Origin of the sequence: Shewanella sp. Iso12 (assembly GCF_012030025.1) — a bacterium.
In the GTDB taxonomy this organism is placed as follows: domain Bacteria; phylum Pseudomonadota; class Gammaproteobacteria; order Enterobacterales; family Shewanellaceae; genus Shewanella; species Shewanella algae.
The window spans coordinates 1-57,530 of the sequence record NZ_JAAUHW010000009.1; the positions used below are offsets into that span (position 1 = coordinate 1).

Genomic DNA, 57,530 nt, shown 5'->3' on the forward strand with positions numbered 1-57,530 from the left:
TTTTTAATGCTTGGAAACTTACAACATGCCGATCACGGGCATCATCAAGAAGTGCACCACAGGCACGGCAACCACCAACAAAAGCACCAGTGCCAACATCAGAGACGCAAATCTGGGCTGCTGTGCTTCTGCAGCAGGTAAGCGCTTATAGCCACTGAACATGGCCCCCACCAGCTTTTCACCTTTGAAGCGGTGCAACAAGACGGCGGCCACATGAATACCGGCAAGGATCAATAAAAGATCGAAATTCTTCTTGTGTAACCAGGTAAAGCAACTGGCGGTTTCACCGCTGACATAGGAGACCAAGGGCCCTTCGGTGAATATCTCATCTGTGGCAAACAAACCCGACACCAATTGCAGACTGATGATGACCAGCAATAGCACCACCATATAACCCCCAAGAGGGTTATGCCCTAAAGAATGAGGAGCCTGCTTGACCCGCATCTTGGCAAGATAATCCAATGCCTGGCGGGGATGACGGACAAAGTGGCTGAAACGGGCTGTGTCGCTGCCGATAAAGCCCCAAATAAGCCGCACCACCAGCAAGATCATCAGACTATAGGCAAACAACTGGTGATAACTCATCTCCCCCTGATCGGCGCTCCACCATAGCCCGGCCAGGAGCAGCAGCATACCCCAATGAAACACCCGCACAGGTATATCCCAGACCTTCACTTTAACTTCGTTGTTATTCATAAAGTACTTCCTGTTATCACCCGTTTTGGCCCAAACGGCATAAGGGTAAAGAGTTGTAGATGACAAACATGATGATATTTAAAGCGAGGGAAGGAGGCAATCGGAAAGGACTGATACTCAGTGATCTCATCGAATATGACCCTTTATTGACAAGGGTTCAAGGCTTTTTAGGGCAAAATTATCCAAACTTGTCTAAGTGATCAAATAAGTGACAAACGCTCTCTGACTCGCCATAAATATTGATCTGGATCACATTTTTAACCTCAGGTATTGTTAGTCTGAAGTCAAGGAAACAACAGAGGGTTTGACAATATGCTAAAGATCACCAGCAAGCAATTTGAAGTCACAGCTGCTATCCGTGAACGTGTTGAGAGCCGCCTTGCCAAACTGAACCGTTACGATACCCAGTTGATTAATCCCCATGTCATCATCCTCACAGAAGGGCCACTCTTTAAAATAGAAGCATCAATTAAACTGGCCAACGGACAACTTTTTGCCCAGGCGAAACATGAAAATCTCTACGCAGCCATAAATGCAATGGGACAAAAGCTGGAAAAACAGCTCAATCGCCTGACCCACAAACCCGCAGCTCAGCGTGGTGCCTTGGAAACCGAAGCCACCGAACCTGAGTTCGAATATGATTATAAGGAGGATTACGCAGCTTGATATTTCAATCTCCCACTAACCAGCGCACCTCCGGGTGCGCTTTTCATTGCTGAACCCAAGGATTTTTTGATTGACAGCCCAAGGGGATAGTTTTAGCTTAAACGCCATGAAATACCTCAATCGCTCATTTTTTATTTTCTTTTTTACACCTCATTTCCGGAGGCGGCCCTGACGTGTAAAAACGAAAGTGAAAATTGCCAAGCCTCCCACCCGGGAGGCTTTTTTGTCTGTATCATGCACTGAGTATTACTGGTTTAGAGGTCAGAATGAACAAAGTACCGTCGCTGGAGCGAATAAGGGATGACATCACTACCCTGGACAGGGATCTGTTGGCACTGTTGGCCAAACGCCGGCAACTCAGCCTGGAAGTCGCCCGCAGCAAAGAGGTGGACATTCGCCCTATCCGTGATACCCAGAGAGAAAAAGAACTCTTGGCCAGGCTGGTTCGCCAAGGGCGGGAACAGGGGCTGGATGCCCACTATGTCATCAGTCTGTACCAAGCCATTATTGAAGATTCTGTACTGAACCAGCAGGCCTACCTCCAGGGCAGAGCCAATCCCGAAACCCAGAAACAGCAATACTGCATCGCCTATTTGGGCGCCAGAGGCTCATATTCCTACCTGGCCGCCAGTCGCTACTGCCAACGCCGTCAGGTTGAGATGCAGGATCTGGGTTGTCAGAACTTCGATGATATAGTGCAGGCCGTCGAGTCCGGCCATGCCGATTATGGTTTTCTACCGATAGAGAACACCTCATCCGGCTCCATCAACGAAGTCTACGATGTATTGCAGCACACCAGCCTGGCTATTGTGGGTGAAACCACCATAGAAGTGGGCCACTGTCTGCTGGCCAAAGCGGGAAGCAAGCTTGCCGATATCAAAACCGTCTATGCCCACCCCCAACCCATCAGCCAATGCAGCCGCTACCTGAGCCGCCATCCCGACTTTCGTCTGGAATATTGCGCCAGCAGCGCCGAGGCAATGGAAAAAGTTCTCCAGGGCGATAACACTGTGGCCGCTATCGGCTCCAGTGAAGGCGGTGCCCTCTACCAGTTGGAACCTCTGGAGCAGGAACTGGCCAATCAAAAAATCAACCAGAGCCGCTTTATCGTAGTGGCCCGCAAGGCGATAGAGGTGCCGGAGCAACTGCCGGCCAAGACCACCCTGATTATGGCAACCGGCCAGAAGCCAGGCGCCTTGGTGGAAGCCTTGCTGATCCTTAAAGATCACAACCTCAATATGAGTAAGCTGGAGTCACGCCCTATCCCGGGCACGCCTTGGGAAGAGATGTTTTATCTGGATGTCGATGCCAATCTGGCATCCATAGCTATGCAGCAAGCACTTGCCGAGCTTGAGCGGCTCACCCGCTTTATCAAGGTACTTGGCTGTTACCCTTGTGAGACAGTCGAGCCAACCCAGCTGAGTCACAGCCAACTGCTGATTGAACCTGAGAGTTCCAGGCAGGACAGCGCCAAACCGTCACCCCAGAGACATTCCCGCCACTATAAACCGGCAAGCACAGAAATTAGTTGCGGTCAGCTCAAACTGGGGCAAGGCCAGTTCGCCGCCTTGGCGCAACTGAACCTCCCCATAGATGCAGCCAGCTTTGCCCCAAGCGCCAAGGCCCTCAGGGAAGCGGGATTTCAGGGCGTGGTTCTCAGCACGCTGACGCGCCAACCCAATGCCAAACAGCAACTGCCCAAGTTGCAGAGCCTGTTAAACCAAGCCGGGCTGCAGAGCATTGTTGCCTTGGAGCATGCAGAAGATCTGGCTCTGGCCCAGACCGCGGCCGACATGCTACTGCTCAGCGGTAAACAGATGTACAACACAGAACTGCTCAATGCGCTTGGCGGACAGAACCTGCCGGTGATATTGGAGCGTAATCCCATGGCCAGCCAACAGGATTGGCTGACCAGCGCAGATACCCTGCTCGCCGGCGGGAATCAGCAGTTAATCCTCTGTGATGCGGGGGTCAGTGGATTGAATCAGCCAGAACAACTTGTGTTGGATCTCGCCACCCTGGTGGAACTAAAAACCCAGAGCCACCTGCCGCTATTGGTAAATCCAAGTCTGTGCCTCAACCCAAGCAGCAGTGAGCAAACACTGACTGCTCAGGCCTTGGCTATCAAGGCGTTGGGCGTAGATGGTTTAATCATCGCAGCCGATGTTCGTCATGCACAGCAACATGCAGGCTTAATCGCCAAACTGTATCAGACAGCCTGAGTCGATTCGGCAGCGGCTTTACCGGCCTCTGCCGCCTCGCGGCTGCGGCGGATCAAACGGGAAACCGTTGAGCCCTGCACCATGATAGAAAAGACCACCACGGCATAGGTCATTACCAGCAAGAGATCCCTGAGCTCCAGCTCGGGGGTCAGCACTATCCCCGCCGGAATACTCATGGCCATAGCCAGCGCCAAGCCGCCCTTGAGCCCGCCCCAGATCAGGATCCCCTCCGCGCCTTGGCTGTATTGCCGCATACGCCGGAACCCCAGATAAGGTAAGTACACGCTGACACATCTTGCCAACAACACCACAGGGATACTCAGCAGCACAAACCACCAGAGTTGCATATCCAGATGGGTCAACAGCAACAGGAGCCCCAATAGCAGGAACAAGAGCGAATTGAAGAAGTGTTCAAGCAGGCCCCAGAACCTTTGCAGCAATATTCTCCCCGTGACCCCAAAGCATTTTGGCACGGTGAAATTCCCCAGCACGATTCCTGCGGCCACCATGGCCAGAGGGCCGGACACCGAGAGTTTTTCTGCCATCACATAACCTGCGGTCGGCACCACCAAGGTGATCAAGAGTCTCTGGGTTTCTTCATCCGTGAGTTTCATCAGTTGATGCAGCGCAAAGGCCAGCGCCAGGCCATAGGCAATGCCACCAACGGCCTCATGGAAAAACAGCGCGCCGACATCAGCCAGGCTCAGAGCCTCGGCGGAAAAAGCCAGCTGAGAGACAGCAACAAACAGCACCAGGCCAATGCCATCATTGAACAGCGACTCACCCTCAACCTGAATGGCAATATCCTCAGGCGCGCCGAGCTTTTTCAAGATGGCCAAAACCGCTATCGGATCGGTTGGTGATATTAAGGCCCCGAACAACAGGCAGTAACTCCAGGGCAGCACCAGCCCCAGCAGCGGCATCAAATAGAAACAAAGCGCCGCCACTGTCAGAGTGGAAATCACAGTACCAAGCAGAGCCAGACAGAGAATTTCCCATTTCTGGCTTGCCAGCACCTTGAGCCTTATCTGCAGCGCACCGGCAAAGAGCAGAAAACCCAACATACCGTTCAGCAGCAGCGCCTGAAAGTCTAGGCGCTGCAATACCGAAATGGTTTTGATATGGATATCCAGCTCAAACAACTTACCCACCACCAGAATAATCAGGCTAAGGAGCATGGCCAGGCCTGTGATGGCAATGGTTTCCTGCAATGAGTGAAAACGGCTGGATAACAGCGAGATAATCAGTGCCAGCGCCGCCAGCACACAGAAGAGTTGATAGTCCGTCATATTTCCTTGCGATCAGGCTGACCGCTTCCCTGGTAGCAGACAAGAGCTACATGGCTTGTCCATCTGTGAGGCTGAGCCAGCCCTTGAAGATTCGGTAACTGAACCAGATAACCCCCAGGGCGCACAAGCTAAGGCTGAGCCACAGCGGATTGACCCAGTAGCCCATAGCCAGTAGCAGTGCCAAACCCATAATACTGCGCCTTTGCCAGCGCAAGTGAGAGCCCAGCAGCGACAGAGGTGCGACCTGCCTTTGGCTTAAGTTAATCAACAGGCTCAGGATCACAGGCAGGAAAAACAACGGAAAGGCACACATAAGCGCATATAAAAAATGGCCCATGCTGCGATCTTCACTGGCAAATGCTTCTGAGGGTAAGCTGGTCATAGTCTGTCTCCGGCCAACATCTGGAATGCAGGGCCCAAAGCTCTTGCCCTGCTTTAACCATACTGTGAGATCGCCACTTCTGCAATGCCGGAAACAGAATTAGAAGGGGCCGGTTTCCAGTTGAATATCACTCTTCACCCGGCTGGAGCACGCCAGCACCATACCTGAGTCAATCTCATCCTGGCTAAGTGTCTGCTGGCTGCTGCTTTCCACCTCACCGGAGACAACCCGGCACTTACAGGAGCCACAAACGCCGCTGCGACAGGCGGCAATAATGGGCAAACCTTCAGACTCCAGCGCTTCTAGCAGGGTCTGCTCACCATTGATGCTGAGCTCAAGGCCGGCAACACTCAAGCGGTAATTGGCCGAACCGTCACCCGCGGGCGCCGAGGTATTTTCAGCAAAGCTTTCCTTGTGAAAGCGCGTCATATCGAAGTCTGCTTGCGCCAGCATCTGCTCTGTGGCCGTCATATAAGCCTCAGGGCCACAGACATACACGGTGCGCTGGCGATAATCCGGCACCAGTTGTTCCAGTGCCGCCAAGCTCAGGCGTCCCGGTAACATAGGGCACTCGGCAAGGTCCCCGGAGACTGAGGCAGTCTCACTTCCCTGCTCCAGCAGATAGCCCAGCTTAAAATTATCGTGACGGCTGTTGATGGCCCGCAAACTGCCTCGGAAGATGAGATCCTGCTCGCTTCTGGCACAGTGAATAAAGGCGATATCGCTGTCAAGATAACTGTCGGTCAGAAAACGGCTCATGGAAAACATCGGCGTGATGCCACAACCGGCGCTTAAAAACAGGTAGCGCTCGGCCGGTATATCGATAAGGTTGAACTGGCCGTAGGGCCCGGAAGCCATCAGGCTGTGGCCCGGCTTAAGATTATCGATAAGGTAGTTGGAAATTTTGCCGCCCTCAACCCTCTTGATGGTCAGCATCAAAGAATTAGGCCGAGATGGCGAAGATGAGATGGTATAACAGCGGCGATACTCCTCACCGGCAATCTCCAATTGCAATGCCAAAAACTGCCCGGGCTTGAAATGAAAAGACAGCGGCTGGGCCGCTTTAAAACGAAAACTCACCACATCCGGGGTTTCCTGCCAGCGGGCGACACAAATGAGCCGCAGCTCTCCGGGAACCCATTGACCAGCCTGAAATTGACTGATTGCCGGCGAAACTTGTAATGGATTGAGTGTCATCGAAACTCCCTCTACAGAGAAAGAAATGGCCGGAATGCCGCTGGCATTCCGGCCTCAAGAGATACGCATCAAGCGGCGCCGAGAATCGCCTCCAGGTCTTCCTCAACCGTGCCGACATTGCGCAGGCCGAACTTATCTTCCAATACCTTCAGCAAATTGGCGGTCAGGAAGGCCGGCGGAGTTGGGCCGGTACGTATGTTCTTCACTCCCAGTGACAGCAAGGTCAACAGGACCACTATCGCCTTCTGCTCAAACCAGGACAGCACCAGACTCAGCGGCAATTCGTTGATATCACACTCAAAAACTTCAGACAGTGCCAGCGCCAGCTGAATCGCCGAGTAGGCGTCGTTACACTGGCCGATATCCAGCAGTCTGGGGATACCGTTGATATCACCGAATTCGAGCTTGTTGAACTTGTACTTGCCACAGCCCAGGGTCAGGATCAGGCTGTCTTTTGGGGCCGCCTTGGCAAGGTCGGTGAAATAACTGCGCTCGGCCTTGTCACCATCACAGCCGCCAATCAGGAAGAAGTGGCGGATATTGCCGTTCTTGACGTTTTCAACCACGGCAGGCGCCGCGTTCATCAAAGCGTTGCGGGCGAAACCTATGGTGATCATATGGGGGATCTCATCATAGGCAAAGCCTTCAAGCGCCAGTGCCTTGTCGATAACGGCACTGAAATCGTCGCCGGTCAGGTGAGTCACGCCCGGCCAACCAACGATACTGCGGGTAAAGATACGGTCGGCATACAGACCGACATTGGGATCGATAATGCAGTTGGAGGTCATCACCACGGCGCCGGGGAAGTTGGCAAATTCCTTCTGTTGATTTTGCCAGGCGCTGCCGTAGTTCCCCACCAGATGCGGGTATTTCTTCAGCTCGGGATAGGCCAGCGCCGGCAACATCTCACCATGGGTATAGACATTGATACCCTTGCCTTCTGTCTGTTGCAGGATGAGCTCGAGATCTTTCATATCGTGGCCAGAGACCAAGATTGCCTTGCCCTTCACCGGTTTGGTGTTGACCTGAGTCGGCTCTGGATGACCAAAGGCCGCGGTTTCACCGGCGTCTAGCATAGCCATCACAGAATAGTTGAGCTGACCTATCTCCATCGCGGTGGCAAACAGCTTGTCCGCATCTGTGCTGTCGGTCGCCAGAAAGGCCATGATTTCGTGGAAACGACCGGCCACTTCGCTGCTGGTCTGATCCAGAACCCGGGCGTGTTCCATATAGGCAGCCGCCCCTTTCAGGCCGTAGAGGCACAGGAGCCGCAGACCGAGAATATCTTCATTGAGGTCATCACCTCGGTTGGGCGCAGCCACTTTGGCCTGTTGTAACAGCTCGGCCTTGGACGCCCCCAGCAGCAGAGTCGCCGCGGCGGACATAGGCTCGGGTGTCACGCCCCTTTGTTCGCAAAGCTCCAGATAGCGCAGCTTTAGCTGTTCTCGCAAGCGAGCGGCCTCTTTTGCGTATTCGCTAATCCGCTCGTCGTCGAAGTTGACATTGGTCAGAGTGGCGAAAAATGCCTTGGGCACAAAGGTATCAACTTGCGGATCGATAACCTCAAACTCCCGGAGTTTAACAGCATAGGCGGACAGCCCCTGCAACATGTAAATCAACAGATCCTGCAGATCCGAGGTCGCGGCCAATTTACCGCACATCCCCTGGGCATAGCTGCAGCCATTACCGGCCGGGGTTCGAATGGTTTGCTCACACTGAATACAAAACACGGCATATCTCCTTTAATCATGCTTTATTTTTGCATGTTTTAAATCAGTGTACTCTTTCATCGCTCAGACGAAAGAACGTGAGTCGTAAAGCTTGAAGGGGATCACCTTAAGCGATTGCTGAACAAATGGCTTTTTGACTTCTATCTGGCTGATACAAATGAAAAAGGAGCCTAGAAGGCTCCCTTGGATAAATCGCGTTGCACTGCCAGCGGAGTTGACCGCCTTGAGATCAGTGACTCTTCATATCATTGACCGACTGCAGCATGCTGCGGCTTTCGCTGCGAAACTGTGGTGCAAAGTCACCGAACCATTCGGCCACCTCACGGAACTGGCGCACAAAGCCATCTCTGTCACCGGCCTTGAGCATGGCCAAAGCGCCGGCATAGTTGTCCAGATAGTCGGAAATAGCCCCCAGGCTCTCCTGTTGGGCGAAGATGATATCGGCGTAAAGCTCTGGGCTTTGGGCAAACAAGCGACCGACCATGGCCAGCTCCAGCCGGTAAATCGGTGAACTGAACTGCAGCAGACTATCGAGATCGGCCTGCTCCCGGCACAAGTTGAGGCCATAGACAAAGCTGGAGAAATGGCGCATCGCCTGCACCAGTTGCATCGCCTTATCATGCTTACCGGCATCCGCTTCCACCAGCCGTGCTCCCCAAATAGCTATCTGCTCCAGCAGCCAGACATAGGCCTCACTCTGCCGGCCATGGCACACTACGACAACCTGCTTGGCAAGGCTGCCCACATCCGGGCCAAACATGGGATGAAGCCCCACCACAGGCCCGCTGTGGGCCTCGAGCATGGCTTGCAGCGGCTCTGACTTTATCGAGGTCAGATCCGCAAGAATGCAATCCTTGGGCAAACGCTGTAAATGGGAGCGAATAAGCTTACAGGTAATGGCAATCGGCACAGTGACCAATACCAGACCGGCCCCGTCGAGGATAGCATCGGCATTATCCCAATCATCTTTATCAAGCAGATGTACTGGATAGCCGGAGAGTGTCAGCATCTGGGCAAACAGGGTGCCCAACTGGCCACGACCGCCAATGATCACCACCTTGTTGATACCCGGGTTCACCTGCTTGAAACCCACATCCTTCTCGTTGAGATAGGATTCCCGCATCAGGCGCCGGAGCACATCTTCTATCAACTGCGGCGATACCCCCAGACTTTCGGCTTCTGCACGGCGCTTGGCCAACATGGCGGCCTCCCGCTGCGGTGCATAGATGGGCAGGCCGGCGTTGTGTTTGACCACGCCGACCTGGGCCACCAGATCCAGCCGCTGACGCAGCAACTTGAGTAACTCTTGGTCGACGCCGTCAATCAGTCCGCGTAACTTTTCCAGCTCTGCCGTGGTTTTCTCACTCATCTCAAATCTTCCGTCAGCCATTTGCCACCCTGAGCATATCAAAGCGAGTGGGTAAAATAGAACTCAGTTGCGCCGCTCCTTGCCTGAGCAGTTGCTCCGTGTCCTGCCAATCTATGCAGGCATCTGTGACCGAAACTCCGTAGTCAAGCTCGGCAAGCGGCTTGTCACAGGCCTGATTACCGGCAAACAGATGGCTTTCCAACATCAAACCTATGATGGAACGATTGCCCGCCGCTATCTGGTCAAATACATCCCGGCACACAGGCAGCTGCCGCCGATGATCTTTGTTGGAGTTGCCATGACTACAGTCGATAATCAGCCTGGCATTGAGCCCGGCACCATGCAGCTGCCGTTCACACTCGGCCACAGAATCGGCGTCATAGTTGGGGCCAGCCCCACCTCGCAGGATCACATGCCCGTCCGGGTTACCGGCGGTTTGCAGCAAAGCCACCTGCCCTTGCTGGTTGATCCCCATGAATCTGTGACTGCTGGCCGCCGACTTGAGGGCGTTAATGGCCACCCCCAGATTGCCATCCGTGCCATTCTTGAACCCTACCGGCATGGAAAGCCCGGAGGCCATCTCCCGGTGGGTTTGTGATTCTGTGGTTCTGGCGCCTATGGCTGACCAAGTCACCAGCTCGGAAATATATTGCGGACTGATGGGATCCAGCGCCTCGGTGGCAACCGGCAACTCGAGTTCGGCCAGAAACAGCATCAACTCCCGCGCCATCCGCAACCCTTTTTCAATATTGAAGGACTCATCCATATCGGGATCATTGATCATCCCTTTCCAGCCCACTGTAGTTCGGGGCTTTTCAAAGTAGACCCGCATCAGGATAAAAAACTGGTCCTTGAGCTCGTCATGGAGCTTTTTCAGTTTCAGGGCATATTCCTTGGCCGACTCAATATCGTGAATAGAGCAAGGGCCGGTGACGACCAACACCCGGTTGTCACGCTTGTGAACTATGTCGGAAACCGTCTTGCGGGCACTGAGAATATAGCGATAACCGTGATCAGAAAGTGGCAACTGCTGCTTGAGTTCTTCGGGAGTTATGAGGACTTGTTCGGCACTGATGTGCACATTCTCTATATTACTGGACTGCATTCTGATCACCTGAAATTAATTTGCGCGACTTGCTTAATCGCATCATCGTAGCGGTACACCATTACGGCATTACACTATGCCGAGACTGGGCCAAGAGATCAAGGGCGAAACCAGAAAAAATTTTCATGTCGTCGCAAAGGTGGGAGCAATAGGCTGGGCACTTAGTCTGTGCAGGCGTGCAGGATTGTGAGCTTGGCTGACTTGCGCGATAGCAATCTGCTGTCGCCAGTTCGTGGAGCAGAGAAAGAGAAAACAAAAACCCGCCATATAGGCGGGTCTCTGTGCGAACACTTGCGTCTTTATGTAGCGGCTTACTTAGTAGCCAGCTTCTCACGGATACGTGCAGACTTACCTGAACGCTCGCGCAGATAGTACAGCTTGGCGCGACGAACGCGACCACGACGCTTAACTTCGATGCTGGAAATCAGTGGGCTGTGCGTTTGGAAAGCACGCTCAACACCTTCACCATTAGAGATCTTACGTACGGTAAATGCAGAGTGCAGACCGCGGTTACGCTTAGCGATAACCACGCCTTCAAAGGCCTGCAGACGCTCTTTGTCACCCTCTTTAACACGAACCTGAACGACTACGGTATCACCGGCACCGAACTCAGGTACGTCTTTTTTCATTTGCTCATCGTTGAGCATTTTAATGATGTTGTTCATAACTTACTCCGTTCTAGAATTAACTGAGCTGCGACTAGGCTGAGTCCATTGCGTCAACGAACTGCGCTAATAGAGTCGTCTGTTCGTCAGTCAGAGCTAGATGTTCAAATAATTCTGGTCGTCGCTGCAGTGTTCTTATCAAACTCTGCTGTAGACGCCAGCGTCTAATTTCTTCGTGGTTGCCGCTGAGTAACACCGCCGGAACATCCAGTCCATCGAGACATTCAGGCCGGGTATAGTGAGGACAATCCAATAATCCGTCAGAGAAGGAATCCTGCTCTGCCGAGGCCTGTTTGCCCAGCACGCCGGGAACCAGTCTCGAAACCGAATCTATCAGGGTCATTGCCGGCAATTCACCGCCCGAGAGCACGTAATCACCAACCGACCACTCCTCATCCACTTCCGTCTGAATGATGCGCTCATCGATACCTTCGTAGCGACCGCACACCAGGATCAGCTTGGATGATTGTGCCAGCTCAGATACGCCTTGCTGAGTCAGCTTGCGTCCCTGAGGTGACAGATATATCACCTTGGCTCCCTCACCTGCCGCAGCCTTGGCTGCATGAATGGCATCGCGAAGGGGCTGAACCATCATCAACATTCCGGGACCACCACCATAAGGTCTATCGTCCACAGTGTTGTGTCTGTCATGGGTGAAATCCCTGGGATTCCACGTCTGTACTTCCAGCAGGCCATTCTTCACGGCCCGACCCGTCACGCCAAAGTCTGTTACTGCTCGAAACATCTCCGGGAACAGGGTGATTACCCCTAACCACATAAGCTGTTTCCTCGACTCAGAAGTCCGGATCCCAATCCACTAAAATCTGTTTCGCCGAAACGTTCACCTCTTTGATGAACTGTTCGGTGACAAAGGGGATCATACGTTCCGCTTTGCCAAAGCTATCTTTGGCGTTGGCCTTCACCAGCAAGACGTCGTTGGATCCTGTTTCCACGATCTGATCGACCTTGCCCATGTTGTAGCCCTTGGTGTTGATCACTTCGCAGCCGATAAGATCGCGCCAGTAGAACTCATCTTCCGGCAGGTCTTTCATCTGCTCAGGCAGTATGCCGATCTCACAGTTAGTGAGCATCTGCGCCCGCTCCCGCGTCTCTACCCCTTCAAGTGCGGCAACAACCGCCTTGCCCTGATAGCGCCACTGGGTGACCTTCACTTCACGCCATTCGCCCTGCTCTTTAATGAGCCAAGGTGAATAGTCAAAAATACCTTCAACAGAATCGGTATAGGCGGTGATTTTCAGCCAACCTTTAATGCCATAGCTGGAACCAAGTTTGCCCAACACGATTGGCTGTGGGTTACTGCTCATCAATCTATACCTTAAACGCTATTAAGCAGCTGCTTTACGAGCGTCTTTGATCAGTTTTGCTACGCGTTCTGTAGTTGCAGCACCGTTTGAAACCCAGTGCTCAACGCGGTCCAGATCCAGGCGCAGAGTTTCTTCCTGGCCTTTGGCCAGAGGGTTGAAGAAACCTACACGCTCGATGAAACGACCGTCACGGGCATTGCGGCTATCAGCAACAACGATGTTGTAAAATGGACGCTTTTTCGCGCCACCACGAGCTAAACGAATGGTAACCATGCGTTCTTTATCCTCTAATGATTTGCTTTTCAGCAAAAATAAAAACTGGAACCCCGTGTTCGCGAAGAGTCCCAGATAGAAAGCCGGAAGATTTTACCTGACTTTCGGGCGAATGCAACCGATCCCGGCTAATTTTACAACGCCCATTCACAGCTTATCCCAAGCGGGACAATAGCTAAGGAAGGTTTGCACCTTCCCGGTAAGGTCATTTTGTATCAGCGGCCGGGGAATTTCATTCCCGGAGGCAACATGCCTCCCAGGCCACGCATCATCTTATGCATGCCGCCCTTGGCGGACATTTTCTTCATCATTTTCTGCATCTGGGTAAACTGCTTCAGCAAGCGGTTTACATCCTGAATTTGAGTGCCGGAACCGGCGGCGATGCGGCGTTTACGCGAGCCCTTGATCATATCCGGGCGCTTACGCTCATCTGGCGTCATGGAGTTAATAATAGCCTCCATCTGACCTGTGAGCTTACCGTTTTGCACCTGCGCCAAAGCATCGGGAGGCAGTTGACCGACACCGGGTAGTTTTTCCAGCATCCCCATCATGCCGCCCATATTCTTCATCTGTTGCAGCTGCTCACGGAAGTCTTCCAGGTCAAAACTGCCGCCGGACTTCACTTTTGAGGCCAGCTTAAGGGCTTTTTCCTTATCGACACCGCGCTCAACTTCTTCGATGAGCGACAACACGTCTCCCATCCCCAGAATACGGGAAGCGACCCGGTCTGGATGGAAAGGCTCAAGGGCATCAGTCTTCTCACCCACACCCAGGAACTTAATGGGTTTACCTGTAATATGACGAATGGACAGGGCGGCACCGCCTCTGGCATCACCATCCACCTTGGTGAGGATCACCCCGGTCAGCGGCAGCGCTTCATTAAAGGCCTTGGCGGTATTGGCCGCATCCTGACCTGTCATGGCGTCGACCACAAACAAGGTTTCAACCGGCTTGACCGCAGCGTGCAGTGCCTTGATCTCATCCATCATCGCCTCGTCCACATGCAGACGACCGGCGGTATCCAGAATCACTACATCGATAAACTTACGCTTGGCGTAAGCTATGGCATCATTGGCGATATCCACCGGTTTCTGGCTGACGTCCGATGGGAAAAATTCGACTTCAACTTCATTGGCCAGGGTTTCCAGCTGCTTGATCGCCGCCGGACGGTATACGTCGGCACTGACCACAAGCACAGACTTCTTCTGTCTGGTGCGCAGGAACTTACCCAGCTTGGCGACACTGGTGGTTTTACCCGCGCCCTGCAGGCCCGCCATCATCAATACGGCAGGTGGCTGGGCGGCCAGGTTGAGGGCCTCATTGGCCTCGCCCATGGCTTTTTCCAGTTCACTCTGGACAATTTTGACAAACACCTGGCCCGGGGTCAGGCTCTTGGCCACTTCCTGGCCAACGGCACGTTCTTTGACGCTGCTGACAAATTCCCGCACCACAGGCAGGGCCACATCGGCCTCCAGCAATGCCATACGAACTTCGCGCAGGGTGTCCTTCACGTTCTCTTCAGTCAAGCGACCCCGACCACTGATATTTTTCAGGGTGCGGGACAATCTGTCGGTGAGATTCTCAAACATCGTCCAGTTCTATACCGTTTATGAATGTAAAATGATGGGGCGTATTATAACTATGCCGGGGTATTAATGCAGCCCTGTTCTCAAGATGGGGTTAAATAGACGCTTATCAAGGTGCAAATAAACATTTTGCCTTAATGCGGGTGGGAACCAATTGCCGTATTTTATGCACTAACTGTCGGGAACTGCATAATTTTGTCGTCTGGGTCACTGCCCAATTACCGACGGCTCATGTTATTCTAACGCAAACAAGTTTTTCCGATGCCGCCCACAGAGGCCAATTACACATAAGGATAGGTTAATCCCAGATGGTCATTCTCTCTGCTGCCGCGATGTTTTTCTACAGCATAGCGCTGATATTAGTGACAAGCCGCTTATTTCATGCCGAGGGGCCCAACCGCCGCGCCGTAGCCGGTTTTGCCGCCTTGGGTGTGATACTGCACGCCGCAGCCCTGTACCAGGCGATCTTTACCGCCGATGGCCAGAACTTCAGCCTGACCAATGTGATATCCATGGTGAACTGGATCATCGCTTTGGCGTTCACTCTGGTGCTTTCCCGTATCAAGGTCATAGTCTTGGTGCCTGTTGTGTATGCCTGCTCTGTGATATCCGTAGCCCTGCTATGGCTGCTGCCACCCAAATACATTACCCATTTTGAGCTGCACCCCGAAGTGTTGGTCCATGTGGTGTTGTCATTGATGGCCTACAGTGCCTTGATGATAGCGGCACTCTATGCCATCCAACTGGCCGTTATCCAGAACAAGCTGAAGAAAAAGCAGCTGATGTTGAGCCCGGCTATTCCGCCGCTGATGACGGTCGAAAAGCAGCTGTACCACCTGATCATCATAGGGGTGATTTTGCTGAGTCTGTCGCTCGCCACCGGCTTTATCTTCCTTGATGATATGTTTGCCGATGGCAAGGGTCACAAGGCGGTACTTTCCATTCTGGCTTGGTTCGTCTATATCGCCATGTTGTGGCAGCAATATACCGTGGGTTGCCGTATCCGCACGGCGGTGATCTACAGTCTGACAGGCGCCAGCCTGCTCTCCCTGGCTTACTTTGGCGCCCGCATCGTCAAAGAGCTCATCCTGAGCTAATCTGAGTCGAGTCGGGCAAGGCCTAGACCTTTGCCTGACTTGACACTCCATCCAATTGCCAGTATTTACTAACTTTCGCTATTCCTGACGGGGCCCCTTTTTGGACGATATATCGACCGGCATACTCCTGATAATTCTACTGCTGTTAATCCTGATTTCGGCGTATTTTTCCGGTTCGGAAACCGCCATGATGACCCTAAACCGCTACAGGTTACGTCATCTGGCCAATAATGGTCACAAGGGCGCCAGACGCGCCATTAAGTTGCTGGACCGCCCCGATAGGCTCATAGGCCTGATCCTCATAGGCAACAACCTGGTCAATATCCTGGCCTCCTCAATCGCCACTATTTTAGGGATTCGACTCTGGGGCGACTTGGGATTGGCCATAGCCACCGGGGTACTGACACTTGTGGTATTGGTATTTGCCGAAGTGACGCCCAAAACTGTGGCTGCGCTGCACCCCGAACGTATCGCCTTCCCCTCCAGCCTGGTACTCAAGTGGTTGCTGTGGCTGTTTTCGCCTCTGGTCAAGAGCGTCAATATTATCACCTCCTTTATTCTCAGGCTGATGGGAATACGCTCCATCCGTGCCGATGATGCCCTGAGCCAGGAAGAGCTGCGCACAGTAGTACATGAAGCCGGGGCCCTGATCCCAAGACGCCACCAGGAGATGCTGTTATCGATTCTGGATCTGGAAAAGGTTACAGTGGAAGACATCATGGTGCCCCGCTCCGAGCTCTATGCCATCAATATCAATGATGACTTCAAGAGTATCAACAAGCAGGTTATTCAGAGCCCGCATACCCGGGTACTCTTGTATCGTGACAACATAGATGATGCCGTGGGTTTTGTGCATCTGCGTGATGCCTTGAGACTGCAGTCCAAGGAGCAGTTCAGTAAATCCTCGCTACTTAGAGCCGTGAAAGAGCTGTACTTTATTCCCGAGGGCACACCGCTCAACGTGCAATTGGCCAACTTCCAGCACAATAAGGAACGCATAGGCCTGGTGGTGGATGAATACGGTGATATTCAAGGATTGGTGACGCTGGAAGATATTCTTGAGGAAATCGTCGGTGACTTTACCACTTCCATGGTCACTACTCCCAGCGAAGATATTACCCCGCAGCAGGATGGCAGCTTTCTGATCGATGCCACCATCAATATCCGCGATCTCAACAAAGAGATGGAATGGGACTTCCCCACCGACGGCCCCAAGACCCTCAATGGTTTGATTCTGGAATATCTGGAAGAGATACCCCAGGCCAATACCAGCCTGAGGCTCGCGGGTTACCCGATGGAAGTGGTGGAAGTGGCCGACAACATGATCAAGACAGTGCGGATCATGCCGCAGTTTTATCGCCCATCCTGAAACTCAACCCACTTTGAGCTGAGTCATTGGGCAGTATTGGCTGCCCTTTTGGCGGCTTCCAGTGCCCGGCGTTTGTCCCGGGCTATCGCGGTGATGGTGTTATCCAACTCACCTTCCAGCCCCAGCATAAAAAACACTTCGGCCATCAGGAAAAAGGGGCCAATAAGCAGTTGGTTAAGATCATCGATAAAAGCCGGTTTGGCCTTTTCATACTTGTGGCCAATAAACTGGAATATCCAACCTATGACAAAAACCGTTATGCCCAACCAAATACTGGCATAGCCCAGGGTATAGAGCCATTCGGTCGTCAGAATCATCGGCAGGATAAACAGTGCCAGTCCCAGCGCCAAACGCCAATGCAGCTTGATGTAATAAAGCATCACCCCAACAGCCAGCAACATGGCGACGCTGAGAGTGCCGCTTGAAAAAGGCAGGCGCCACAACGACAGCATTAAAAATACTGACCATATAATCAATGGGATACCGATAAAATGAGTTTTGATATTGGTAGGGTTCAGATGCACACTCTTATAAGTGGACAACTGTTCAACAGCCGACTTCATGACGCTCTCCTTGGTTTTGTTATTATTCTCCTCCCGCCAAGCAGGGACCTCGAGTGTCTATTTGATTCCGGTGCAGGCCCATATACTTGAGCTTCAGATAAGTGCCTGTACTCAGATGCGATTAATACACCTGATGGTTTGAGAGTACCGCAACAATTAACCAGTGACAACGCCATAAAAAAGGAGCCTCTCGGCTCCTCTCATGCTTTGACAAACTGTACTTTGACAAACCTGACAAACAGCCAGTCTGACGACTTGGACAAGGCCCTCAGTACCAGGCAAGACTTAGTTATGTTAGTCACTTAAGATTACAGTCGCCACCGCATAGTGACGTTCATCGGCAATGGACAGCAGTGCTCGCTTGGCGCCCAGTGTTTCCAGGCGCTGGCGCGCGCCATCACTGAATTCAAGCTGGGGCGCACCATCGGCATTATTGCTGATATGAATATGCTGAAACGAGACTCCACGGCCTATTCCGGTTCCCAGCGCCTTGGCAGCCGCTTCCTTGGCCGCAAAGCGCTTGGCCAGAAATCGCGCCGGTTCGCTCAGCGTCTGAAAGCGGGCATATTCGGCCTCGGTCAGCACCCGTTTGGCCAGCCTATCTCCGCCCCGCACCAACTGAGCCTCAATGCGGGCGATTTCCACTATGTCGGTTCCCAGTCCCAGCACAGCCATTACTCGCCTCTGCGACCTTCCAGCATGAGTTGCTTCATATCTCTGACCGCCTTGTCCAGGCCGTCTATCGCCGCCCTGGCTATGATGGCGTGGCCGATATTCAGCTCATGCAACTCTGGGATGGCAGCTATCGGCTTCACATTGTGATAGTGCAGCCCGTGCCCTGCGTTGACCACCAGGCCCTTGCCATGAGCATAGGCCGCCATTTCCGTGATACGGGCCAACTCCTCACTCTCCTCTTCGGCGCTGTGGGCGTCGGCGTAGCGGCCGGTATGAATTTCTATCACGGGCGCACCCACGGCTACGGCGGCATCTATCTGCTCGCGGTTGGCATCGATAAAGAGTGATACCTTAATGCCCTGTTCGGCCAGACGTTTAACAGCCGCGGCGATTTTCGGCTGCTGACCGGCAACGTCCAAGCCGCCCTCTGTAGTAAGCTCCTCGCGTTTTTCCGGCACCAAACAAACATAGGCAGGCTTAACCTCACAGGCGATATCCAGCATCTCTTCGGTGACCGCCATTTCCAGATTCATCCGGGTCTTGAGCGTCTTGGCCAGCAGATAGACATCGCGATCCACTATGTGGCGTCTGTCTTCACGAAGATGGATAGTGATCCCCTCGGCGCCGGCGTGCTCGGCAACGGCCGCTGCATGCACAGGATCCGGGTAATGGGTGCCACGCACCTGCCGCAAGGTGGCGATATGATCTATATTCACCCCTAACAAGATTCTATTCATCTTTAACTCCTTGATAATTCCTGGAATGCACCAGCCTGTTCGGCGGTATAAAAGCAGTTTCTATTCTCTGCCATTGTAACGGCAGCATTTGAAAAAAGCGGGCTGAAGAGCTCATTTCTCTCCTCGACTGGACGGCTGTGGGGCCCTTGGCGAACTCCCCCCCCTGCGGGCAAACAACTGCCTGCTGAGCAGTGGCTTATCACCGAGCAGAGGCCGGAGCAATTGCCGGGTCAAGACTTTGGCGGCTTGCCAATCCTCTTGCTGAAGGCGATTTTCTGCCAATGCCAATAGAGTGCTTCCCGGTAGTGCCTCTTGTCGCTTGGCATCACCAATAAAGGGGATGAACCCCTGTTCGGGAATGAATCTGTAGCAGCCATCGGCTTGGATATCGGCGCCATCAGCATCCTTCACCAATGAGGGCATGCAGCCAAGCTCGGATAAGAGTCTGAGCTCGAAATAGCGCAGTGTTGTCTGCTCAAAGCCCTTGGCCAGCGCCAGCAGGCTCTGATGATAACTGAAAAACAGCGCTTCGCCACTCTGGTGGTTGCCCAGTACCCGCACCAAGAGTTCATTGAGGTACATTGCCGCATATAAAGCGTCCCCGGACAGGGGCACTGCCGGGGACGCACTCTCAATTTGAGTCAGGGTTCTGAGGTCGCTGCGGCCACTCAGTTGGAACAGCAGCGGCTGAAACGGTTGCACTATGCTCTTTATCGAGCGCTTGCCACTGCCGACTCTGGCAACGGCGTCGACCCGACCAAGGCCATCCACCAGCAGGTTCAACAACATGCTGGATTCCCGATAGGGCCGGGCGTGCAGCACATAGCCTCGCAGCATAGTCGGCCTCAGTCTTCGCCGTAACCCAGGCTGCGAAGGGCACGTTCATCATCGGCCCAGCCCGACTTCACCTTGACCCAGACTTCCAGGAACACTTTGTTATCAAATAACTGCTCCATGTCCTTGCGGGCCTCAGTGGCGATAGTGCGGATCCGCTCGCCCTTCTTGCCGATCACCATGCGTTTCTGGCCGTCGCGTTCAACCAGAATAAGCGCATTGATCTGATAGACGCCATTCTCCATCATCTTGAACTGCTCGATTTCCACCGTGGCATCATAAGGCAGTTCATCACCGAGAAAACGCATCAGTTTTTCACGGACGATTTCAGAGGCCATAAAGCGTTGTGAACGGTCGGTTATATAGTCTTCCGGGAAATAGTGCACGCTCTCGGGCAGTGACTCTTTCGCCAGCGACATCAAGCGGCCGACATTGGTACCCGACTTGGCAGAGATAGGCACAATTTCATCGAAGGCATATTTCTGCCCCAGGGCTTCCAGGTGCGGAAACAGTGTCTCCTTATCCTTGATATAGTCGACCTTGTTCACCGCCAGCACTGTCTTGCGCTCACTGCCGCCATGACGCAGTTTATTGAGCACCATTTCGTCATCGGCGGTCCAGTTGAGACCATCGACCACAAAGATCACCATGCAGACATCGGCCAGCGAGCTGGCGGCGGCGCGGTTCATCAAGCGGTTAATGGCGCGCTTTTCCTCTATGTGCAATCCAGGGGTGTCGATAAAGACTATCTGCGATGGGCCTTCGGTGTGGATCCCCATGATCCTGTGGCGGGTGGTTTGCGGCTTACGGGAGGTGATACTCACCTTTTGGCCGAGCAAACGGTTGAGCAAGGTGGACTTGCCGACATTGGGGCGACCGACTATGGCCACCATACCGCAGTAGGTAACATCATAGGCGGGTGTCGGTGACTGCTGGTTCATCTTGGCCAGCAGTTCATCCAGGCTCGGCTCCTGGGCCGGTACCTCTGGGGTCTTACTCATTTTTTCAGTAACTCCAATATCCCAGCAGCGGCTTGCTGCTCGGCTTTTCTGCGTGAACTGCCGGTGCCGGATACGGCTTGAGCCAGCTCTTCGATACGACATTCTACGGTAAAGGTCTGATCGTGCGCCTCGCCGGAAACCGCCACCACTTTATACTCAGGCAGAGGTTTCTTATAGCCCTGCAGGTACTCCTGCAACTGGGTCTTGGCATCTTTCTGGCTGACCCCGGGTTGAATCGCCTTCAGTCGCTGCTGGTACCAGCCCAAGAGCAGTGGTCGACAGGTTTCCAGATCTGAGTCCAGGTAGATGGCACCTATGATGGCCTCCACCGCATCGGCGAGAATGGATTCGCGGCGAAAACCGCCGCTCTTGAGTTCGCCCGGGCCCAGGGTCAGATAGTCACCCAGCTTAAACTCCTTGGCGATTTGTGCCAGGGTATCACCGCGCACCAAGGTGGCACGCATCCGGCTGAGATCGCCTTCGGTCGCCTTGGGGAACTGATGATACAGGGCATCGGAAATCACTATCGACAGGATAGAGTCACCGAGGAATTCCAACCGCTCGTTATGCTTGTTGGCCGCACTTCTGTGAGTCATGGCCTGCTCCAGCAGCGCCATGTTATTGAATTCATACCCCAGAGTACGACACAGACGGGCAAAATTCTTCACAGGTTCTCTCACTTCAAACCACCTACACGTTCAAAACGCACACCGCTTGGCACCCAGGTAGGTAACCAATCCTGAGGCTGGCGCTCAAACTCAAAGCTTATCCAGATTGCCACAGCCTTACCCACCAGGTTGGCTTCAGGCACAAAGCCCCAGAAACGGCTGTCGGTACTGTTGTCGCGGTTATCGCCCATGGCAAAGTAGTGACCTTCAGGCACGACAAACTCGCCTTGAGCAAAGCCTGGCTCACGGTAATAGAAGGCCGATGGCTCTGGGCGGGCCGGGTTGATCAGAATATCGTGCGTCACCTCACCCAGTTGCTCGCGAAAACGCAGCAGATCCACGCCGTCATCCTGGAATTCGCCTTTATTGACCGGTGCTCTCAATACCAGTTTAGGGCCTGGACAAGGTTGTTGCTCTTTACAGGCTTCCTGAATATAGAGTTCCTTGTTGCGATAGATGATCTTATCGCCTGGCAAACCGATAACCCGCTTGATGTAATCGACCCGCTCATCTTTAGGGTATTTGAATACTATGATATCGCCGCGCTCCGGCTCGCCGGTTTCCACCAGCTTGCTGCGCCATACAGGATCTTTCAGGCCATAGCTGAATTTTTCCACCAGAATGAAGTCACCCACCAGCAAGGTTGGCATCATGGAGCCGGAAGGGATCTGAAACGGCTCGTACAAAAAAGATCTCAGGATTAGCACAAAGGCTATCACAGGGAAAATGGACTTGGAGGTTTCCACATAACCTGGCTCCTGAATGATTTTTTCAGTGACTTCATCGGTCAAGGTGCCATTTTGCGCTTGGGCCAATGCCAGTTTAGCCTGACGCTTGGGGGCCAGCACAAAGGCATCGAGTGCCCAGATAAGGCCACTGACCAAGGTCACCAGCACCAGAATAATGGAAAAATAGGCTGCCATTGGTTATTTAACTCCTGCCTTGTATTAAATTGGAATAAGTCTTGTCAGCTTTAGTTAGTTTACCCATATTTGCCGTTCCAGGGACAGGTCTCCCCTTAAACTAACTAAAGCGCCGCAAAATGCGGCGCAAATGAGATGTTGCTATCCAGGGCGCCGTGGCGCCATAGGATCACTCGTTCAGTTTCAATACCGCCAGGAAGGCTTCCTGTGGAACTTCCACGTTACCGAGCTGCTTCATCCGTTTCTTACCTTCTTTCTGCTTCTGCAGCAGTTTCTTCTTCCGGGAAACGTCACCACCGTAACACTTGGCGGTTACGTCTTTACGCAGTGCTTTCACGGTCGAACGGGCCACAATCTGACTGCCCACTGCAGCTTGGATTGCAATATCAAACATCTGCCGCGGGATCAGCTCTTTCATCTTCTCCACCAGGGCGATACCACGGTGGCGTATGTTGCCCCTGTGGATGATCATCGCCAGAGCATCGACTCTGTCGCCGTTGATCAACACATCCAAACGCACCATGTCGGCCGCCTGGAAGTAGACAAAGTTATACTCGAGCGAAGCATAGCCACGACTGGTGGACTTAAGCCTGTCAAAGAAGTCCATCACGACTTCGGCCGCCGGAATATGATAGGTCAGTGCTACCTGGTTGCCGTGGTAAACCATATTCTTCTGTACACCGCGCTTTTCAACACAGAGGGTGATCACGTTACCCAGATAATCTTTGGGCACCAGAATATTGGCTTCGACAATAGGCTCACGCATCTCTTCGATATAGTTGAGTGCCGGCAACTCGGATGGGTTATCCACATAGACAACATCGCCATTGGTCAGTTCAACTTCATATTCCACAGTCGGTGCCGTGGTGATCAGATCCAGGTCGTATTCCCGCTCCAATCGCTCCTGGATGATCTCCATGTGCAGGAGTCCCAGATAACCAATACGGAAACCAAAGCCCAAGGCGGTGGAGTTTTCCGGCTCAAACTGCAGTGAAGCATCGTTCAGGCTCAACTTATTCAGCGCATCACGGAAGCTTTCATAGTCGTCGGTAGAGATGGGGAACACACCCGCGTATACCTGAGGCTTCACTTTCTTGAAGCCAGGCAGAGGCTTGTCTGCACCGTGTTTGGCATGGGTCAGGGTATCCCCCACAGGGGCACCATGAATCTCCTTGATACCGGCGATGATAAAGCCTACTTCACCGGTTCTCAGTTCAGTTTTTTCTGTCTGCTTGGGTGTGAAGATCCCCACCTTGTCGGCGTTGTAAGTCTGGCCTGTGCTCATGACCTTGAACTTATCGCCCTTCTTGAGCACGCCGTTCTTGATCCGCACCAGAGACACAACCCCTTGGTAGCTGTCGAACCAGGAGTCGACGATCAGAGCCTGCAGCGGCCCTTCCGGATCACCTTCCGGTGGCGGAATTTGTGCCACTATGGTTTCCAGCACTTCGTCTATGCCAACACCAGTCTTGGCAGAGCAGCGTACAGCGTCTTTAGCTTCAATGCCGACTATGTCTTCAATCTCGGCCGCAACCCGCTCTGGCTCAGCCTGAGGCAGGTCAATCTTGTTGAGTACAGGAACGACGTCCAGATCCATTTCCAGCGCGGTATAACAGTTCGCCAGTGTCTGGGCCTCAACCCCTTGACCGGCATCAACCACCAGCAAGGCTCCTTCACAAGCCGCCAGCGAGCGGGAAACTTCATAGGAGAAGTCAACGTGCCCTGGGGTATCGATGAAGTTCAGCTGATAAGTTTCACCGTCTTTTGCCTTATAGTCGAGTGTAACGCTCTGGGCCTTGATGGTGATACCGCGTTCGCGCTCCAGATCCATTGAATCCAGCACCTGAGCAGCCATTTCACGGTCGGTTAAGCCGCCACAAACCTGGATCAGGCGATCTGAGAGGGTAGATTTGCCATGGTCGATATGGGCAATAATCGAAAAGTTTCTAATATGTTTCATTATGCTGCAATGACTAAATTCTAATGGGAGACTGTGCTCAAAGGTGCGAAATTGTACCCGATTGCTGGGCCAATACCAATTAGATTCACACTTTGAGCCTTTGTGGGAAGGACAGGATTAGTGGCAGTGAGTTTCTGAAGCGCTCTCCATGGCTTGGCCAAGATTGGCGAGAATGACAGGTTGAGCCCGGTTTTCAATCCTGCGTGCCTGAGACTTGCCCAGTTGCCAAGCCAGCAAGGCAAAGGCGATCGCCATGGATATGGCGCCGCCATCTGTACTGAACCCGGCGAGTGAGGCAACAAAGCGCCCCAATAACCCGCCCATAAACAACCCGGCCAAAGGCAGCATGTAAACCAACAGAGCCGCCTTGAGCACTACGCTTTCCGGCAAGCCCAAACGCAGTAAAGTGCCTTCGGGATAAGTTTCAGTGCTGGGCAGGGAAAACTCTTGCAGCCGACTGCCAAATGCCTTGGCAACTGCCGAAGTGCCGCAGGATTCGCTGCTGGAACAGTGATTGCAGGCGCTCTTCAACTCCACCTGCACCTTGACCCAACCATCACTGTCTGTACCTATGACCTTAGCCACCTGTTCCATCATAACCCTGTCCTCACTCCAGCCTTAGGCCCGAAGCGATACGGATAAGCGTTTGTGTCGGCACCTTACCGACTGCAACCACTTCCAGGTTACCGACTCGGTCAGCCGCCATGGAAAGGCCATTACGGGTCATCAGTTCTTCCGGCATGGGCGCATCACCGGCGCGGGCAACATAGACAGAGATATTGCTGAGGCCATCGGTGAGGGCAATGTATTCCACCGGCTCATGACTGCCTATCAGGCGATGGTGATCGCGAACCACCACCTGAAAACCGGGCGGCAGCCAATCAAATTGCCAGTTCTGGCCATCTTCCCGCTCTGATGGATTCATCACCGCCGGCCATTCCTGCTTGTAGGCTTCCACCAGCAGAGGTGCGGTTTCCTGCAGTTCTATCAATTCAATGACCAACAACTGCTCCAACAACTGCTTGTCCTGATTCAGCATGTCATAGCGCAGCGGCAGAAAGGTTTCCATATCCATCCACACCTGGAAACCATAGCGATATTCATCATTGGGTAAAATGCGAACCATCTGTCCAGGACGTCCGGCAATACGACTGCGGCCACCCAGCACCAGTTGGTACCCGGCTTCGAGGTCGCCACTGTCACCGAAGAAGGCTGCCGGCATCACCCCTTGAATACGCTTGGCTTTGATGCTGTAGGCGGGCTGTTCGTGTTCGATAAAGGTCACTGTATTGCCGACACGAACGGCATTCTTTGGCGGACCATTGAGGTGTTCGAGAAAGGCCACTTCCTCGCCGTTGACTTTACCGTGCAGGTATACCAAAGGCCGAATATTATCGGCCTGAAGTTGGATGAGAGAAATCTTGTATTCTTTTTCGCGCAGAGCCTGACTCATTTTTTCAAGCCAGGCTTTGGCGGACATATCATCCTGCGCGAAGGCAGGTACTGCAAAGGCCAGAATGGCCAGGAGGAAAAGGCGCAAGAGATTTCCTTAACGATTCATAGGAACAGGAACGACCTCATTATTGTTATCCATAACCACACCGGCATTCAATCTCTGTTGCAACATATGATCCTGAATATAGCTGTTGATCCTGCGACGTTGCTCAATCAACTGCTCATTGGTATAGCCCTGTGGCTGCTGAACCGGCCCGGTTTGCAGGCTAACCGGTGAGGCGCTGCCCACCAAAGGACGGGTAATAAGCACAGGGGATGCAGGATCCTGGCTTTCAGGTGACTGGTTGTAGTTCTGAACACCAACAATGGCAACCATGGCAACGGTGGCAGCAATCGCATACTGGCCAAACTGCTTGAACATGGGGATCACTCTAGCACCGCTGGCAATCTGACGCTGAGGCTCATCGGCCACAGATACCTGGGTTGAGGTGACAGGTGCGACAATCGCCGGCTCCTTGTCGATAGCGGCCGCAATACTGGCGGACAGATCCAAGGGGATAGCGGAAGGTAACTCGCCACGCATGGCATCACCGATAAGATGATAGTTACGCCACTTGTCGTGAGAAGCAGTGTCACCAGCCAGTTCTGCCAGCGTCTGAGCGTCGGTTTCGCCGTCCACTGCCGCAGAAACCCACTCCTGACCTAATTTATCCATTACTCACCTGTCTCTATTAAAGGATCATCTTTCCAGCAAAGGCTGGAGCTTCTTGTCTATGGCTTCCCGGGCACGAAAGATACGGGATCTCACAGTACCTACAGGGCAATCCATCACATTGGCAATATCCTCGTAGCTCATACCATCAAGCTCACGCAAGGAGATAGCCATCTTTAACTCTTCCGGCAGCGATTCGAGAGTGTCGAAGACAGTCTTCTTTATCTCGTCTGAAAGCATCAACCGCTCAGGAGAGGCGAACTCTTTCAGGGCATCACTGCCATCGTAAAATTCGGCTTCATCGGCATCAACATCGTTCGCAGGTGTTCTGCGCCCCTGTGACACCAGATGATTCTTGGCCGTATTTACTGCTATTCGGTACAACCAGGTATAAAAGGCACTCTCACCGCGAAAATTAGGTAACGCCCGATAAGCCTTGATAAAAGCCTCTTGCGCCACGTCTGCTACATCGGCCTGATTCCGTACATAACGGGATATCAGATTGATGACCTTACTCTGATACTTCTGTACCAGCAGGTTAAAAGCGTTTTTATCGCCACGTTGTACGCGCTCAACCAGTTGTTGATCACTTGTTTGTCCACTCATCCGAGCCGACTTCTCCCAAATCTTATAATGCTGATTTCTCAGTCGCTCGAATCATATTCACTTATGTAGACTAGCGTGCTTCGAAAAAGTTCTGATGTTTTGCAAAAAATGTACTGTGAATATCCTGAGCTGAGTTGTATCCATCCCTTGCGAGTTGGTTTACCATAACCGAACCCCCAGTCACATCTCATGATACCCGATGAAACAAGTAGTTGAACACCAATCTGACGTCCTGGTCATAGGCAGTGGTGCAGCGGGCTTGACTCTCGCCCTTCACCTGGCTGAAAAAACCAAAGTCATTTTACTCTCCAAAGGTCCTCTCAACGAAGGCTCAACCTATTATGCCCAAGGTGGCATAGCCTCGGTTTTCGACGAGGAGGATACCATAGAATCCCACGTGGCCGACACCTTGGTCGCCGGCGCCGGACTCTGTGATGAAGCCGTGGTAACCTACACCGCCGAAAATGCCCGCGCCGCCATGCAATGGCTGATTGAATGCGGTGTTGCCTTCGATAAGGAAGAAAATCCCGATGGCAGCATCAATGACAGCGCCTACCATCTAACCCGCGAAGGCGGCCACAGCCACAGGCGTATTCTGCACGCCGCCGATGCCACCGGCAAAGAGGTACAGACCACACTGCAGGAGATGGCCCAGGCACACCCCAATATTCTGGTACTTGAGCGTTACAACGCCATAGATTTGATCACCACCCGTAAACTGGGCCGTCCGGGCAACCGGGTATTGGGCGCCTATGTCTGGAACCGTAACCTTGAGCAGGTTGAAACCATCAAGGCCAAGTTTGTCGCCCTGGCGACCGGCGGCAGTTCCAAGGTTTACCAGTACACCTCAAACCCGGATATCGCCAGTGGCGATGGTATTGCCATGGCCTGGCGTGCCGGTTGCCGGGTGGCCAACATGGAATTCAATCAGTTCCACCCAACCTGTCTATATCATTCAGATGCCCGCAATTTCCTGCTGACAGAAGCTTTGCGTGGTGAAGGCGCCTATCTGCGCCGTCCCGATGGCAGTCGCTTTATGCCTGACTTTGATGAACGCGCCGAACTGGCGCCCAGAGACATAGTAGCCAGGGCCATAGACTATGAAATGAAGCGCCTCGGTGCCGATTGCGTCTATCTGGATATCAGCCACAAGGACCCGGAATTTGTCATCAAGCATTTCCCCACCATTTACCAGCGCTGCCTGGACTTAGGGATAGATATCACCAAGGAACCTATCCCTGTGGTGCCTGCCGCTCACTATACCTGCGGCGGGGTAATGACAGATTTTCACGGTCAGACAGATCTCAATGGCCTCTATGCCATAGGTGAGGTGGCTTATACCGGACTGCACGGTGCCAACCGCCTGGCGAGTAACTCCTTGCTGGAGTGTCTGGTATTCGCCCGCGCCGCTTCGACCGATATTCAAAGCCAGCTAGGTAAAATTGCCATGCCCGGCAATATCCCGGCCTGGGATGAAAGCCAAGTATGTAACTCGGATGAAGAAGTGGTTATTGCCCACAACTGGCACGAGCTGAGACTCTTTATGTGGGACTATGTGGGGATTGTGCGCTCAGACAAGCGTTTGGAGCGTGCCCTGCGCCGCTGCGCCATGCTGCAACAGGAGATCCAGGAGTATTACAGCAACTTCCACGTCAGCAACAACCTGCTGGAATTGCGCAACCTGGTGCAAGTGGCCGAGTTGATCATCCGCTGCGCCATGGCCCGCAAGGAAAGCCGCGGCCTGCACTGTAATATCGATCATCCGCAGAAACTGGAGAATCCGCAGCCGACCATTCTGCAACCTGAATAACTTGGGCGGGAATGAGTTCAGTTAGCGGACTTTGAGCGCTGCAACAATAGACGACACAGGTGACGATAGTCTGTGTCGTCAAACATATCGGCAAACAGCCAGCAACGCCCGTAGTTATCCTCCCCCTGATAGGTAAAAGTCACCACAAAGGGGCTGACCCAAGGTCTGCCACTAAGTTCGAAACTCGAACCGGGTTCGAACTGTCCTTCACCCAATTCATTAAGCCAGAAACAGAGTTGCCAGCAGCGCAAACGCCACAGCGCAAGGCCAAAGCCTGCCAGCATTAGCAGTAAACATAGGTATTTGAACAATAAATAGAAAGGATAATCCAGCGCCGGCCAGGCAAGAAAGCTGCTCAGGCAAATAGCAGCCAGCACCGTCAGACTCAGATACTGGCTGAAGGAAGAACTGAGTTGAAACCTATGGCGCTGCCCGGCCACGAACGCGCACTACCATCTGTGCCAGTTGCGGATCCGGACATTGCTCATGCCCCATAAACCAGGCAAAGAGCTCAGGATCTTCACACTCAAGCAGACGAACAAATAAGGCCTTATCCTCAGGGCTCAGAGTCTCGTAATGCTGTTCCACAAAGGGTTGAAACAGTACATCAAGCTCCAGCATACCACGGCGACATGCCCACTTAACTCTGGGGGTACTCATCAAGTCAGACACCTATCATGCTCCAATCAAGAATTTTGTCGCAAGTTTACATTCTGGCGTCTGCGCTGTCGAATATCCGCCTTAATCATCCACCCGTATCAGAACTGCTGCACCTGAAGGTCACGACCGGCGAACAAGTCACCAAAATCGGTTTCCAGCAAGCGCTGCACCGCCGGATGCTGGATCATCCGCTCGGCGAACATCACATGATATTCCTCTTTGATCTCCATGGTTTCACCGAGCAGACGTATGTTGTGCTCGAGAATATCTTGCTGATAGATGGAGGGGGCGACAAATATCCCCTTACGGAAATAGCCAAAGGCCTTCATCATAGCCGCATCGTCAAACTCACCGAGAATCTTGACATTAAGGCGTTTCTCATCAAACCAGCGATAGAGTTGCTGGCCCAGAGAAGTACGCCGGCTGGGGATCAGCAAGGGCCCCTCTTCCAGACACTCGGGAAAGCCACTTTTAAACTCCTGCGCCGAGAAGAAGGCAATACCGCACTCCCCCAACTTCTTGGAGAGAATTTCCGGATACTTGAGAGACTCACCGGCGCAGTCCGACAGTATCATATCCAGTTTATGCTCCCTGAGCCTGGCCATCAGGCTTTCGTGGGTTGCCTCATAACAGGCCAGGTGCATGGAACTGTTGGCCGGGATCACCGACATCAGCACCCGACTGGCCAACGCCTTGGAGAGAGCATCGGCAATACCCACCTCAAACAGGATGGATTCATCCTTGCGATAGTTGAGCACATCAAGCATCTCATAAGAGAGGCTGAACATTTTGTCGGCGTAACGAAACACCAGCTCGCCCAATTCAGTAGGGGCCAGGTTGCGCCCCACCCGCTTGAACAGACTCCCCTTGAGCCTTTCTTCCAGCGTCCTTATCTGGCCGGTAATGGTTTGGGGAGTTAAACAGAGTGTCTCGGCAGCCTTGGTCACTGAGCCTTGCTTATGCACCATCCAAAAATAATACAGGTGGTTGTAGTTCAAATGAGACATAGGCTGCCCCGACTCCTTACTTCAAACGCTGACAGTCCAGCAAATTATTTACGGCAAGCTGTAGTGTATCTATATCCTTGACCTCACCGCTTTCAAAGGCTTCGCTGATACCCTGTACCAGTTGATCCCTATCCGGGATCCTGTCCAGGCAATACTTGCGATTGGCTTCCTGAAAGCGCTTTCCTCCCCGATACTTAAGGGCGCGGGCTTCATAGCCGTTGCTGTCCAGGCGAGCGCCTACCGCTTGTGGCTTATACATGAGGGCACCATCAACAACGCCTTCGAGGTAACTCTGACACAGGGCTGCTTCCTTGTCTGCAATACAGGCTTCTATCTGTGACGCCTGAGCCAAAGGGGCTAAGCCCGCCAGAATGAGTCCGGCCATTATGCTTGTTTTCATTCCTTTTCTCCTTTTTCAGGTAACACTTTTGACAGCCAGAAATAGCCCACGACTGCCGCCAACATAGATCCGATCAGGATCCCCAACCTGGCCAAATCGCTATAGACAACGCCACCATGCTCAAATGCCAGAGAGGCAATAAACATCGACATGGTAAATCCTATACCGCACATCACAGCCACAGGCATGATATGGCGCCAGGCAATGCCCTCAGGCAACTCAGCCAGACGCAACTTAACCGCAATAAAACTGAACAACACCACACCAATCGGCTTACCGAGCAACAGACCCAATGCAATACCCAGAGGTACAGGCGATACCAGGCTTTCCAGCGACATGCCCCCCAAGGCTACCCCGGCGTTGGCAAAGGCGAATACCGGCAGGATCAGGAAGGTGCTCCAGGGGTGCAGCGCATGCTCCAGGTGCTCGGACGGTGAACCACCTTGCTTGTCGCGCAGCGGAATACAGAAGGCGATGATCACCCCGGCCAAAGTGGCATGAACCCCGGACTTGAGTACGGCGACCCAGAGAATGGCCCCCAGTACGCCATAGGCTCCAAGCGCGGTCACACCGCGGCGGTTCAAGGTAACCAAACCTATGACGGCAGCGGCGGCAATCAAGAGGCTGATCATGGATAGATCACTGCTATAGAACAGCGCAATAATAACGATTACACCCAGGTCATCTATGATTGCCAGCGCCAGCAAAAACACCTTGAGCGCCACGGGAACCCGGTTACCCAAAAGTGCCATGATCCCCAGCGCAAAGGCGATATCAGTCGCGGCCGGAATCGCCCAGCCCCCCTGAGTCACAGGATCATTGGCATTGAACAGCAGATAGATAGCGGCCGGAACAACCATACCACCTATAGCGGCAAAGGTTGGCAGAGATGCCTTGGAAACACTGGACAGTGCCCCCTCCAGCAACTCACGTTTGACTTCCAGACCAATCAAGAGAAAGAACAGCGCCATCAGACCATCGTTGATCCACAGCAGCAAGGGCTTGTTGATATCCAGGGCCCCGAGACGCAACTGCATCGGGGTATCCAGAAAACCTTGATAGAGGCCGGAAAGCGGTGAATTAGCCAGGACCATAGCCAAAGCTACAGCAATCAATAACAAAATACCGCCGGCAGATTCCTGGCTCAGGAAATTCCGAAGTGCCTTTTCCATACTAAACTCCCAAAAACATAATTGATTTGAGTGTAGTAGATGGATTTAAGTAAGTATAATCGAAAGTTTCTAAGGAATACCTCGAGATATGCGAAGTATTCCACGAAAAACCCGGTTTAGATAGCGACAGGCGCCTTAATATGAGGATGAGGTTCGTAACCGGACAACTCGAAATCTTCGAATCGGTAGTCAAAAATTGATTCGGGTTTACGGGTTATTTTCATTTGCGGCAAAGGCTTGGGCTCACGGCTGAGTTGCAGCGCCGTTTGCTCCATATGATTGGAGTAAAGGTGGGTATCACCGCCGGTCCAAACAAAATCGCCCAATTCAAGATCACACTGCTGCGCTACCATCATGGTCAACAAGGCGTAGCTGGCGATATTGAACGGCAATCCCAGGAACACATCACAGCTGCGCTGATACAGCTGACAGGACAACTTGCCATCGGCTACATAAAACTGGAAGAAGGCATGACAAGGTGCCAGCGCCATCTTGTCGAGCTCGGAGACATTCCAGGCCGAGACAATCAAACGTCTGGAATCCGGCTGTGACTTAATCTGCTCTATCACCTGAGTGATCTGATCGATATGACCACCATCGGGCGTTGGCCAACTGCGCCACTGAGCGCCGTAAACCGGCCCCAGATTACCGGCCTCATCGGCCCACTCATCCCAAATCGTCACTTTGTTTTCACGCAGATAGGTAACATTGGTGTCCCCTTTCAGGAACCAGAGCAGCTCATGGATGATGGAGCGCAGATGGCACTTCTTGGTGGTCACCAAGGGGAACCCCTTACTGAGGTCAAAACGCATTTGGTAGCCAAATACAGAGCGGGTTCCCGTGCCGGTACGGTCACTCTTGTCGGTACCGGAATCTAAAATATGTTGCATTAAATCAAGATATTGCTGCATTACTGCTTGTCCTTCACCACGCCGGCCTGCGGCGCATTACGCATTAACAGATAGAGTCCAAAGAGGATCATGGGCACTGACAGTATCTGTCCCATGGTCAAAAAGCCCAAATAAAGCCCGAGTTGGGCATCTGGCTGTCTGACCGTTTCCACTATGCAGCGGAAGATACCATAGCCGAGCAAAAACATCCCGGACACGGCTCCTGTCTTGGGACTGCGTCTGCTGAACCATTGCAGCAAAATAAACAGCGCTACCCCTTCGAGGGCAAATTGATACAGCTGCGAAGGGTGACGAGGCTCGGGGCCGCCGGAAGGAAACACTATTGCCCAAGGTACATCTGTGACTCGGCCCCAAAGCTCGCCATTGATAAAGTTACCAAGACGCCCGGCGCCCAGGCCAATGGGCACCACGGGGGCCACCATATCCGCCACCGCGAAGAAGCTGCGCTTCTGTTTCCAGGCGATGTAGAGCATGGCCAGAATAACCCCCATCAAACCGCCGTGGAAGGACATGCCGCCTTCACTGATCTTGAATAGGTACAAGGGGTCTGCAATAAAGAAATCCAGATGGTAGACAAGCACATAACCTATGCGGCCCCCCAGGATCACCCCGAGAAAAGCGTAAAACAGCAGATCCGATACCTGTTCGCGGCTCCATACCCCCTTGGATCTGTCAGCCATACGGTTGAGCAGTATCATAGCGGCCAAAAAGCCCAGCAGATACATGAAACCATACCAACGCAAAGCCGGTTCAAAAGTCTGGCCGAACAGCTCAAAGGGGCCAAAAGATACGATCACAGGATCAATATTGGGAAATTCTAAAGCCATAACAGAAAGACGATTCCTAAATTAACTACGGCGCAGATCAGGCCAGAATAAGTTTAAGACCCACAACAACCAATAAAAGTGCAAATATTTTCTTCAGTACCGGCGTCGGCAAAGTGCTGGCCGCTTTTACACCCACAGGCGCCACCAACATTGAGGAGGCAATAATGCCCACCAAAGCCGGCAGGTAAATGTATCCCAGAGTGCCGCTTGGCATATCCGGGGCGTTCCAGCCTGCGATAACATACCCTAAACTCCCCCAAAGGGCGATGATAAGGCCGGTAGCCGATGAAAAACCCACCGCCTGACGCATCTGCAGCCCACACCAGGTGAGGAAAGGCACCAAAAGCACCCCACCACCAATGCCCATCAAGGCGGCAATAATGGCAATAATCGCCGAGACTATGAGTAAAACGGGAAATGGCGGCAAGCCCTCTTTCGCCGATGGGCGAAAAGGGAATGCCATCTGGACGGCCATTAATATTACAAACACGGCAAAGGCGCGGCGCAGATCATCGGCCGGGATCAATTCGGCGATAAACCCCGAACACAAGGCCCCCAGCGCCAGACCAGGCAACATGGATTTAAACAGTGGCCAGGGAATATTGCCGTGGCTGTGATGGGCGCGGGCCGATGAAAAAGAGGTCAAAATGATGGCCGCCAACGAAGTGGCAATGGCAACATGGGGCAACTGCGCGGCGGGAACTCCCACCTTGGGTAAAATATACAACAGCGCCGGCACCACAATAAGACCACCGCCTATCCCCAACAAGCCGGCCATAAAGCCGACAAAGGCCCCCAACGCCAGACAAACACCGAATACCCAGAGAAATGTGTCCACAGAGGTTCCTTAATTCTTGTTGTTATTCCATACACCCGCCACGGCAGGTTCAGTTGAGAATGGCCGCCAGCTCTCTTTGCCCCAAATAATCGTGCACCAGTTGCCGCACTTCACTGCCGCTCCTGAGTGTCAGCGCCTCGGCCAACAACTGCTCGAGTTCACTGCTGCGCACTCGCCGCAGCAGATAATTTATTCTGGCCAAACTCCCCTGGTTCATACTCAGGCGGTTATAGCCCATGGCGACAAGCAGCAAAGCGCCGCCGGGTTCACCGGCCAATTCGCCACAGACACTGGCACCTAGGCCATATTGACGGCAGGTCTCCCGCGCCTGTTTCAGTGAACGCAATATCCCAGGATGATAGCTGTCAAACAGGGCGCTGACCCTGGGGTTGTTGCGATCTACCGCCAACAGATATTGGGTCAGGTCGTTGCTGCCGACGGAAACAAAATCAACACGCTTGGCGACTTCATCCAGTTGAAACAGCAGCGCCGGCACCTCCAGCATAATGCCGACCTTGGGTCTTTTCAGCTCAGGGTTCACATCCGACTTAAGCTCGGAATAAGCCTGTTCGATATATTCCAGCGATTGATCTATCTCATCGAGATTACTGACCATGGGCAGCAAAATATGCAGTTGCTCACCGCTGCCGCTGGCCTGGAGCATGGCGCGAATTTGCACCAGAAACAGCTCGGGATGGTCCAGCGACAAGCGAATGCCACGCCAGCCCAAAAATGGGTTTTCCTCCTTGATGGGGAAATAAGGCAAGGGTTTGTCCCCGCCCACATCCAGGGTGCGCATCACCACGGGCCGACCGGACGCCGCCTCCAGCACCTGGCGATACACCTTTACCTGCTCAGACTCGCTGGGAAAGCGCTGTTGCAACATGAAGGGGATTTCGGTGCGATACAACCCAATACCATCGGCGCCTTCGGCGATTTCCGAGGCCAAACCGCTTAGCAATCCGGCGTTCATGTAAAGGTGAATACGCTTGCCATCGACCGTCTCGGCCGGCAGGTTCAGCTCTCTGGCGTATTGCCGCTGCAACGCTCTCTCGGCAGACAATAAACTGCGGTACTCACCGACCACGGCCGGAGACGGTGACACCATCAGCTGACCGCGAGTGGCATTGAGCACCAAAAGCTTCTTGTCGATGTCGGCAGCCAAGACCTGGTCGACCCCTGTGATGGCCGGTACACCCAGCGCCCGGGCCAGAATAGCGGCATGGGAGTTGACCCCGCCAAGCTCTGTCACTATCCCGGCCAACTTTTGCCGCGGAAACTCGGCCAACAAGGTAGTATCCGCCTCACGGGTCACCAGAATAACCGGCTTATCGGCATTGAGCTCCAACCGTTCCGGCTCAATCAACTGGCGCAGCACCTTCTGCCCCAGGTCACGGATATCGCTGGCCCGCTCTTTGAGATAGGGGTCTTCCATCGCCATAAACTGGGTGATGTAACGCAAAGACACGCGACTGACCGCCGACTCGGCGCACCAACCCGCAAGCACCTCATCGCGATATTCGCCCCCAAGGCTGGCCTCTTCCAGCAAGAGTTGCAGCGCCGAGAAGATAGACACCACCTCTTCATCCTGCTCACGGTCAAAACGCTGTGCCAGGGTACTCAGGGTGTTACGGCAACGCTCGATTGCTGTCTTGAGGCGCTCAAGCTCATTGGGGATATCTGCTGCGGTTTGATCCGGCTGCTCCAGTGATATCTGCCCGCCCAGCACCAAAGCATGGGCAATGGCGATACCATTGGAGGCCGGCGTGCCCTGAAACAGGATTTGCAGCTGATCTTCCTTGACGCTGGCTTTTTGTTTGAGGCCGCGAATGGCCATGGCCAACTGCGCCGCCAGCGTCATTAGAAAGGCTTCTTCCCCTTCACTGAACTGACGGGCACTGGGCTGCTGCACTACTATGACGCCAAGCAACTGTTTCTGATAGATAATGGGCGCGGCGAGAAAGGCGCGATATTCCTCTTCGGCCACTTCGGGAAAGAGTTTGAATCTGGGATGGGCTCTGGCATCAGCAAGGTTGATAGCTTCTTCACGCTCGGCAACCAGGCCTACCAGACCTTCGGTCAACGGCATGCGAACCCGGCCGACGGCACTGGGTTCCAAGCCATCTGTGGCGGAGAGGACCAACTCATTTTTATCCAGAATATAGATAGAACAACACTGAGTGCTCATGGCGGCCTTTATCTGGCCGACCAATAGCTCAAGGGCAGCCTCAAGATCCCTTGCGGCCGCAACTGCCTGAGTAATATCCCTGAGCGTGTTTAACACCTGTTCCCCCTTTCGATATCAAACCTCAGCCTGCTGCTCTTTGTCGTCCCCGTCGGCGTGAAGGCTCCCGTGTCTGCAATGCCAGAGCCGTGGTGGCGAACTCTTTCATAACCTTACGGTAGACGTCACGTTTAAAAGATACGACCTGACGCACAGGGTACCAATAACTTACCCAGCGCCAGTCATCGAACTCAGGATGGCCGGACGAATTCAAGTTGACGGCACTGTCCTGACTCTTGAGCTGGAGCAAAAACCATTTCTGCTTTTGGCCGATACAGACAGGCTTGCTGTCCTGGCGCACCAAACGCTTTGGCAATCTGTATCGCAACCAGGAGCGGGTGGATGTCAGTATCTGCACATGTTCCGGCCTGAGCCCTACTTCTTCATACAGCTCTCGATACATGGCATCTTCAGCGGATTCACCGTCATCCAATCCCCCTTGGGGAAACTGCCAGGAGTGCTGACCGAAACGCCTGGCCCACATTACTTGGCCAAATCTGTTACAGATAATGATGCCCACATTTGCGCGAAAACCGTCGCTGTCAATCACATGGACTCCGAAAAAGCGATAAATTTCAATGATTCGATTGTTTCACAATCCCACGTCGGCAGCAATTCTCTATTTACGGCTTTTTCTCTGGATAAGCAAATGGAGTTTCCCACTTTATCAACAACCGCTCTGCCATGTTTGAGTGGATATCCACAAAAACTGTGGATATCTCTGTTTGAAACTCGACTGAACTTCTGGAAACGCTGTTTTTTGCAACCCTTACAGTCTAAGCCCAAAAGTAAAAATCAAAACAAAATCACTTTAAATACAAAAAGATAGATACATAAAAAAGAAAGCAATCGACAGCAACCCTATCAACAGAGCACTTTTTAACCAACGAGTAATCAGAACCGACTTGCGGGCAATATCACAAAACTTTATTCACACCCCATGGCCAAAAACTTGGCTTAAAGGTCCAAAATGGTGTCAAAACCCGGTTGACACTCACCATTATTTGCTTTATTGAAGCCAAAAATACTCAGTTATCCCAAAATGTTGTGGATAAGTTTGTTGGCAACACAGGGGAAATCGGCGAGTAACTCAGGAAAACCATTATTCGGCGGTCAACCAAAAACACTTTAGCCAATAAAAACATTAAGATACAAACTTGCACACAGGGGATTGGCTTGGTTTGCACAGTGGCGGTCGGTTTTTGTACAACCTTGTTATCCAGTGCCGCTCAGGTAAAATCAGCGCCATGAAAACCAATATCATGCCGCCAAGCTCATTGGCACAACTACTGCAGCGCGCTGACGATATCGCCGGGCTGACTCTTGGACAGCTCGCCGAATCCTTAGGGGTAGCCGTGCCCAGAGACTTTCGCCGCGACAAAGGTTGGACCGGACAACTGCTGGAACTGGCATTGGGGGCGACAGCGGGCTCCAAACCTGAGCAAGACTTCCTGCATCTTGGGGTAGAGCTTAAGAGTATCCCGATAGATGAGCGCGGCATGCCGCTGGAAACCACCTATGTTTGTGTCGCGCCGCTGACCAATATCTCAGGACTGCGCTGGGAACAGAGTCTGGTGTATCACAAGTTGCAGCGGGTACTGTGGATCCCGGTTCAGGGAGACAGAGAACTTTCCCCAGGTGTTCGACGTATCGGCTCACCGCTGCTGTGGGAACCCAGCACCGAGGAAGACAGGCTATTGCGCCAGGACTGGGAAGAGATCATGGAGCTTATCAGCATGGGCAAAGTCAGCAAGATCACCGCCAGGCACGGTGAGGTATTGCAGCTCAGACCCAAGGCGGCCAACAGCAAAGTGTTGACCGAAAGTATTGCCGAAGACGGCAGTATTCAGATGACAAACCCAAGAGGCTTTTATCTCAAGACCCAGTTCACCAAAGGACTACTTGAGCGCTTTTTTGGTTGATATCGACTCTAATCCGCACTTGCCTTGATTAAGATCACAATTACCACTGGAAATCAGAGGGGTATATTCTATAAACTAGCGCATCCTGAGAAGGCCCCTTAAATTTAGGATAGATTTCACCTCGTGAGAGCGCGTCGCCAGGCCAAAAAGCTTCTGTTTGCCATTATGGCATGGACGGGAGCCATGGCAGCTTTTGTATTTTTTCGCTATGCCCAAACCACTGAGCTACCTCAGTGGGCTGTCGGCTCGGCGGATCTCGCGACCCTGGCCGCCTACATGGGAGTAATTTTCGGCAGTCTGCATTGGATGTCGAACCTGATAGCCGATTTCAGTGCCATCAATCGCCTGCCCTACGTCTTCTCCGTCATCTTCAAAGGGCTGTTTCTGCTCTTGGGCGCCACTACTTTGGCTTATATGACCCAGTACCTCAATATGTGGGCCATAGAGAACCATATGGCGACCTTGAGACAGATGCTGACAGTGCATATCCTCTATAGCCCCTCATTCCAGGCGCTAATCATCTATCTGGTGGTCGTACGGGTCGGGCTCGCCTTTATCGAACAGATGGCCCTGCTGGTGGGGCCCAGGATCCTGCTGAATATAGGTCTGGGTAAGTATCATAAGCCCAGATACGAGCAGCGACTGTTTCTCTATCTCGATATGGTGGCTTCCACCACCCATGCCGAATCTCTGGGGGATTACCGCTTCAGTCGACTGATCCAGGACAGCTTCAGCTTACTTTCCGACACAGTCACCAACAATGATGCCGAGATCTATCGTTACATGGGTGACGCTGTGCTCATTCACTGGCCATTGGAAGACGGCATCATCAACGACAGATGCATGAACATCTACTTTGAATTCAGCCAGCAGCTCAATTGGCAGCGACGCTATTTTGAAGAACATTACGGCTTTGTTCCCAAGTTCAAGGCGGCAGCTCATTGCGGCCAAGTGGTTGCAGCCGTGGTCGGGGTGCAAAAGCAGGAGATCAGTTTCTTCAGCGACGTGCTCAACACCTTGGCGAGACTGCAGGATCAGTGTAATCCCTTAGGACAAAGGATGCTGCTCTCCGGCGCGCTGGTAGCGAGGCTGGAAAACGACGACAGTGAGTATCAGCTCACCAATCTGGGACCGGTCAAGCTCAAGGGAAAACAACACTCCATTGAAGTTTTCGGGGTTAAGCCCAAACAAGGTAATCAGTCATAAAAAACGGCCCATCAAAGGGCCGTTTTTTATTGATATGGATTGAATCCAAGCCTAAACCTGCTGCTGCAGCAGCTGCTGGATCTCCAACCCCAAAGTTCTGAAGGTCAGGATCCGGCTGGTTGTCTGACGCCACACCAAGCCTATCTCACGAAATGGTGCCTCCCCTGGAGGGCTCATCACCGCAAGATCCGTGTCTTTCAATATCCCTGCATCTATCGCCATCTGCGGCAGGAAAGTCGTGCCCAGTTTACTGTTCACCATCTGTACCAAGGTATGCAAACTGGTGGCGGCAAAAGGATTGACCTTGGCGCTGTCACCCAACTGGCAGGCACTGATGGCATGACCGGTAATGCAGTGCTCACTCTGCAACAGAAAAATACTCTCATCCGGCAGCGCCTGATAGTCCACCGGTTCATGAATGTCGGCAGACAAGTCCTTGTGCACCACCATCTTGAAAGGGTCAATACCCACCTTCATGCTGTGATAGCCGGAAGTATCGGCCGGCAGAGCCAACAACAACAGATCCAACTCGCCCTTACCCAAGGCAGTCAACAAACGCTCTGTGGTGTCCTCTTTGAGCAGCAGACTCAGATCCGGATAAGACTTCTGGCACTGCTTAACTACACGGCTCAGCAGGAACGGGGCAATGGTGGGAATACAGCCAAGCCGAATCTCCCCTGTCATGGGGGCGCCTTGGTTCTTCACCAGCTCCACCAGATCGTCGACATCGGTCAGAATTTTCAGCGAACGCTGCACCACTTCTTCACCAATAGCAGTAAACATAAAGGACTTGTGGTCCCGCTCGATCAGCTGATAGCCCAACTGCTCTTCCAGATTCTGGATCCCGCTGGAGAGTGTCGATTGGCTCACATGGCACACCTTGGCCGCCCGGTTGAAGTTCTGCTCCTGATGCAGATTCACCAGATAATAGAGGTTTTTCAAACTGGGTAAGTGTTTCATTTTGTCGATTACCAATTGAGTAATGCATTAGAAAGTTCTATCTAATCTAACACAAAAAGTCTGCCGAGCAGCAGTATCAAATCAGGAGTGTGACCGAGGCGATAAATCATCCAGGTAAGAAATCCATCACTGAAGCGGAAATAGCAGAAAACCCAAGCCTTGACTGCTAAGGTTAAGGTAATAGAAAAGGGGTAGTGGCGGGAGTTTCTAAGTACTTTGGCAGCGCCGGAGCTTCTCTCCGGCACCCAAGGCCGGAATTTATGCTTTGGCTTCGAGGAAAGACTTAAGTTGCTGCAGATCTTCACCGGCATGTTCAACAATGATTGTCAGCCACTCTTTGTGCCCGGCTTCCCATTCTGCTTCTTCACCGTGTTGCAGTTGCTGTGCTGTCTGTTGGATCCGTTTCAATCCTACAGAGCCGGCAGCACCTTTGAACTTGTGAGCCTCGGCACACAGGGTATCCTTGTCTCCGGCCGCCTCGGCCTTTTGCAGGTTCGCGACATACTCTGGCAGCAACTGTTCAAATAACACCACACTCTTGAGTAAGGTGCCGGCACCTATAGCACTACAGTACTGCTCCAGGGTATTGAGATCTAAGATAGTATCCAGTTCAGTTGTGGCCATGAAGGCGCTCCTCGAATGTGTCAGATTTACCACATCATACCCGCTAAAATTGCAGGTGCAACTTATAGGCGTCAAACGGGTCAAAACTTTCTTGCATTTAACATTAGTGATACAAAAAGCGAGAACAACTCATACAAAAGTTTATAGGCTATTGATTTAAATTGATTAACCCAGAGCCCTGCCCGCCCTTGGCCGCCAACTCATCCACCAGTGCTACCAAACCTATCCAGCGCTGAGCGCACCAATCCGGCGCCAGCAACACGGGACGACTGGCATAGGCGGTCACCCGATGAAACACTATCTCTTTTGGCGTATGACGGATCAACTGCGCCGCACTGATAACATACTCCTCCAGTGTCGGCGGCTGCAACCTGCCCGCTTCCCAGGCCTTGGCCATGGTACTGCCGGCCACTATATGCAGGGGGTGCAGTTTAAGACCATCCACTCCAGAGTCCAAAACCGCATCCAGAGTTTGTAGATGCTCCGTCATACCTTCTCCCGGGAGTCCGAGGATCAGATGAGTACACACCTTGAGTCCGCGACTACGGGCTCGTAAGACGGCGTCCTGATAGACGGCAAAGTCATGGCCACGGTTAATCCGTTTGAGCGTGGCATCGTGAGCACTCTGTAAACCCAGCTCCAACCAGACTTCACTGCCGTTTTGTTGATATTGCGCCAGCAGATCAAGCACTCTATCCGGTACGCAATCCGGGCGGGTACCGACACACAAACCCACTACCTGCTCGCTCTGCAGCGCCTCATCGTATTTACGCTTGAGCTCGGCATACTCTTCATAGGTACTGGTATAAGCCTGGAAATAAGCCAAAAACCGCGAAGCCTTTGCCTGCATCTTCTGTTTGCCGGCCTCGAGCTGAGCCGCAATCGACAAGTCGGTTCCATGTTCATGACTGAAGGATGCGACATTACAGAAAGTGCAACCACCGCGCCCCAGAGTTCCGTCGCGATTGGGACAGGTAAAACGCGCATCCAGAGTCAGCTTTTGTAACCGTTGACCAAATTGTTGCCGGCAGTATTGACCAAAGGTAGTGACAAAGTCGTCCAGTCCCATTTGCTTCTCTCAAAAAAGTCGCCAGTCTAACGACTCCTGTTCAGGGCCGCTCTGCTCCAGGTCAATTTATGTCACAAATGACTGCTGCTTTTGCTGGTGATCGATGACCAATTCGATTGGATACAACCCGATCCAGCTCACACTTTTGTGAATATTTAGTCACTCCAGGCAATTTTTTAACGCAAGAGACAATCAGGCTGGAAATCAGTTTTTCTTCTGCAAGGATAATTCGAGGTTATTTGTTAAAATTAAGTGAACACCAAATCACCCCAAAGTAGATTTTCTTTTCATTCATAGTGTTATACAGCTCAATTTTCAGTTTACGTTAACGTAATGCAATTAGAGATTCTGTATGAAACACCCCAAATATCATCAAATATATGCAATATTTAGGTTTGACCTTTAGCAAGTCTCAGGATAATTTGGATGGTTCGGGTGCATATCTATAGAGTTTGGTACTCTCTCCCGAGTAGTAATAGTGATGTTAAGGGAGGTTTTGTATGAGCTTGTATCATCCCAGTTTCGAGCGGGATAACTGTGGTTTTGGATTGATAGCCCAGATGGATGGCGAAGCCAGCCATCGCATTGTTCGCACGGCAATCCATGGCCTCGACCGCATGAAACATCGTGGTGGTATTGCAGCTGACGGACGCACTGGCGACGGTTGCGGTTTGCTGATGCAAATGCCCACAGGATTCTTTGAGGCCATTGCGGCCGAGCAGGGCTGGCATCTCAGCCGTAAGTTCGCCGTTGGCATGCTGTTTTTAAACCAGGACGAAACCCTGGCAGCCGAAGCCAGAATATTGCTTGAGCGGGAACTGGAGAAAGAGACCCTGAGTATTGCCGGCTGGCGTCCGGTTCCGGTTAACCCGGAAGTGCTCGGCGAGATAGGCAAGTCCAGTTTGCCGCAAATTTGGCAAGTGCTCATCAATGCTCCCATTGGCTGGCGTGAAAAAGATCTGGAGCGGCGCCTCTATATGGCTCGGCGCCGCCTCGAGCAGCAATTGACCCAGGATAAAGACTTCTATGTAGCCAGCCTTTCCGGCCAGGTCATTGTCTACAAAGGCTTGATGATGCCGGCCGATCTGCCGGCCTTTTATCCGGATCTGGCCGATATTAGGCTGCAAAGCTCTATCTGCCTGTTCCACCAGCGCTTCTCGACCAACACCTCACCCAAGTGGCCACTGGCACAGCCGTTCCGTTTTCTGGCCCACAATGGCGAGATCAATACCATCACGGGTAACCGCCAATGGGCTCGGGCGCGGGCTTACAAGTTCAACTCACCGCTGCTGCCTGACTTGCAGCAGGCCGCCCCGTTTGTCAATGAAACCGGCTCAGATTCGTCGTCACTGGACAATATGCTGGAGATGCTGCTGGCCGGCGGCATGGACCTGTACCGCGCCATGCGTTTGCTTATCCCGCCTGCATGGCAGAGTAACCCCGAGATGGATGAAGAGCTCAAGGCCTTCTATGACTTTAACTCCATGCATATGGAGCCTTGGGATGGCCCGGCCGGGATAGTCATGACCAACGGTCGCCACGCCGCCTGCGCGGTTGATCGCAACGGGCTGCGGCCATCACGCTATGTGATCACCAAAGACAGAATTCTCACTCTGGCCTCGGAAGTGGGTATCTGGGACTATGGCCCGGATGAAGTGATTGAAAAAGGCCGGGTCGGCCCGGGTGAACTTTTGGTGCTCGACACCCTCAGCGGCCGTCTTTATCAGTCATTCGAAATCGATAACGACCTCAAACGTCGTCACCCCTATAAGGAGTGGATGGCAAAGAATAGTCAGACTCTGGTGCCGGCTGAGCAACTGTCGCCGCAGGATCAGGGCGTCAGTGAATTCAACCAGGGCACTTTGCTGCAGTACCAGAAGCTGTTCGGCTACAGCCGAGAAGAGCTTGAGCAAGTGATCTGGGTACTGGCCAGCAAAGGCGAAGAAGCCACCGGCTCCATGGGCGACGACACCCCGATGGCAGTGCTGTCGAAGAAACAGCGCTCGCTGTATGACTATTTCCGGCAAAAGTTTGCCCAGGTCACCAACCCGCCAATCGATCCGCTACGGGAGAAACATGTGATGTCGCTGGCCACCTGTATCGGCCGCGAGCAGAACCTATTTAACGAAACCACGGGACACGCCTATCGGGTGATGTTTAATTCGCCTATCTTGCTGTTCAGTGACTTCAACCAACTGCTGAGTCTGGACAGCACTTATTACCGTGCCAACAAGGTTGACCTTAACTATCCGGCCTCCGAAGGCCTGAGTCAGGCAATCAAACGGATCACGGATGAAGCCGAGCGCCTGGCACGCACCGGCACCACCCTGATAGTGCTCTCGGATCGCGCCGTCAGCAAAGATACCCTGGTCATTCCGGCCGCCATGGCGGTAGGTTCAGTGCAACAGATGCTGGTGAACAAGAGCCTGCGCTGTGACACCAACATCATAGTGGAAACAGCCTCGGCCCGGGATCCGCACCATTTCGCGGTACTGCTGGGCTTTGGCGCTACGGCCATTTACCCCTATCTGGTGTACGAGTCCATTGCCGAACTCGCCAAGCGCCATCAGGCCGAGGATATCGTTAATCTGATGCTCAACTTCCGCTACGGCATTGAGAAGGGGCTGCGCAAGATCATGTCCAAGATGGGGATCAGCACAGTCGCCTCCTATCGCTGCAGCCAGCAGTTTGAGGCCATAGGCCTGGCCGACGAGGTCATAAAACAATGCTTCAACGGCGTGGTCAGCCGTATTCAGGGTGTGGGTTTCGATGGCATAGAAGCCGATCAGCAACTGCTGAGTCAGGCGGCCTTCCGCCCCCATGTGCCGCTGCCGCAGGGCGGTTTGCTCAAGTACGTTGAGGGCGGCGAGTACCACTGCTTCAACCCGGATGTGGTCAACACCCTGCAACAAGCTCTGAAAGAGGTGGATTACCCGCTCTATAAACGGTTTGCCGAGTTGGTAGACCAAAGGCCGGTCGCCACCTTGAGGGATCTGCTGAGCGTCAAACAGCAGCACGAGAGCATAGCGCTCAAGGATGTGGAAGGGGCCAAGACACTCTTCCCCAGATTCGACAGCGCCGCCATGAGTATCGGCGCCCTGAGCCCGGAAGCTCACGAAGCGCTGGCCATCGCCATGAACCGTCTCGGCGGCCGCTCAAACTCAGGCGAAGGCGGCGAAGATGCCCGCCGATTCAACAGCGAACGCAATTCGGCCATCAAGCAGATAGCCTCTGGCCGCTTTGGGGTCACCGCCCATTATCTGATTAACGCCGAAGTGTTGCAGATAAAGGTCGCCCAGGGCGCCAAGCCCGGTGAAGGCGGTCAGCTGCCCGGTCATAAGGTCAGTGTTGAAATCGCAGGCCTCAGGCACGCCCGCCCGGGCGTGACACTGATATCACCGCCGCCTCACCACGATATTTACTCCATCGAGGATTTGGCGCAGCTGATCTTCGACCTCAAGCAGATAAACCCCAAGGCGCTTATCTCGGTCAAGCTGGTCTCTGAGCCGGGCGTTGGCACCATAGCCACAGGGGTCGCCAAGGCCTATGCCGATATGATTACCGTTTCCGGCTACGATGGTGGCACAGGCGCCAGCCCGCTGACTTCGGTCAAGTATGCCGGCAGCCCTTGGGAGCTTGGCCTTGCCGAAGTTCACCAGTCTCTGGTGGCCAATGGTCTGCGACATAAAATACGCCTGCAGGTGGATGGTGGTCTCAAGACTGGCACAGATGTTATCAAGGCAGCCTTACTGGGTGCCGAGAGCTTCGGCTTTGGCACTGTGCCCATGATAGCGCTCGGCTGCAAATACCTGCGTATCTGCCACCTCAACAACTGTGCCACCGGGGTCGCCACTCAGGACAAGACCTTGAGAGACAAGCACTATCATGGCTTGCCCGAGCGAGTGATGACTTACTTTGAGTTTGTCGCCGAAGAGGTGCGTGAATGGATGGCCAAGCTGGGGGTCAGTGAGTTTGAACAATTGGTAGGGCGCAGCGATTGGCTGCAGGCCATCGAAGGCCAGACCGCCAAGCAGCAGGGACTGGATCTGAACCCTATCCTGTTCAAACCCGAAGTATTGCCAAGCACCAGTCTGACCTGGAAAGAGACCAATACGCCGGCAGATCCCGGCAGCCTGAACCAGGAACTGCTGGCCAAGTGCGCCGAGCACGTCACCAAGGGCGAAGGTTTCGATGTCTGCTTCCCCATCAATAATACCGACCGCTCGGTAGGCGCCGCGCTTTCGGGCCATATCGCGGCAACCTGGGGCGTAAAAGGCTGTCCCAAGCCGATAAGGCTCAGCTTCAACGGCAGCGCCGGTCAGAGTTTCGGGGTCTGGAACAGCCCTGGACTCGAGCTGTCACTGTGCGGCGACGCCAACGACTATGTGGGTAAAGGTATGTCCGGCGGCAAAATCGCCATCTATCCGCCGCTCGGCAGCGCCTTCCAATCCGAGCGCAGCGCCATTGTCGGTAATACCTGCCTCTATGGTGCCACCGGCGGCAAACTGTTTGCGGCGGGACGGGCTGGTGAGCGTTTCGCGGTCAGAAATTCAGGAGCGCTGGCGGTAGTTGAAGGGGTCGGTGACAACGGCTGTGAATATATGACAGGCGGCATAGTGGTGGTGCTGGGTACCACGGGCGTCAACTTTGGCGCCGGTATGACCGGCGGTTTCGCCTATGTGTTCGACCAATTCGGCCGCTTCAACCGTAGGGTCAATACCGAACTGGTCGACACCCTCAAGCTGGAGTCGCCGATTCATCAGCAACACCTCAAAGGGCTGATAGAGCAGCATGTGGCCGAGACCGGCAGTGAACACGCCAGTGCCATTCTCAGTGAGTTTGAAAACTGGCTCGATTGTTTTGTCCTGGTCAAGCCCAAGAATATTCAGGTTTCGGATCTGCTCAAACTGGAACAACCGAGCCCGGAACTGGCCGTAAAAGCGGGGTAAGCGAGCATGAGTAACGATTTTCAGTTTATCGAAGTGGGTCGTATCGACCCGATCAAGCAGGCTATCTCACGCCGCAAGACAGAGTTTATTGAGATTTACCAACCCTTTGCCCAGGCGCAGGTCGACCAGCAGGCAGACCGCTGCCTGGACTGTGGTAACCCTTACTGCGAGTGGAAATGCCCGCTGCACAACTATATCCCCAACTGGCTCAAGCTGGCCAAACAGGGACGTATCCTGGAAGCGGCAGACCTGGTGCATGAAACCAATACCCTGCCGGAGGTCTGCGGCCGAGTCTGCCCGCAGGACAGGCTATGTGAAGGCGCCTGTACCCTGAATGATGATTTCGGCGCCGTCACCATAGGCAATGTGGAAAAATACATCACGGATACCGCCATCGCCCAAGGCTGGCGCCCGGACATGAGCCAGGTGACGCCCAGAAGCGAGCGGGTCGCCATCATAGGCGCGGGGCCGGCCGGTCTTGGCTGCGCCGATATCCTGGCCCGCAACGGAGTCAAGGCGGTGGTCTTTGACAAGTACCCTCAGATAGGCGGCCTGCTGACCTATGGTATTCCCGCCTTTAAGCTCGACAAGTCAGTGATGGCTACCCGCCGCAGCGTGATGGAAGGCATGGGGATAGAGTTCCGCCTCGGCGTCACAGTCGGCCAGGATATTCCCTTTGCCGAGTTGCTGGCCAACTTCGATGCCGTGTTCCTCGGCATGGGTACCTATAACGCCATGCAGGCGGGCCTGCCCGGTGAAGAGGCCGAAGGGGTTATTCAGGCCCTGCCCTACCTGATTGCCAACACCCGAGAGTTAATGGGGCAAGCCGATCCGGCGCAGCCCTATATCGACCTCAAGGGCAAGAAGGTAGTAGTACTCGGCGGCGGTGATACCGCCATGGACTGTGTGCGCACGGCGGTGCGCCAAGGCGCCGAATCTGTTATCTGTGCCTATCGCCGCGACGAGGAGAATATGCCGGGTTCGCGCCGTGAGGTGCAAAATGCCCGCGAAGAAGGGGTCGAGTTCCTGTTTAATCGCCAGCCGGTGGCGATTGCTACAGACGATGGCAAGGTCAAGGGAGTCGAATTTGTTGAAACCGCGCTAGGCAACGCCGATGCCAGTGGTCGTCGGCGTCCTGAGCCCATCCCGGGCAGCGACCAGCTGCTGGACGCCGACGCCGTGATTGTAGCCTTCGGTTTCCAACCCAGCCCGGCGCCCTGGTTTGCCGAGTTTGATATCGCCCTGGATCAATGGGGCCGGGTAAAAGCCGAGAAAGAAGCGGCCAATCCGTTCCAAACCAGCAATCCTAAAGTGTTTGCCGGTGGTGACATGGTCAGGGGTTCAGATCTGGTGGTCACCGCCATCGCCGAAGGACGTGATGCGGCGCTTGGGATACTCAACTTCCTCAGCTGACAACTCAACACTTTGAGCGCATCCGGGAACCCACCTCCCGGGTGCGCTTTTTTTCATCTGTTCTACACTCCGGGAATAGCGCAGCCAAAGCCGTTTATTACATGCGGCCTGACTTCAGCGACCAGGCTGTCACCGGCTGACTTATTCGCACCATCCTTGGCTTGTGCTATATTAAGCCGCCCTCAGGCTCACTCAAGACATTTAAAGAAGGTTAAGCCATGAAAATCGGTATTATCGGCGCCATGGAGCCGGAAGTTGCTCACCTGATTGCCTCTTTGGAAAACCCACAGCACAGCAAGGTTGCCGGCATTGAATTTGTCAGCGGCACTCTGGTTGGCAAAGAAGTCATAGTTACCCGCTCCGGCATAGGCAAGGTTGCCGCCAGCATAGCGACCAGTCTGTTGATTGAAAAGTTCGCCCCGGATGCGGTCATCAATACCGGCTCGGCCGGTGGATTTGTCGATGCGCTGCAGATAGGTGACATAGTGATTTCCGATGAAGTCCGCTACCACGATGTCGATGTCACCGCCTTTGGCTATGAGATGGGCCAGATGGCGCAGCAACCGGCAGCCTTTATTCCTGATCACAAGCTGATGCTGGCGGCCAAACAGGCTATCGCAGGTTTGGGAGAGGTCAAAGCCATTGAAGGCCTTATCTGCACAGGTGACAGCTTTATTTGCGATCCCGAGCGCACCGCCGTCATGCTGAAGCATTTCCCCACCATGGCCGCCTGTGAAATGGAAGGCGCGGCCATTGCTCAGGTGTGTCATCAGTTCGGCGTGCCCTTTGTGGTGATCCGCTCTCTGTCCGATAATGCCAACAACGACTCTCCGGTCGACTTTGATGCCTATCTGGTCAAGGCGGGGCATCACTCGGCCCTCATGGTCATAGGCATGCTGCATCACCTTTAGTTAAGGAGCACCGGAGCCCATGAGCCTGCCCTTCTACGAGCAGTTGCTGGCCTTAGACGGGCCCCTTATTCAGGGGTTTCTGGTGCTGTTTTTTGCCTTGTTGCTGGCGCGATTGGCGCCGCTGCCCCAGGCTTTTCAACCTCTGGCCTGGTTGAGCCACCTGGCCAAGTCACTGGCCGCCAAGGTCAAACGGGGCGACAGAGACGAAAGGCAACAACTGATTGCCGGCTCTCTGGCCATTTTGCTGCTGGTGCTGCCATTTTGGTTAATCATCACCTTCCTGCTGGAACTGGCGGCATTCCCCTGGTTCTTTGAGTTTTTGATCCTCTATCTATGTCTCAACGATGCCTGTTTCATTCAGGAAGCCGAAGAGATATACCAGGCCCTCAGGCGGGGAGACAAACCGGCCGCCAGAGAGTTGCTCTCCCCCTGGGTCGCCCGCGACACTGCCGAACTATCCGAGGCTGGCATCGCCAAGGCTACCATAGAAAAGCTGGTGACCACTCCCATTCACGGCACTGTTACTGTGGTGTTTTTCTTCTGCCTCGCCGGCGCGCCCATGGTGCTGTTGGTGAGAATGTTAAAACAGCTGGAGCAAAGCTGGTGGTGTCTGGATCCACAATACCGTTTCTTCGGTCGGCCCGTGTTTCTGGTCAATCAGGTGCTGCTGTATATCCCGGCGCAGCTGTGGCGTTTTACCCTGGCGATTCAGGGCGGCCCCCAGGCACTGAAACTGCTTTGGCAAACACCTCACAGCCGCTTTCCCATCGGCTTTAACTTCCAGGTGGCAACTATGGCGGCGTATGTATTGATGACAGAGCTTGGCGGACCACAAAAGTATTCCGGCATCAAGGTTCAGGTGGAGAAAGTGGGCCCGGGCCCAGTGCCGGATCACAAGACCATTCCCAAGGCGATTTCACTGACATTTCGCACCTTCGCCATCTGGTTTGCTTTCGTCGTATTGTTACCTCTGATTTGGGTTTTGTTACGTTATTCACAAACGCTTTAAATTATTCATTTTCTCCTTATAATGCCTTCATTCCCCGCTTGCCACTGAGAAAACTGCCGTGCTGGACAATATGCATATCTCTTTGACGACCCCGGCACTGCTGTTTCCGGCTATTTCCCTGCTACTGCTGGCCTATACCAACAGATTTTTCTCGCTGGCCGCCTTGATCCGCACCCTGAGTGGCGGTGATAAACCCGTTGCGGCCGAACAGCTGAAAAACCTGCGCCGCCGCATCGTTATCATCCGCCGCATGCAGGAGGCCGGTGTCACCAGCTTCGCCCTGTGCGTGCTGTGTATGATTTTTATCTATCTTGGCTTCAATACCACAGGCTCGGTAATTTTCGGCGCCAGTTTGCTGTTGCTGCTGTATTCCTTGATCCTGTCGGTGATTGAAATCCGTATCTCGGTTGATGCCCTCAACATTCATCTCAAAGAGATGAGCTAATGACACTGTGGGTCTATAGCCTGGATCTGTTTGGTACCGCCGTATTCGCCCTTTCCGGCGCTCTGGCTGCCGGCCGGCACAGGATGGATCCATTCGGTGTTTTGGTGCTGGCAGCGGTCACCGCCATCGGCGGCGGCACCCTCAGAGACACGATTCTGGGCGCTCCGGTATTCTGGCTTCATGACCACAACTATCTCTACGTGATACTGCTGACCGTGGTATTGACCTTGATTCTGGTACGCCGGCCCTGGCGTTTGCCCCCATCTAGCCTTGCCATAGCCGATGCCGTCGGCCTGGCACTCTTTACCGTTATCGGCGCCCAGAAGGCTCTGACAATGGAATACGGCGGTATGATAGCCGTAGTCATGGGCTTGATCACCGGAGTGGGAGGAGGCATTATTCGGGATCTGCTTTGCCGCCGGATCCCCATGGTGCTGCGTACCGAAATCTACGCTACGGCATCTATTCTGGGCGGTTTGGTGTACACCTGCAGCCTACAGCTGAAACTCGACGCCGAGGCGGCGCTGATGCTGGCTTTTATCACAGCCTTGATAATGCGTCTGGCCGCCATACGTTGGCACCTGTCGTTACCTGCGTTTGACTTGAAGACCAAGAGAGAATGATTGTGCGTTATTTGGGGTTGATCCTGGCATTGTTAAGCTCACCATTGCTGGCCAACAGCGGCGATATGCCGCCGGAGCAGCAGATGGCCGTGCGCTATATCCATGCCCTAACCACTCACGACTATGATGAGCTGGCAACCTTTTACAATCGCGACAGTGTCTTCAACGACAAAACCGCAGATCGCAAATACACGGGTGGCAGGCACATCATAGAGTTTCTGGAGCGGGCCCACCGCGGCGTGCTCGAGTATCAATTCAACATAGAGCACATGTTCAACTCTGGCTCTCTGGTGGTGATGATAGGCAACTATCACTACAAGGGTCCGGGAGAGCAATTCGGCAAACCGGGCAAAATCATAGACATCGCCATTCCCGGAGTGACCACGCTAAAGCTGGATACCCTTAATCACAGGGTTAAAGAGCATATGGATCTGATGGACTATCAGACCATGGCGGACCAACTCTCGGCTCAATAATCCTTGCCGGGAACCCGGCCTGTTTTTTACTGTCCAACCCTCTGAGTGCCAACAGCGAGATCAGGGTTCACTCTGATCCGAGAGGTAAAGATGAGTCGCTTATCCGTACTGGCTGCCCTGCCCCTGTGTTTCCCTTTGATGACTCAGGCCCAGGCAGCATTCAATGCCGAAGAAAAGTTTGAACCACCTCTGGTGGTTTCCTACGCTGCACAACCTGTAAACCGTTTCAATCAAAAGCTGTTGCAGGCGCAACATCAGCAGGCTCCCTGGAGTCAAAATCCTGAAGGGATCAGCCGCCAATACTCAGGCTCGGCCTTTAAGTTCGTTCGCATCAGTCACTCTCACGGCAAGACCCTGACCTACAATGTCAGCACCCAGGAAGGGCATCCTCAGATGCTGCTTATTCTGGCGCTCGATAACAATGCCGGCGACTGGTCAGTGGAAAAAGCCGTGCTCAGTTGGCGCTGCCAGAACAAGGTCTACTTTGGTACCGACAACTGCAGCCCGCCTCACAAACACTGAGCCTGATACAGGCAAGAAAAAACCCGGCCGTGCCGGGTTTGATATTTTAAGGGCTAAAACAAGCGCTTAGATTGAAGTACTTTGGGCTCAGGCCAGTGTTACCTTGGCAAACTTACGCTTGCCGACCTGGAATACCGCGCATGTGCCGGCGTTCAGTACCAGCTTGCTGTCTTCAAGCTTGTCACCATCCATCTTCACCGCACCTTGTTTGATCATTCGCATGGCATCGGAGGTTGAACCAACCAGACCCGCCTCTTTCAACAGATTGGCAATCGCCAGTCCTTCACCGGCTTCCAGAGTCAGCTCGGGAATATCGTCCGGCATGGCACCCTTTTGGAAACGATTGATAAAGGCTTGATGGGCAGCCTCGGCAGCTTCTTCACTGTGGAAGCGACCGATAATCTCTTTCGCCAAGGCTATCTTGATATCCCTTGGGTTGGCACCGGCTTCGACATCGGCCTTGAACTGTTCAATTTCAGTCAGTGGACGGAAAGACAGCAGCTCCAAATAACGCCACATCAACTCATCTGAGATAGACATTATCTTACCGAACATCTCATCCGGAGCTTCGCTGACACCTATATAGTTGCCGGCAGACTTGGACATCTTCTTCACGCCGTCCAGCCCTTCCAGCAGTGGCATCATGATCACCGCCTGTGGCTTCATGCCCTCGGCTTTCTGCAACTCACGGCCCATCAGCAGGTTGAACTTCTGATCTGTACCGCCCAGTTCGACATCGGCATTCAGCGCCACTGAGTCATACCCCTGCAGCAATGGGTACATAAATTCGTGGATCGCTATTGATTGACCCGAGGCATAACGCTTCTTGAAGTCGTCGCGCTCCATCATGCGGGCCACTGTCTGACGGGAGGCCAGACGGATCATGCCGGCAGCGCCGAGATCTTCCAACCAGCTGGAGTTGAACTCAATCCTGGTCTTGGCAGGATCTAGAATCTTGAACACCTGTTCCTTATAGGTCTCGGCGTTGGCCAGCACCTGCTCACGGGTCAGTGGCGGGCGAGTGCTGTTCTTGCCACTCGGGTCGCCGACCATACCGGTAAAGTCACCGATGAGGAAGATAACCTCGTGTCCTAGGTCCTGGAACAGTCTGAGTTTGTTGAGAATTACGGTATGGCCAAGGTGAATGTCCGGCGCAGTCGGGTCAGCACCCAACTTGATTTTCAGTGGTCGACCTTCTTTCAGCTTTTCCAGTAGATCCGCTTCGAGCAAAATCTCGTCGGTACCACGTTTAATTTCCGCCATTATTTGTGCTAAATCAGCCATCTCGCCAACAACTCCCAAGGCTCTTCAAATTCAAAGAGACTTATGTTACTTGTTAGCCAGCCTAAATGAAAGTGTGTACACTAAGGCAATAAGCCCAAGAATTAAGAAATTGGTATCGGGGTCGATGGCAAAGCTTATTACTCTCTTCAGACTGCTGCCCAGAAAGCATCAAATCCTGCTCAGTATTTTAACCACCATTACCTTGATAACCCTGTTGCTTCCTTCTGACGAAGCAGAGGCATCGAAAAACAGCGCCAGCCCGGAAACCCAGGTACGCTACCAAGTGCCACTGGCCTTTCGTACCCCCACCTCACCTACGGCCCAGCAAGTGGTTGAAAGCGGGCAACATCCGGATTCAGAAGCCGCCGCCGAGGCGCTGACAGAGAAACTCAATCAACAGGCAGAAGCCGCGCTTGAGGTTCCGGAACAAACCAGTCCGGCCGTTGCCGAGCTGGAACACTTCGAGATTAAAAGCGGCGACACCCTGGCGGCACTCTTCAGCCGCGCCTCGCTTACCGCCAGAGAAGTTCACGACATTACCCAACTGCCGCTGGCAAAAAAAAACCTGCTGAAGATAATGCCAGGTGACGAAATCGCCATAGGCAAAAACGCCGATGGCGAGCTGCAGGAGCTAAGATACCGCCTCGATGCCGTATCCACCCTGATAGTCCGCAAACAGGGCAAGAGTTATGAAGAAGAACTGGCAGTAAAAACCGTTGAGACCCGGGATAAATTCGCCCGTGCCAATATCAAGAGCAACTTCTGGAATGCCGGTGTCGAAGCCGGACTGACACCGGCGCAGATAATGCAACTGGCCACCATATTCGGCTGGGATGTCGACTTTGCCCTGGATATCCGCGAAGGTGACAGCTTTGCCCTCATGTATGAAGAAGAATATGCCGACGGCGAGTTTCTGCGTAACGGCAACATATTGGCCGCCGAATTTATCAACCAGGGCGAGCGTTACACTGCGGTAAGATACAAAGACGGTAACTACTACTCAGAGGAAGGCCGCAGCATGCGCAAGGCTTTTCTGCGCTCACCGGTTGACTTCAAGTATGTGAGTTCCAACTTCAACCCCCGCCGTCTGCATCCTGTTACCGGTCAGGTGAAGGCCCATCGCGGGGTAGATTATGTTGCCGCCATAGGCACTCCCATCAAAGCCGCCGGCAGCGGCCGGGTGGTCAAGGCCGGCTACAATCAATACAACGGTAACTATGTGTTTATCAAACACAACGAAACCTATACCACCAAATACCTGCACCTCAACAAGCGTAAGGTTAACCAGGGTGAAAGCGTCAAACAGGGACAGATCATAGGTACCCTAGGCCGTACAGGTCGGGTAACAGGCGCACATCTGCACTATGAGTTTATCGTCAACGGTGTACACAGAAATCCACGTACTGTGGATCTCCCCAAGGCTGAAGCTATTGCCAAGAGCGAACGTGTCGCCTTCCAACAACTCAGTAGCCAATTGATGGCCACTCTGCTGCACAACAAACAAGTTCAGGTTGCGATGCAATAACAGGGACAGCATAGATGAATTCTGGATACTTTATTGGGCTGATGTCCGGCACCAGCATGGACGGCGTTGACGCCGTGTTGGTGGACTTCAGCAGTGGCCAACCCAAACTGCTTGGCCAACATACAGAGCCGTTACCCACCCATCTGTTCAAGGGCTTGCAACGTCTCTGCCAACCGGATACTGATGAAATCAATCGTTTGGGACGGCTGGACCGCACAGTAGGTAAGGTGTTTGCCAGCGCGGTCAAGCAACTGCTCGCCAACACTGGGGTGAGTAAGGAACAGGTCTGTGCCATCGGCAGTCATGGTCAGACAGTGCGCCATATGCCCAATCTGGAAGTGGGTTTTACCTTGCAGATTGGCGATCCCAACACTATCGCCGCCGAAACCGGCATAGATGTTATCGCCGATTTTCGCCGCAAGGATATCGCCCTCGGCGGCCAAGGCGCGCCGCTGGTGCCGGCATTCCACCAGCAGATATTTTCAAGCCCTGGCACCAACCGCATCATCCTCAATATTGGCGGCATAGCCAACATCACTTTCCTGCCCGCCGATAACCGGGAGATCCTTGGCTTTGATACCGGCCCGGGAAACACCCTGATAGACGCCTGGAGCCAGCAGATAAGACAACTGCCGTTCGATGAAGACGGTCAGTGGGCCGAAAGCGGCAACAGCTCGGCGGAATTTCTGGCACAACTGTTATCACACCCCTATTTCTCGCTGGATTACCCCAAGAGCACGGGCAGAGAGCTGTTCAACAACGCCTGGTTGGATCAACAACTGGCACTGTTCAGCCATCTGCCGGAAGAGGATATTCAATCGACACTCCTGGACCTCACCTGCCATAGCATTGCCAGGGACATAGCCAAGTTGAGCCCGGATGGCGAAATCTACGTCTGTGGCGGCGGTGCACTCAATGGCGCGTTGATGAAACGCCTCGGTGCCCAGTTGCCCAACCATAGCATAGCCACCACCTCTGTGCTGGGTATCGATCCCAAATGGGTGGAAGGCATAGCGTTTGCCTGGTTGGCGCTGCGCCACCATCAGGGGTTGCCGGCCAATCTGCCGGCGGTAACAGGTGCCAGCCGCGAAGCCGTACTCGGTGCCCGCTTCCCCGCTGCCTGACCCTTTCGATACAAGGTGCTGTAACAACAGCACCTTGACGTTAAACATCAGCCTTGTTTACCCCAAACCAACCTGAGCAACAGCGAATTTTCCAGCCTGTTAACCTTAACCTTCGCGTCCTCCAAGCAGCTGATTTTTCTGACACAAATTGGCGCTTCAGCTCACATTGAACTAGTGTTCATCTGGCTATACTGCGCCGGTAATATTCGGGAGCTATCCTGAATACCCGCGAATTTGTGGGAAACACATCACTGCACAGGATGCAACAATGAAGATGACACAAAAAATGCTCGCCGAATTTCTCGGCACCCTCTGGTTGGTTCTTGGCGGTTGCGGCAGCGCCGTATTGGCAGCCGCCTTTCCTGAGCTGGGGATCGGCTTTGTCGGGGTTGCCCTCGCCTTTGGTTTAACCGTGCTGACCATGGCATTTGCCATTGGCCACATTTCAGGTTGC

At 53.4% G+C, this 57,530-nt stretch carries 56 protein-coding genes and 1 other annotated feature (1 of these 57 running past the window's edge); of the genes, 18 read left to right on the plus strand and 38 right to left on the minus strand.

Going from position 1 to position 57,530, the window contains the following annotated elements:
• Window positions 1-18: 18 nt before the first annotated feature.
• Window positions 19-696, minus strand: a complete 678-nt coding sequence (locus tag HCX89_RS14740) for a cytochrome b/b6 domain-containing protein (protein ID WP_167716560.1) — start codon at window positions 694-696, stop codon at window positions 19-21.
• Window positions 697-1,008: 312 nt separating this feature from the next.
• Here HCX89_RS14740 and raiA point away from each other — a divergent pair, with 312 nt between their 5' ends.
• Complete coding sequence (gene raiA, locus HCX89_RS14745) at window positions 1,009-1,362, plus strand: ribosome-associated translation inhibitor RaiA (RefSeq protein WP_025010573.1); 354 nt, start codon at window positions 1,009-1,011, stop codon at window positions 1,360-1,362.
• Between the two features lie 108 nt (window positions 1,363-1,470).
• Window positions 1,471-1,590 (plus strand) — a sequence feature (Phe leader region).
• A 38-nt stretch (window positions 1,591-1,628) separates the two neighbouring features.
• On the plus strand, window positions 1,629-3,584 hold the full coding sequence (locus HCX89_RS14750) for a chorismate mutase (RefSeq protein WP_167716561.1): 1,956 nt from the start codon (window positions 1,629-1,631) through the stop codon (window positions 3,582-3,584).
• On the opposite strand, the gene HCX89_RS14755 is transcribed toward HCX89_RS14750, so the two are convergent.
• The 11 genes from HCX89_RS14755 to ffh all read right to left on the minus strand — a co-directional run bounded on the left by HCX89_RS14755 (window position 3,572) and on the right by ffh (window position 14,508).
• Window positions 3,572-4,873 (minus strand): sodium:proton antiporter, encoded by a 1,302-nt coding sequence (locus tag HCX89_RS14755; RefSeq protein WP_028779792.1) that lies wholly within the window; start codon window positions 4,871-4,873, stop codon window positions 3,572-3,574. The two genes, HCX89_RS14750 and HCX89_RS14755, sit on opposite strands and share 13 nt — an antisense overlap.
• A 46-nt stretch (window positions 4,874-4,919) precedes the next feature.
• The gene (locus HCX89_RS14760; RefSeq protein WP_028779791.1) at window positions 4,920-5,255 is read right to left on the minus strand and encodes a hypothetical protein; all 336 of its coding nucleotides are present in this window, start codon (window positions 5,253-5,255) and stop codon (window positions 4,920-4,922) included.
• 99 nt (window positions 5,256-5,354) lie between these two features.
• The gene (locus HCX89_RS14765) at window positions 5,355-6,452 is read right to left on the minus strand and encodes a hybrid-cluster NAD(P)-dependent oxidoreductase (protein ID WP_174840135.1); all 1,098 of its coding nucleotides are present in this window, start codon (window positions 6,450-6,452) and stop codon (window positions 5,355-5,357) included.
• A gap of 68 nt (window positions 6,453-6,520) precedes the next feature.
• The gene (gene hcp, locus HCX89_RS14770) at window positions 6,521-8,182 is read right to left on the minus strand and encodes a hydroxylamine reductase (protein ID WP_096140806.1); all 1,662 of its coding nucleotides are present in this window, start codon (window positions 8,180-8,182) and stop codon (window positions 6,521-6,523) included.
• Window positions 8,183-8,411: 229 nt separating this feature from the next.
• Entirely contained in the window at window positions 8,412-9,551 is a 1,140-nt protein-coding gene (gene tyrA / locus HCX89_RS14775) for a bifunctional chorismate mutase/prephenate dehydrogenase (RefSeq protein ID WP_096140807.1), read from the minus strand.
• Window positions 9,552-9,564: 13 nt separating this feature from the next.
• Window positions 9,565-10,656 (minus strand): 3-deoxy-7-phosphoheptulonate synthase, encoded by a 1,092-nt coding sequence (locus HCX89_RS14780; RefSeq protein ID WP_044734945.1) that lies wholly within the window; start codon window positions 10,654-10,656, stop codon window positions 9,565-9,567.
• A gap of 311 nt (window positions 10,657-10,967) precedes the next feature.
• Complete coding sequence (gene rplS, locus HCX89_RS14785; RefSeq protein WP_025010567.1) at window positions 10,968-11,321, minus strand: 50S ribosomal protein L19; 354 nt, start codon at window positions 11,319-11,321, stop codon at window positions 10,968-10,970.
• Between the two features lie 34 nt (window positions 11,322-11,355).
• Window positions 11,356-12,099 (minus strand): tRNA (guanosine(37)-N1)-methyltransferase TrmD, encoded by a 744-nt coding sequence (gene trmD, locus HCX89_RS14790; RefSeq protein ID WP_096140808.1) that lies wholly within the window; start codon window positions 12,097-12,099, stop codon window positions 11,356-11,358.
• A gap of 16 nt (window positions 12,100-12,115) precedes the next feature.
• Complete coding sequence (gene rimM / locus HCX89_RS14795) at window positions 12,116-12,646, minus strand: ribosome maturation factor RimM (RefSeq protein WP_025010565.1); 531 nt, start codon at window positions 12,644-12,646, stop codon at window positions 12,116-12,118.
• A 21-nt stretch (window positions 12,647-12,667) separates the two neighbouring features.
• Window positions 12,668-12,919, minus strand: coding sequence for a 30S ribosomal protein S16 (rpsP, locus tag HCX89_RS14800; RefSeq protein WP_025010564.1), 252 nt, complete (start codon window positions 12,917-12,919; stop codon window positions 12,668-12,670).
• 215 nt (window positions 12,920-13,134) lie between these two features.
• On the minus strand, window positions 13,135-14,508 hold the full coding sequence (gene ffh, locus HCX89_RS14805; RefSeq protein ID WP_025887855.1) for a signal recognition particle protein: 1,374 nt from the start codon (window positions 14,506-14,508) through the stop codon (window positions 13,135-13,137).
• A 305-nt stretch (window positions 14,509-14,813) separates the two neighbouring features.
• Here ffh and ccsA point away from each other — a divergent pair, with 305 nt between their 5' ends.
• A complete protein-coding gene (ccsA, locus tag HCX89_RS14810; RefSeq protein WP_025010563.1) occupies window positions 14,814-15,602 on the plus strand; it encodes an inner membrane protein YpjD in 789 nt (262 codons plus the stop codon).
• Window positions 15,603-15,702: 100 nt separating this feature from the next.
• A complete protein-coding gene (locus HCX89_RS14815; RefSeq protein WP_025010562.1) occupies window positions 15,703-16,971 on the plus strand; it encodes an HlyC/CorC family transporter in 1,269 nt (422 codons plus the stop codon).
• A gap of 23 nt (window positions 16,972-16,994) precedes the next feature.
• On the opposite strand, the gene HCX89_RS14820 is transcribed toward HCX89_RS14815, so the two are convergent.
• The 12 genes from HCX89_RS14820 to rpoE all read right to left on the minus strand — a co-directional run bounded on the left by HCX89_RS14820 (window position 16,995) and on the right by rpoE (window position 27,105).
• Window positions 16,995-17,534, minus strand: a complete 540-nt coding sequence (locus HCX89_RS14820) for a DUF962 domain-containing protein (RefSeq protein ID WP_096140810.1) — start codon at window positions 17,532-17,534, stop codon at window positions 16,995-16,997.
• A gap of 294 nt (window positions 17,535-17,828) precedes the next feature.
• Window positions 17,829-18,209: a holo-ACP synthase gene (acpS, locus tag HCX89_RS14825; protein ID WP_167716562.1), complete on the minus strand. Its 381-nt coding sequence runs from the start codon at window positions 18,207-18,209 to the stop codon at window positions 17,829-17,831.
• Complete coding sequence (gene pdxJ, locus HCX89_RS14830) at window positions 18,209-18,946, minus strand: pyridoxine 5'-phosphate synthase (RefSeq protein WP_071477137.1); 738 nt, start codon at window positions 18,944-18,946, stop codon at window positions 18,209-18,211. The genes acpS and pdxJ overlap by 1 nt, the downstream gene beginning before the upstream one ends.
• Window positions 18,947-19,057: 111 nt before the next feature.
• Window positions 19,058-19,783 (minus strand): DNA repair protein RecO, encoded by a 726-nt coding sequence (recO, locus tag HCX89_RS14835; RefSeq protein ID WP_115389950.1) that lies wholly within the window; start codon window positions 19,781-19,783, stop codon window positions 19,058-19,060.
• Window positions 19,784-19,791: 8 nt separating this feature from the next.
• Window positions 19,792-20,781: a GTPase Era gene (gene era, locus HCX89_RS14840; RefSeq protein WP_025887851.1), complete on the minus strand. Its 990-nt coding sequence runs from the start codon at window positions 20,779-20,781 to the stop codon at window positions 19,792-19,794.
• Window positions 20,778-21,461, minus strand: a complete 684-nt coding sequence (rnc, locus tag HCX89_RS14845) for a ribonuclease III (RefSeq protein ID WP_028779786.1) — start codon at window positions 21,459-21,461, stop codon at window positions 20,778-20,780. The genes era and rnc overlap by 4 nt, the downstream gene beginning before the upstream one ends.
• Complete coding sequence (gene lepB / locus HCX89_RS14850; protein ID WP_025887849.1) at window positions 21,458-22,372, minus strand: signal peptidase I; 915 nt, start codon at window positions 22,370-22,372, stop codon at window positions 21,458-21,460. The genes rnc and lepB overlap by 4 nt, the downstream gene beginning before the upstream one ends.
• 169 nt (window positions 22,373-22,541) lie before the next feature.
• Window positions 22,542-24,332 (minus strand): translation elongation factor 4, encoded by a 1,791-nt coding sequence (lepA, locus tag HCX89_RS14855; RefSeq protein ID WP_025010555.1) that lies wholly within the window; start codon window positions 24,330-24,332, stop codon window positions 22,542-22,544.
• Between the two features lie 117 nt (window positions 24,333-24,449).
• Window positions 24,450-24,929, minus strand: coding sequence for a SoxR reducing system RseC family protein (locus HCX89_RS14860; protein ID WP_025010554.1), 480 nt, complete (start codon window positions 24,927-24,929; stop codon window positions 24,450-24,452).
• Between the two features lie 10 nt (window positions 24,930-24,939).
• On the minus strand, window positions 24,940-25,872 hold the full coding sequence (locus HCX89_RS14865; protein ID WP_025887844.1) for a MucB/RseB C-terminal domain-containing protein: 933 nt from the start codon (window positions 25,870-25,872) through the stop codon (window positions 24,940-24,942).
• A gap of 9 nt (window positions 25,873-25,881) precedes the next feature.
• Complete coding sequence (locus tag HCX89_RS14870) at window positions 25,882-26,502, minus strand: sigma-E factor negative regulatory protein (protein WP_025887842.1); 621 nt, start codon at window positions 26,500-26,502, stop codon at window positions 25,882-25,884.
• A 24-nt stretch (window positions 26,503-26,526) separates the two neighbouring features.
• Window positions 26,527-27,105 carry an RNA polymerase sigma factor RpoE gene (gene rpoE, locus HCX89_RS14875; RefSeq protein ID WP_025010551.1) on the minus strand — a complete coding sequence of 193 codons (579 nt, stop codon included), beginning with the start codon at window positions 27,103-27,105 and terminating at the stop codon, window positions 26,527-26,529.
• 199 nt (window positions 27,106-27,304) lie between these two features.
• Between rpoE and nadB the strand changes: the two genes are divergently transcribed.
• The gene (gene nadB / locus HCX89_RS14880; RefSeq protein WP_025010550.1) at window positions 27,305-28,915 is read left to right on the plus strand and encodes an L-aspartate oxidase; all 1,611 of its coding nucleotides are present in this window, start codon (window positions 27,305-27,307) and stop codon (window positions 28,913-28,915) included.
• 17 nt (window positions 28,916-28,932) lie between these two features.
• Here nadB and HCX89_RS14885 read toward each other — a convergent pair whose 3' ends face one another.
• From HCX89_RS14885 to rppH, 10 genes are all read right to left on the minus strand, one after another.
• Window positions 28,933-29,355 carry a protein YgfX gene (locus HCX89_RS14885; RefSeq protein WP_025010549.1) on the minus strand — a complete coding sequence of 141 codons (423 nt, stop codon included), beginning with the start codon at window positions 29,353-29,355 and terminating at the stop codon, window positions 28,933-28,935.
• Window positions 29,336-29,575: a succinate dehydrogenase assembly factor 2 gene (locus HCX89_RS14890; protein WP_028779782.1), complete on the minus strand. Its 240-nt coding sequence runs from the start codon at window positions 29,573-29,575 to the stop codon at window positions 29,336-29,338. Before HCX89_RS14890 ends, HCX89_RS14885 begins: the two co-directional genes overlap by 20 nt.
• A gap of 98 nt (window positions 29,576-29,673) precedes the next feature.
• A complete protein-coding gene (gene nhaR, locus HCX89_RS14895; RefSeq protein WP_025010548.1) occupies window positions 29,674-30,582 on the minus strand; it encodes a transcriptional activator NhaR in 909 nt (302 codons plus the stop codon).
• 16 nt (window positions 30,583-30,598) lie between these two features.
• Entirely contained in the window at window positions 30,599-30,982 is a 384-nt protein-coding gene (locus HCX89_RS14900) for a hypothetical protein (protein WP_037474378.1), read from the minus strand.
• Entirely contained in the window at window positions 30,979-32,154 is a 1,176-nt protein-coding gene (gene nhaA / locus HCX89_RS14905) for a Na+/H+ antiporter NhaA (RefSeq protein WP_025010547.1), read from the minus strand. Before nhaA ends, HCX89_RS14900 begins: the two co-directional genes overlap by 4 nt.
• Before the next feature lie 116 nt (window positions 32,155-32,270).
• Entirely contained in the window at window positions 32,271-33,065 is a 795-nt protein-coding gene (gene thyA / locus HCX89_RS14910; protein ID WP_071238278.1) for a thymidylate synthase, read from the minus strand.
• Entirely contained in the window at window positions 33,065-33,892 is an 828-nt protein-coding gene (gene lgt, locus HCX89_RS14915) for a prolipoprotein diacylglyceryl transferase (protein ID WP_071238279.1), read from the minus strand. The genes thyA and lgt overlap by 1 nt, the downstream gene beginning before the upstream one ends.
• A gap of 37 nt (window positions 33,893-33,929) precedes the next feature.
• Complete coding sequence (locus tag HCX89_RS14920; protein ID WP_062793821.1) at window positions 33,930-34,730, minus strand: sulfite exporter TauE/SafE family protein; 801 nt, start codon at window positions 34,728-34,730, stop codon at window positions 33,930-33,932.
• A 49-nt stretch (window positions 34,731-34,779) separates the two neighbouring features.
• Window positions 34,780-37,014 carry a phosphoenolpyruvate--protein phosphotransferase gene (ptsP, locus tag HCX89_RS14925; protein ID WP_044734950.1) on the minus strand — a complete coding sequence of 745 codons (2,235 nt, stop codon included), beginning with the start codon at window positions 37,012-37,014 and terminating at the stop codon, window positions 34,780-34,782.
• A 25-nt stretch (window positions 37,015-37,039) separates the two neighbouring features.
• Window positions 37,040-37,564 carry an RNA pyrophosphohydrolase gene (rppH, locus tag HCX89_RS14930; RefSeq protein WP_025010542.1) on the minus strand — a complete coding sequence of 175 codons (525 nt, stop codon included), beginning with the start codon at window positions 37,562-37,564 and terminating at the stop codon, window positions 37,040-37,042.
• Window positions 37,565-38,261: 697 nt separating this feature from the next.
• Between rppH and mutH the strand changes: the two genes are divergently transcribed.
• Both mutH and HCX89_RS14940 read left to right on the plus strand, forming a co-directional pair.
• On the plus strand, window positions 38,262-38,936 hold the full coding sequence (gene mutH, locus HCX89_RS14935) for a DNA mismatch repair endonuclease MutH (protein ID WP_025887835.1): 675 nt from the start codon (window positions 38,262-38,264) through the stop codon (window positions 38,934-38,936).
• A gap of 123 nt (window positions 38,937-39,059) precedes the next feature.
• Window positions 39,060-40,142: an adenylate/guanylate cyclase domain-containing protein gene (locus tag HCX89_RS14940; protein WP_025010540.1), complete on the plus strand. Its 1,083-nt coding sequence runs from the start codon at window positions 39,060-39,062 to the stop codon at window positions 40,140-40,142.
• Window positions 40,143-40,193: 51 nt separating this feature from the next.
• Here the strand turns inward: HCX89_RS14940 and oxyR are convergent, their stop codons facing one another.
• The 3 genes from oxyR to HCX89_RS14955 all read right to left on the minus strand — a co-directional run bounded on the left by oxyR (window position 40,194) and on the right by HCX89_RS14955 (window position 42,795).
• Entirely contained in the window at window positions 40,194-41,102 is a 909-nt protein-coding gene (gene oxyR / locus HCX89_RS14945; RefSeq protein WP_028779775.1) for a hydrogen peroxide-inducible genes transcriptional activator OxyR, read from the minus strand.
• A gap of 258 nt (window positions 41,103-41,360) precedes the next feature.
• A complete protein-coding gene (locus HCX89_RS14950; protein WP_025010539.1) occupies window positions 41,361-41,726 on the minus strand; it encodes an Hpt domain-containing protein in 366 nt (121 codons plus the stop codon).
• Window positions 41,727-41,874: 148 nt separating this feature from the next.
• Window positions 41,875-42,795, minus strand: a complete 921-nt coding sequence (locus tag HCX89_RS14955; RefSeq protein ID WP_025887834.1) for a TIGR01212 family radical SAM protein — start codon at window positions 42,793-42,795, stop codon at window positions 41,875-41,877.
• A gap of 500 nt (window positions 42,796-43,295) precedes the next feature.
• On the opposite strand from HCX89_RS14955, the gene gltB reads away from it, so the two are divergent.
• From gltB to HCX89_RS14995, 8 genes are all read left to right on the plus strand, one after another.
• A complete protein-coding gene (gene gltB / locus HCX89_RS14960) occupies window positions 43,296-47,744 on the plus strand; it encodes a glutamate synthase large subunit (RefSeq protein WP_101059494.1) in 4,449 nt (1,482 codons plus the stop codon).
• 6 nt (window positions 47,745-47,750) lie between these two features.
• A complete protein-coding gene (locus tag HCX89_RS14965; protein ID WP_101059495.1) occupies window positions 47,751-49,157 on the plus strand; it encodes an FAD-dependent oxidoreductase in 1,407 nt (468 codons plus the stop codon).
• Between the two features lie 218 nt (window positions 49,158-49,375).
• Window positions 49,376-50,068 carry a 5'-methylthioadenosine/adenosylhomocysteine nucleosidase gene (locus HCX89_RS14970; RefSeq protein ID WP_045283528.1) on the plus strand — a complete coding sequence of 231 codons (693 nt, stop codon included), beginning with the start codon at window positions 49,376-49,378 and terminating at the stop codon, window positions 50,066-50,068.
• A gap of 19 nt (window positions 50,069-50,087) precedes the next feature.
• The gene (locus HCX89_RS14975; protein ID WP_044734956.1) at window positions 50,088-51,077 is read left to right on the plus strand and encodes a cobalamin biosynthesis protein; all 990 of its coding nucleotides are present in this window, start codon (window positions 50,088-50,090) and stop codon (window positions 51,075-51,077) included.
• A gap of 70 nt (window positions 51,078-51,147) precedes the next feature.
• The gene (locus HCX89_RS14980) at window positions 51,148-51,522 is read left to right on the plus strand and encodes a DUF2721 domain-containing protein (protein WP_025010535.1); all 375 of its coding nucleotides are present in this window, start codon (window positions 51,148-51,150) and stop codon (window positions 51,520-51,522) included.
• Complete coding sequence (locus HCX89_RS14985) at window positions 51,522-52,145, plus strand: trimeric intracellular cation channel family protein (protein ID WP_071238283.1); 624 nt, start codon at window positions 51,522-51,524, stop codon at window positions 52,143-52,145. The genes HCX89_RS14980 and HCX89_RS14985 overlap by 1 nt, the downstream gene beginning before the upstream one ends.
• Window positions 52,142-52,621, plus strand: a complete 480-nt coding sequence (locus HCX89_RS14990) for a nuclear transport factor 2 family protein (RefSeq protein WP_037437043.1) — start codon at window positions 52,142-52,144, stop codon at window positions 52,619-52,621. The genes HCX89_RS14985 and HCX89_RS14990 overlap by 4 nt, the downstream gene beginning before the upstream one ends.
• A gap of 90 nt (window positions 52,622-52,711) precedes the next feature.
• Entirely contained in the window at window positions 52,712-53,143 is a 432-nt protein-coding gene (locus HCX89_RS14995) for a hypothetical protein (protein WP_101059496.1), read from the plus strand.
• An 87-nt stretch (window positions 53,144-53,230) separates the two neighbouring features.
• Here HCX89_RS14995 and tyrS read toward each other — a convergent pair whose 3' ends face one another.
• Entirely contained in the window at window positions 53,231-54,427 is a 1,197-nt protein-coding gene (gene tyrS / locus HCX89_RS15000; RefSeq protein ID WP_025010531.1) for a tyrosine--tRNA ligase, read from the minus strand.
• A 124-nt stretch (window positions 54,428-54,551) separates the two neighbouring features.
• On the opposite strand from tyrS, the gene HCX89_RS15005 reads away from it, so the two are divergent.
• The 3 genes from HCX89_RS15005 to aqpZ all read left to right on the plus strand — a co-directional run.
• Window positions 54,552-55,952, plus strand: a complete 1,401-nt coding sequence (locus tag HCX89_RS15005) for a peptidoglycan DD-metalloendopeptidase family protein (RefSeq protein ID WP_167716563.1) — start codon at window positions 54,552-54,554, stop codon at window positions 55,950-55,952.
• Window positions 55,953-55,966: 14 nt separating this feature from the next.
• Window positions 55,967-57,076, plus strand: coding sequence for an anhydro-N-acetylmuramic acid kinase (locus tag HCX89_RS15010; protein WP_025010529.1), 1,110 nt, complete (start codon window positions 55,967-55,969; stop codon window positions 57,074-57,076).
• A gap of 268 nt (window positions 57,077-57,344) precedes the next feature.
• A protein-coding gene (gene aqpZ, locus HCX89_RS15015; protein WP_028779766.1) for an aquaporin Z crosses the window boundary here: on the plus strand, window positions 57,345-57,530 show its 5' portion. It continues 513 nt past the right edge of the window; the window shows 186 of its 699 coding nt (coding positions 1-186); it begins with the start codon at window positions 57,345-57,347; its stop codon lies beyond the right edge, outside the window.

What these genes read in the sequence shown, in the direction of transcription:
- HCX89_RS14740 (WP_167716560.1), bottom strand. Translation starts at nt 696, where the DNA reads ATGAATAACAACGAAGTTAAAGTGAAGGTCTGGGATATACCTGTGCGG.
- raiA (WP_025010573.1), top strand. Translation starts at nt 1,009, where the DNA reads ATGCTAAAGATCACCAGCAAGCAATTTGAAGTCACAGCTGCTATCCGT.
- HCX89_RS14750 (WP_167716561.1), top strand. Translation starts at nt 1,629, where the DNA reads ATGAACAAAGTACCGTCGCTGGAGCGAATAAGGGATGACATCACTACC.
- HCX89_RS14755 (WP_028779792.1), bottom strand. Translation starts at nt 4,873, where the DNA reads ATGACGGACTATCAACTCTTCTGTGTGCTGGCGGCGCTGGCACTGATT.
- HCX89_RS14760 (WP_028779791.1), bottom strand. Translation starts at nt 5,255, where the DNA reads ATGACCAGCTTACCCTCAGAAGCATTTGCCAGTGAAGATCGCAGCATG.
- HCX89_RS14765 (WP_174840135.1), bottom strand. Translation starts at nt 6,452, where the DNA reads ATGACACTCAATCCATTACAAGTTTCGCCGGCAATCAGTCAATTTCAG.
- tyrA (WP_096140807.1), bottom strand. Translation starts at nt 9,551, where the DNA reads ATGAGTGAGAAAACCACGGCAGAGCTGGAAAAGTTACGCGGACTGATT.
- HCX89_RS14780 (WP_044734945.1), bottom strand. Translation starts at nt 10,656, where the DNA reads ATGCAGTCCAGTAATATAGAGAATGTGCACATCAGTGCCGAACAAGTC.
- rplS (WP_025010567.1), bottom strand. Translation starts at nt 11,321, where the DNA reads ATGAACAACATCATTAAAATGCTCAACGATGAGCAAATGAAAAAAGAC.
- trmD (WP_096140808.1), bottom strand. Translation starts at nt 12,099, where the DNA reads ATGTGGTTAGGGGTAATCACCCTGTTCCCGGAGATGTTTCGAGCAGTA.
- rimM (WP_025010565.1), bottom strand. Translation starts at nt 12,646, where the DNA reads ATGAGCAGTAACCCACAGCCAATCGTGTTGGGCAAACTTGGTTCCAGC.
- rpsP (WP_025010564.1), bottom strand. Translation starts at nt 12,919, where the DNA reads ATGGTTACCATTCGTTTAGCTCGTGGTGGCGCGAAAAAGCGTCCATTT.
- ffh (WP_025887855.1), bottom strand. Translation starts at nt 14,508, where the DNA reads ATGTTTGAGAATCTCACCGACAGATTGTCCCGCACCCTGAAAAATATC.
- ccsA (WP_025010563.1), top strand. Translation starts at nt 14,814, where the DNA reads ATGGTCATTCTCTCTGCTGCCGCGATGTTTTTCTACAGCATAGCGCTG.
- HCX89_RS14820 (WP_096140810.1), bottom strand. Translation starts at nt 17,534, where the DNA reads ATGAAGTCGGCTGTTGAACAGTTGTCCACTTATAAGAGTGTGCATCTG.
- acpS (WP_167716562.1), bottom strand. Translation starts at nt 18,209, where the DNA reads ATGGCTGTGCTGGGACTGGGAACCGACATAGTGGAAATCGCCCGCATT.
- pdxJ (WP_071477137.1), bottom strand. Translation starts at nt 18,946, where the DNA reads ATGAATAGAATCTTGTTAGGGGTGAATATAGATCATATCGCCACCTTG.
- recO (WP_115389950.1), bottom strand. Translation starts at nt 19,783, where the DNA reads ATGCTGCGAGGCTATGTGCTGCACGCCCGGCCCTATCGGGAATCCAGC.
- era (WP_025887851.1), bottom strand. Translation starts at nt 20,781, where the DNA reads ATGAGTAAGACCCCAGAGGTACCGGCCCAGGAGCCGAGCCTGGATGAA.
- lepB (WP_025887849.1), bottom strand. Translation starts at nt 22,372, where the DNA reads ATGGCAGCCTATTTTTCCATTATTCTGGTGCTGGTGACCTTGGTCAGT.
- lepA (WP_025010555.1), bottom strand. Translation starts at nt 24,332, where the DNA reads ATGAAACATATTAGAAACTTTTCGATTATTGCCCATATCGACCATGGC.
- HCX89_RS14860 (WP_025010554.1), bottom strand. Translation starts at nt 24,929, where the DNA reads ATGATGGAACAGGTGGCTAAGGTCATAGGTACAGACAGTGATGGTTGG.
- HCX89_RS14870 (WP_025887842.1), bottom strand. Translation starts at nt 26,502, where the DNA reads ATGGATAAATTAGGTCAGGAGTGGGTTTCTGCGGCAGTGGACGGCGAA.
- rpoE (WP_025010551.1), bottom strand. Translation starts at nt 27,105, where the DNA reads ATGAGTGGACAAACAAGTGATCAACAACTGGTTGAGCGCGTACAACGT.
- nadB (WP_025010550.1), top strand. Translation starts at nt 27,305, where the DNA reads ATGAAACAAGTAGTTGAACACCAATCTGACGTCCTGGTCATAGGCAGT.
- HCX89_RS14890 (WP_028779782.1), bottom strand. Translation starts at nt 29,575, where the DNA reads ATGAGTACCCCCAGAGTTAAGTGGGCATGTCGCCGTGGTATGCTGGAG.
- nhaR (WP_025010548.1), bottom strand. Translation starts at nt 30,582, where the DNA reads ATGTCTCATTTGAACTACAACCACCTGTATTATTTTTGGATGGTGCAT.
- HCX89_RS14900 (WP_037474378.1), bottom strand. Translation starts at nt 30,982, where the DNA reads ATGAAAACAAGCATAATGGCCGGACTCATTCTGGCGGGCTTAGCCCCT.
- nhaA (WP_025010547.1), bottom strand. Translation starts at nt 32,154, where the DNA reads ATGGAAAAGGCACTTCGGAATTTCCTGAGCCAGGAATCTGCCGGCGGT.
- thyA (WP_071238278.1), bottom strand. Translation starts at nt 33,065, where the DNA reads ATGCAGCAATATCTTGATTTAATGCAACATATTTTAGATTCCGGTACC.
- lgt (WP_071238279.1), bottom strand. Translation starts at nt 33,892, where the DNA reads ATGGCTTTAGAATTTCCCAATATTGATCCTGTGATCGTATCTTTTGGC.
- mutH (WP_025887835.1), top strand. Translation starts at nt 38,262, where the DNA reads ATGAAAACCAATATCATGCCGCCAAGCTCATTGGCACAACTACTGCAG.
- oxyR (WP_028779775.1), bottom strand. Translation starts at nt 41,102, where the DNA reads ATGAAACACTTACCCAGTTTGAAAAACCTCTATTATCTGGTGAATCTG.
- HCX89_RS14950 (WP_025010539.1), bottom strand. Translation starts at nt 41,726, where the DNA reads ATGGCCACAACTGAACTGGATACTATCTTAGATCTCAATACCCTGGAG.
- HCX89_RS14955 (WP_025887834.1), bottom strand. Translation starts at nt 42,795, where the DNA reads ATGGGACTGGACGACTTTGTCACTACCTTTGGTCAATACTGCCGGCAA.
- gltB (WP_101059494.1), top strand. Translation starts at nt 43,296, where the DNA reads ATGAGCTTGTATCATCCCAGTTTCGAGCGGGATAACTGTGGTTTTGGA.
- HCX89_RS14965 (WP_101059495.1), top strand. Translation starts at nt 47,751, where the DNA reads ATGAGTAACGATTTTCAGTTTATCGAAGTGGGTCGTATCGACCCGATC.
- HCX89_RS14970 (WP_045283528.1), top strand. Translation starts at nt 49,376, where the DNA reads ATGAAAATCGGTATTATCGGCGCCATGGAGCCGGAAGTTGCTCACCTG.
- HCX89_RS14975 (WP_044734956.1), top strand. Translation starts at nt 50,088, where the DNA reads ATGAGCCTGCCCTTCTACGAGCAGTTGCTGGCCTTAGACGGGCCCCTT.
- HCX89_RS14980 (WP_025010535.1), top strand. Translation starts at nt 51,148, where the DNA reads ATGCATATCTCTTTGACGACCCCGGCACTGCTGTTTCCGGCTATTTCC.
- HCX89_RS14985 (WP_071238283.1), top strand. Translation starts at nt 51,522, where the DNA reads ATGACACTGTGGGTCTATAGCCTGGATCTGTTTGGTACCGCCGTATTC.
- HCX89_RS14990 (WP_037437043.1), top strand. Translation starts at nt 52,142, where the DNA reads ATGATTGTGCGTTATTTGGGGTTGATCCTGGCATTGTTAAGCTCACCA.
- HCX89_RS14995 (WP_101059496.1), top strand. Translation starts at nt 52,712, where the DNA reads ATGAGTCGCTTATCCGTACTGGCTGCCCTGCCCCTGTGTTTCCCTTTG.
- tyrS (WP_025010531.1), bottom strand. Translation starts at nt 54,427, where the DNA reads ATGGCTGATTTAGCACAAATAATGGCGGAAATTAAACGTGGTACCGAC.
- HCX89_RS15005 (WP_167716563.1), top strand. Translation starts at nt 54,552, where the DNA reads ATGGCAAAGCTTATTACTCTCTTCAGACTGCTGCCCAGAAAGCATCAA.
- HCX89_RS15010 (WP_025010529.1), top strand. Translation starts at nt 55,967, where the DNA reads ATGAATTCTGGATACTTTATTGGGCTGATGTCCGGCACCAGCATGGAC.